The following is a 57,671-nucleotide window of genomic DNA, read 5'->3' as shown; positions in this document are numbered from 1 at the left end:
TTGCGCTTCACGGCCTTCTCCATCGAGATCTCTTCGAAAGGATTGCTCACCTTCTCGACCGCAATGAGCTTGGCGAAGGCACGGATGGTGCCCTTGTCAGGATCAATGTCGATGCGCAGCTCACGGGCAGGGCCGATGCTTTTCTTCGAAGCTGCGAGCAGGGCCTGTGAGAGCACCTCGACCATGCGATCACGGTCGATGCCCTTTTCCCTCTCGTAGTAGTCGAATAGTGCTTTGAGTTCCGATGTCATAAAAATCACTCCACCCCCAGACAAAAAGAGAGCGGGGCGCACCCCACTCTCGCAACAAACAGACAGGCATAACCTGGGAAAGGAAGCTCCCAGAGTAGCCCGGCAGAATGATTCATCAAGCTGAAATTCAGGGAGTTCTCTAGGGTAAAACACGGCGCCAATTGTGAATAACTACCATGATTAGCAGTTCTCGGACTCCCTCCCAAAACTCCCTCCCGGCCAAAGTTATCCGCCTCCCGGATCCCTAGAATCCGCCCTGACCCCTCCGCCGGGATTGCCAAGCAGCGGCCAACCGCTATTCTCGGCCTTCATTTCTTCCACCCCGATCCCTCTCATGTCCCTCGAAGTCGCTCTCAAGTCCGCCGTCGATACTGGTCTGCTCCTCCCTGCCAGCTACGAAAACATCCTGGGTCTTCTGGCCGCCAGCACGAACCCGGTCTACCGGGACAGCATCCAGGAACTGGCCAACTCGGAACAGTGGGCCGAGCTGAACGACCGCTTCTTCCAGGCCCTGAAATTCGGCACCGGCGGCCTGCGCGGACGGACGATTGGCAAGATCGTGACCACCGCAGAGCGTGGCAAGGCTGCGGCGGATCAGCGCCCGGACCACCCCTGCGTGGGCACGAACGCCATGAACTTCTACAATGTGGCCCGCGCCACCCGTGGTCTCGTGGCCTATGCCAAAGCCTACCGCGCCAATGCCGGCCTCGGTGGCAAGCCCAGCATCGTCTTCGCCCACGACACCCGTCATTTCTCCCCCGAATTTGCCCAGCGCTGCGCGCAGATCGCCATCGAGAACGGCGCTGACGTGTATCTTTTCGACGACTGCCGTGCCACTCCGGAGATGTCCTTTTCTGTCCGCCAGCTCCGCGCGGACGCCGGCGTGATGCTGACCGCCAGCCACAACCCAGCCCACGACAACGGCTTCAAGGTCAACTTCAGTGACGGTGCCGGCATCGTGGAACCCCACGCTACGGGCATCATCAAGGAAGTGAATGCCCTCAAGGACGAGTCCTACACCCCGCTGCCGGAAGATCAGCAGGGCAAGATCACCACTCTGGGTGCCGAGATGGACGAGCTCTATCTGGCCCGTGTGGAGACCATGATGCTGCAGCCTGAGCTGCTGAAGGGTGAGAAGGCCAAGAACCTCAAGATCGTCTTCACCGCCCTCCATGGCACCGGTGGCGTGCTGGTCCCCGTGCTGCTTAAAAAGCTGGGCTTCAATTTCTTCACCGTCCCCGAACAAGATGTGCGTGATGGCCGCTTCCCCACCGTGAAGTCCCCGAACCCGGAAAACGGCCCGGCTTTGAAGATGGCGGTGGACCTCGCCAACAAGGAAGGCGCGGACATCGTGATCGGCACCGACCCGGACTGCGACCGCATGGGCGTGGGTGTGCGCAACGACGCGGGTGAGATGGTGCTGCTCACCGGCAACCAGACCGGCTCTCTCATGGGCTGGTATCGCCTGAAGACGATGTTTGATCTCGGCATCCTGAATGAGTCTAACAAAGACCGTGCTGTCTTCCTGAAGACCTTCGTCACCAGCCCGATGCAGGACACCATCGCCGCGAAGTTCGGCGTGCAGTGCATCAACACCCTCACCGGCTTCAAGTGGATCAGCTCCAAGCTGGCCAAGTATGAAGCTGCGCTGCCAGCGGACATCCTCGCCAAGTATCGCGACCTGAACGCCGCCGACTCCCGCGCCGCGCGCCTCCAGCATAGCAAGTTCCTCGTCTTCGGGGGTGAGGAGAGCTATGGCTACATGGGGGATGACTTCAGCCGTGACAAAGATGGCAACGGTGCCGTCGTCATGTTTGCCGAGCTGGCCGCCTATGCCGCCAGCCGCGGCCTAACCATTGTTGGTTTGCTGGATGAGATCTACAGTGACGTCGGTTACTTCCTCGAGGTGAACCAGAGCAAGGTCTTTGAAGGCGCTAGCGGTGCCGCGCAGATCGCCAGGCTCGCCGACAGCTACGGCAGCAATCCTCCGACCGAGGTGGACGGCAGCGCCGTGAAGTCCGTGCGCGACTTCCGCAAGCCCGGCATCGTCGATGAAGAGGGCGAAGCCGTCTCCACCGAGAAGATGCTCTTCGTCGATCTGGAAGACGGTCGCAGTTTCGCGGTCCGTCCATCCGGCACCGAGCCGAAGATCAAGTACTACATGTTCGCCCGCCAGGTCCCCGCCGCCGGCCAGAAACTCAGCAAGGACGAGCTCGCCGCCGCCAAGACCAAAGTCACCGCCTCCCTCGAAACCCTCTGGGCCTGGCTGGAGAAGGACATCGATGCACGACTGGCCTAACTAAGTAGTTGATCAAAACTCATCTGAGAAGGCGGAACTCGCAAGAGTTCCGCCTTCTTTGCGCGATGGTGCGACACCGAACGATGCCGAAGGTCACAGCACCGAAGGAGCGCGGCACTTCAGCCCGCAGCAGTGTGTCCATCCGCCAACACCAGCCTATCTAGCAGAGCCTTTTCAAACCGAAGGCTTCTGTGTTCGCAGTTCACGCAAGCAGCGTCCTCACCCTGCGTCTGCGTTCGGGATCGCTGTCTTCTTCGCTAAAGCTTCGCAGACCAAGACGGACTGAAGCGCCGCGCTCCGCTAGTCACAAGGACTGCAATGCTCATGCGTGCGGGCACGCCTGCAACTTGTCCACTGAGCAGTTCCAAAAAGTCTTTCATTTAGCTCGATGAGTCTCTAGCATCCGGCCGCTCCAGCATGGCCCCTTCCCTCGACTTCATCCGCAAGCAACTCGGCCCGCAACCTCGGCGCATCTGGTTCTTCAACTGGAGTGACAAAGTGTTTCCCATCCCGGCGAATCTCAGAGGCGTCACACCAGATCAGGAGCCTTTGGTAGACACCCTCCTGCGTCAGAAGGAGATCTGGCGCGAGGGCAAGATCGTCTGGGGACATGTCATCGTAGCCAACCGGGCGCTCCGGCAGCCTGGCGAAGACGATCTGCCGGGCGAGGTTGTATACACTCTCGATGCTCCTGATGACGAGGCCTTGGAAAAGCTTCCCAAAATCGCCCAGGCCTTGGCCGAAGCGAAGTTCTCCGAGATAGCGGCGGAGGAGTTTCCACCGGAGGAGCAGGAGATCGTGGAACATCTGCGGAATGAACACGACCGCGCTTTTGGCATGGCCGTCCCAGCTTCCTTCAGCCAGGGACTTCACTGTTTCACAAGCACGTTCTGGGCACATCGGGGGCATCTGCCGGAAAAGGCACTCGGCGGCCGTCTCCTGCCCTTGCTCGTGCTTGTGAAAAAGGTCCATGATGTGCTCATCATTCCCGACAAGTTCTGGCCGGATGATCTGCGCGTGCCATGGACAACTGTCGTCGGGACACGAGACATGCAGAGGCGCATCTCCGAGAAGCGCATTGAAGCCACGAAGGAGTGGGAGGAAGTCCGCAAGACAACGCCTCCACCTCTGCCGTCCAAGGAAGTCTCACCCGAGACGCTGGCAGGAACCTGGGCCTGGGAGTCCGAGGTGGTGATGCACCGCGGAGAGGATGGCACCATCGGGTCTCAATGGATCACGTCCCAGTGGCGGCTGGATGTGGAGCAGCGCTGCTGGCTGAGCATGACAGGCCACCTTTTGATCAACGGTGAGGTGCAGGAGGATGCTCCGAGTTTCGATCAGGACTATGAAGGCACCTACGAACTGCAGGACGGCATCCTCACCTGCACATTGCCGGAGCATGAGGACAGCCCGCTGAAGCTTGTCGCCACGGCTAACAATGAGCTTTTCAATGAGCATCAGGCCCGCTTCCTGCCCACGCAGCCCGTGTCGAGGGTTGATGGCGTGAGTGAAGGTGGAAGCACTCTTTATCGCCATCAAGCACGCGCGCCGGGCTTCGTGCCGCCTGACATGAGCGAATCAAACCTCCAGGCCGTCGACCAGCATCTGGAGGAGCATTTTGGCAAGGTGGATCTCGTCTGGCACGAACTGGTGTCTGATCTGGTGCACATCGACATCCATGTGATCAATCCCACCCAGGAGCGCCCATGGTACACTCTGGTGACGAGCGGCATGAGCGATCTGCCGATGCATCCGCCGGAAGGTGCGGAGGAATATCAGCATGCCGAGATCATGCTCTGCCTCCCGCCTAACTGGAAGCTCAGCCAGGAGGCCTTCAAGGACGAACGGAACTACTGGCCCGTCCGCTGGTTGAAGATGCTCGCGCGCCTGCCGCATGAGTATACCACCTGGCTCAGCTACTGGCACACCGTGCCCAACGGAGATCCTCCTGAACCACTGGCGGATGAAACGAAGCTCGCTGGCTTCATGCTCATCCCGCCGATGACCACCAGCGTGGAGTTTCACGAACTGCTGGTGCCGCCTGCCCGCACCATCCGCTTTCTGGCAGCCATCCCTCTCACGGTCTCTGAACTGGATTTCAAGCTCAAGGCAGGCGCGCAGGCCCTGATGGACCGCCTGGAGAAAGCCAAGATCACAGAGTTGGTTAATCCTTCCCGCAAAAGTGTGGTCTGAATCTGTGATTCAACAAGAGAAATAGACTGACTTCCCGACGAGTGGCTCACTGATCCAAGGTGTTATGTCCGAACGCACAAACACAGCATGCAGCACATTCGCCGCCGAACCTTGCTCAATGGCTAGCTGGAAAAGCGTCAGCAGACGGGGAAGACCTTGGGCATGACCATGCGCAAGGCATTCTCTTGGCGAGGGCTGGGTGTCCGGTGCTGTGGCTGCATAATTCGCCTCAGGTTCACCTCCCTTGATCGCGGGACGCGGACGCGAGGACAGAACAAAACAACCTCGTGAGACTCAAGCACATTCGCAAGGCCCCGTCTGTTTTCCCAAGGAAGTCTGAAAATCACCCAATTGTTACATCGATACCGATGTTTGGTGTTGAGCGGCGGCGGAGAAATCGCCAGCATCGCGCCGTTAATCCATCCGCCATATGTCCGCTGAATCCCGAATCACTGATCTTGGCCTCGATCTTCCACCTGCTCCTCCCCGGGGCGGCATTTATAAACCCGTCGTCGTTGTGGGCAATGTGGCCTACATCTCCGGTCATGGTCCTTACCTCTCCGATGGCGGCATGATCCGCGGTCGCGTGGGCGAGGATCTGGATCTCTCGCAAGGCAATGAAGCCGCGCGCCAAACCGGTCTGGCCATGCTGGCCACCCTGAAAAAAGAGCTCGGCAGCCTGGACCGCGTGAAGCGGGTGATCAAGCTGCTCGGCATGGTGAACAGCACACCGGAGTTTGCCGACCACCCGAAGGTCATCAACGGCTGCAGCGAGCTCTTTGCCCAGATCTGGGGCGAGGAAAATGGCATCGGCGCACGCAGCGCCGTGGGCATGGGCTCCCTGCCCGGGAACATCGCCGTGGAAATTGAGGGGATTTTTGAGGTCGGCCCTTGACCCGGAATCCTTCGCAGGTCTGCGACAAAAAAGTTGCCCCCTGAGCCTCAAAATGGCTAAGGTGACACCTCTATGGCCTCTCTCAATAAAGTCATGCTCATCGGCAACCTCACCCGCGACCCGGAGGTGCGTTACACGCCCAAAGGCAGCGCCGTGTGTGACATGGCCATCGCAGTGAACCGTCGTTACCTGAATGAGAACAGCGGTGAGCGCGTGGAAGAGGTGACTTATCTCGACATCGTGCTCTGGAACAAGCAGGCCGAGCTGGCCGGGCAATACCTCGCCAAGGGCCGCTCTGTCTTCATCGAAGGCCGTCTGCAGATGGACACCTGGGAAGACAAGGCCACCGGCCAGAAGCGCAGCAAGATCCGCATCGTCTGTGAAAACATGCAGTTCCTCAGCGGCCCCGGTGGGGCTGGCGGTGGCGGCGGTGCTGGCGGCGGCTATCAGGGTGATGACGAAGGCGGTGGCGGTGGTGGCGGCGGCTACAGTGCCGCACCTCCCCAGCAGCAGTATCGTCGCCCCGCAGGCGGTGGTGGTGGCGGTAATGGAGGTGGTGGCTACGGCGGCGGAGGCGGTGCTGGCGGAGGCAATTTCCAGCGTCCAGGCCCTCCGCAGGCACGCCAGCAGCCGCCTCAGCGTCCCGCTCCAGCCCAGCAGCAGGACGATTTCGGTGAGGGCCCCATCACGGACGGCCTTGATGGCGACGACATCCCATTTTGATTTTTGATGTGCAGGCGTGCGCGTGACTTGCGCATCCGTGTGTCCTTTTTGGCAGCCCTCTAGGAAACTAGGGGGCTGTTGCGTTTCAGCCTGTGCCAGCCCCGCACACCACCATGAAAGCCCTTATCCCCAGCCTGCTGCTCGCTTTGGTCAGCATCACCGCCGTCTTCGCCAAAGGTGGCCCGCCCATCAACGAAGCCTGCCCCGTCGACGGCAAAAAAGGCCGCCTCATCTACCGCACCTTCGGCGATGAAGGCACCATCATCTTCTGCTCCGTGGAGTGCATGGAGGCCTACAAGAAGAACCCCAGCGCCTACAAGGTCGTCGCCAAATAGCCGCCTGGGCTCATCGCGCTGAATTGCTCGTGGCATCATTTCCCGGACCGTGTCATCACTGCCCGGTGAAACCCGTCATCTCCACGCGTCCCGCCACGGAAGCCGATGTGCCCGTGCTCCTCCAGCTCATCCGCGATCTCGCCGACTACGAAAAGCTCACGGACGAAGTCGTCGCCACCGAGGACAGTCTTCGTCACACCCTCTTTGGCTCCAGCAAATACGCCGAGGCCTTGATCGGCAGTGTCGATGACGTGCCTGCAGGCATGGCCATCTTCTTCCACAACTACTCCACCTTCCTCGCCCGGCCCGGCCTCTATCTCGAGGACCTCTACGTGCAGCCCGCCGCACGCGGCTGCGGCCTTGGCAAAGCCCTCATCACGGCCGTCGCCAAAGTGGCCCATGAGCGCGGCTGCGGGAGATATGAATGGACCGTGCTCGACTGGAACCAGCCCGCCATCGACTTCTACCACCGCCTCGGCGCCGAGATGAAGTCCGACTGGCGCATCATGCGCGTCACCGGTGATGCCCTGCAACGCATGGCCGAGATTTAAAGTGGTCCGCACAGTCCCCTGTGCGGAACGAAGTCCAATCGATACACAACCGCCACCAGAGCCCCGCACTCGCGAAGCGTCCTGGACTGCGCCGGCCCTCCGGCGCTCTCGCCAAAGCGACTGATCCACAAACTTCATAAGACGCTCCAACCTTACTCAGGCTCAGCATCATCCCTCCGGCTCAAATCATCAATCATAAATCGTAAATCATCAATGGTTAGCCCTCCCATGCTCCGCACCCTTCTCCTGCTCACCCTAACCACCTCCGCGTTCGCCACAGACCTCCCCCTCAAGCCCGGCAACCTCCTCGCCGTACTCGAGCAAGCTCGCAAGGCCCCGAAGCCCGTGCGCATCCTCGTCGAGGACGGAGTACATCCAATCACCGAAACCATCACTCTCGGCAAAGACGACTCCAACGTCTCCTGGATCGCCAAAAACGCCATCTTCACCGCTGGCAAGCCCGTCACCGGCTGGCAGAAAGCCGAGGGCGGATTGTGGAAAGCCACGCTGCCCGACAAAGCCTGGAAGTTCGAGCAGCTCTGGATCAATGGCCGCCGTGCCACGCTCGCAAGATCGCCGAACAAAGGTTACTACCACATCACCGAAGCTGTCGGAGCGAATGTGTTTCCGGACCTGAAGCAGAACATGAACTTCCATGCCTTCAGCATCCCTGAGCAGCAGTATGATGTGCTGAAGGCCATCCCGCAGGCCGAGCGTGATGACGTGCTCATCACCGTCACTCATGCCTGGGCCGTGGGCCAGTGCCGCATCAAGGCGCTGAATGATGATGCCCTTGCCGTGCAGATCAAAGGCCGCTCACGCTATCCCTTCGTCGAGTTCGAGCCCGACCAACGCTTCTGGATGGAAAATTTCCGCGCCGCTCTGGATGCCCCCGGCGAGTGGTTTCTCGACAAAGCCAAGGGCGAGCTCTTCTACCATCCGCTGCCCGGTGAAGACATGACCCAGGCCGAGGTCATCGCTCCCGTGGTGGACAAGTTCATCATCATGAAAGGCGCCAGCGAGGTGAGCTTTGAAGGCATCTCCTTCCGTCACAGCAATCATCTCTATCCCGCCGAAGGTTTGCACGATGGCCAGGCCGCCACCACCACTGATGGCTGCATCGAGATCGAGGACAGCCGCGCCATCGACTTCATCAACTGCGAGATCGCCCACACCGGCCTGCACGCCCTCTGGTTCAAGAACGGCTGCGCTGACTCTACCGTGAAGCATTGCCATCTCCATGACCTCGGCGGCGGTGGCGTGTATGTCGGCGAGACCACACGCCCAACCGATGAGCGTGTGAACCATCACATCGTCATTGATGACTGCATCATCCAGCACGGCGGTCGCCTGCATCCCAGCGCCTGCGGCATCGTCTTCACCCACACCCAGAAGTGCACGGTCATGCAGTGTGACATTGGCGATCTCTACTACAGCGGCATCAGCGCCGGATGGAACTGGGGTTATGGCGATACCGCCTCACGCGAGACCCTGGTGGTGAACAATCACATCCATCATCTCGGCTGGGCCTACCTCAGTGACATGGGCGGCTTCTACGGTCTCGGCACCTCGCCCGGCACCATCATTCGCGGGAATCACGTCCATCACATCGCCAGCCATCGCTACGGCGGCTGGGGTCTCTACAATGATGAAGGCGCCAGTGACACCATCATGGAGAACAACCTCGTGCATGACACCTGGAACGCCGGCTTTCACCAGCACTACGGCTACTTCAACACCGTGCGTAACAACATCTTTGCCTTCGGCCACAGCGCCCAGATCCAGGCCAGCCGCAACGAGGCCCGCCTGCGCTTCCGCTACATGAACAACATCGTCGTCTGGGATCCCTCCGCGCCTCTCCTGGACGGTGGTGAATGGAACTGGAAGTTCTTTGACAAGACCGAGCGCGGCGACCCGAAAGACAGCCTCGTCTTCCGCAAGAACCTCTACTGGCCCACCGATGGCAAGACCCCCGCTCACCTAACCAAAACTCATTTCACCTGGATTGAGTGGCTCAAGATGGGCCGTGACCAAGGCAGCCAGTTCGCCGACCCTTTGTTTGTCGACATCGCCAAGCGCGACTTCCGCCTCAAGCCTGGCTCACCTGCTGAAAAGATCGGCTTCAAGCCCTGGGACCTCACCCTCGCCGGTGTGCGCAAGGAAGACACGAAGTGGCATGACCTCGCTGCGAAAGGCCACGACTACCCCGCCTGGGAAGCCGATGCCAAACCCTGGCCCGCCCCACCTTACAAGATCGATCAAAGCTTCGAGCGCGCCTCTCTCGGCACCCTCGCCATCCGTGGTGCCAAGTACTCCAACGAGAACAAAGGCGAAAGTATCGGCGTCACCGATGAACTCGGCTCCCCCATCGGCGGCACCTCCAAGCGCAGCCTCAAGATTCAGGACGCTCCAGGCCTAACACATAGTTATGATCCCGTGCTCGATATCTACCCCAAGTGGGAAGAGTCCGGCACCTTCCACGTCGCTTTCGATATCACCGCCCAGGAAGGCGCCGACTGGTTCTTCGAGATGCGCAACAAAGAGGGCCAGTTCGCCGCTGGCCCCTACATCCGCTGGCAGAAAGGCAAGCTTGTCGCCAACAACGGCAAAAGCATCCCCCTCGCCGACATTCCGCCTAACGAATGGTTCCGCATCGAGATCACCGCCACCACCGGCGCCAGCACCTACGACCTCACCCTCACCCGCCAGGACGGCACGAACAGTGAGCATAGAGCCCTCCCCTGCCAACCCACCTGGACCTCTGCCCACTACCTCCTCTTCAGCGCCCTCGGCACCACCAAGACCGCCTTCTTCGTGGACAATCTGAAGCTGGAGCAAACGAAGGCACCATAGCTCGGCAGGACTCCTTCTGGGCCTCAGCTCGATGGCTGAAGCCTCTTCGCATAGTAGGCTCCACGCCCTTTACCGTGTGCCTCGACCAGCCCGGCCTCGACCAGCTCAACAAACTTTGCTTTGATGGTGGACCGGTTGGAGCCGGTGAGCTTCACAGCTTCGGCGTTGGTTAGGGTCTCGCGGGTTTCAAAGAGCGCGGCTAGCTGGCGCGCAAGCGGCGAGAGCTGCGGACGGTTGGCATCAAGACGTTTCTGGAGACGTGTAATCTGCTGACGAATGCTGCGCAGGAAAAAGAGGAGCCACGCGTGCCAGTCGGCAGCATTCTCGCGCCAAGTGATCTGCGTACGACGAAGCGCGAGATAGTAGCCTTCCTTGTTTTGCTCGATGGTGCTCTCCAGCGAACTGTAGGGCACATGGCTATATCCTGCCCGAAGAAGAAGAAGCGTGGTGAGGATGCGGGAGAGGCGACCATTGCCGTCCTGAAAAGGGTGAATGGCAAGGAAACCCACCACGAAGATACCAATGCGCAGCAATGGATGCAGCCCTGTATCCGCCTCGACACGGCGATGCCAGTCAAGCAACGCATCCATATGCGCGGCGGTGTCGAAAGGGCTCGAAGTCTCAAAGACAATGCCTAGCTCGCGGCCATCGGCATCGAAAGCCGCCACATGGTTAGGCAGGGTCTTCCATTCACCGCGATGGCGTTCGTCTTTGATGCTGTGTTGAAGCAGGTCTCGATGCAGCTGTTTGAGCATGTTTGCCGTGAGCGGGATCTCGCCGAAATGCGCAAAGACCTGCTCCATGACGAAAGCATATCCCGCGACCTCTTGTTCATCCCGGGTTGCGAAAGACCTCGTCTCCAGTCGACCAAGCAACGCCTCGACATCCCGGTCACTGAGCCTCGAGCCCTCGATGCGGGTGGAAGAGCCAATGCTCTCGATGGTGGCAACGCGACGTAACCCTTGCAGACGATCCGGTGTTAGTGACTGCCAAGTCCGCCAGTGCCCCTTGAACTCGTCGATCTCACTGACAAGCCGAAGCATGTCCGGGGAGATGGGGATGGAGTCGGGAAGTGGCGTGAGCACCGTCCATTTTCGTCCAAATTTGGCCATTTTCTAGTCCAATTCAGTTCATTTCGGTCCATTTATAGCCGATTCTGACCGATTCGGATAAGCAGAAGTCCCGAACGATCAATTGGCACCGCAAGAGATAAGAAGACCGCAGAGAAGATTGCTTCTAAATCAGGTCTCTGCGGTTTTCTAACCTCTCGCGGTGTATCTTACTGTTTCAGGTGATGACCCAACCCCACCCGTCAGTTTGCGTCCCAATGTCACTGACGCTAACCATGAGGCATGCATCGTACTGCCATCGCCCTCCTTCTTTTCTCCTCCAGCCTCTTCGCTGAAACTGCAGACCGGGTGGCCATGGTGACGGACACATCTGGGTGCGTGGCGTTCTGGGACTTTGTGAAGCGGGAGGCGGGTGGGGCGCGGCGTTTCACGGCGCATGTGCCTGCGGGGGCGACGAATGAGTTCCCGCTGGATGCGGGGAACTACATCAAGGATTTTTGGGGCCAGGGGCGCGAGGCGACGTATGCGGACTTTCCGCTGCTGGGGCGTGGACCGTTTGGGCAGGCCATCCGCATCGTAAAGGAAACGGACGCGGACTTCCGCCCCTTCCTCTTTGTGCCCCGCGAACGTCTGCATGACTCGGCCATCGACATCAAGGGCGCGGGCAAATCGGTCAGCGTGGTGGTGTGGGCCGTGCGCGAGAGCGGCAATCATGCCCTGGCGGGCATCTGGCATGAAGGCACGGATCTGAAGGAGAAGAGCACCGCCAGCATCGCGAAGGTGGAGCGCGGCCAGCGGCAGTACGCGCTCTTTACCGGGCTCAACAAGGAGGGCAGCGCCTGCGGCCACGTGTCGGAAAACGGCGCCAGTTCCTTCCTGAACAAGTATGCGCTCCACAAGTGCAACTCCGTCGGCATTTCGCCCAAGGTGTCTGCAGAGGCACCTCCAGAGGTGCTGGATGCAGCCTGGCAGTGCTTTGCCATGACCTTCGATCATGAGAAGGATGAACTCACCGGCTGGCTGAATGGCAAGTCAGGCAAGCGCTGGCTGGAAGGCCCGAAGAAGGACGGCCTGATCTCCTATGCCTACAACGCCTACATGCAGGGGCACTACGCGCGCATCCCAGAACGGCAGGATGGCGAGGACACGAACTTTCCAGCGGACCAGTATTACAATCCTCCCGAGGACAAAATCATCTCTACCCAGGTACTCAGTGAGACCGCGAATGAGCGCGAGGTGATCCATGAATTCCGCTACACGAAAGTGCAGGTCACCGAGTCCAAAACCGCCGATGGCCAATGGCTCGAAACCAAGCGTGACCTGGTGGCCTTGAGCCTGAACCCCTGGTGGTATCCGCACGACCTCTACACGCCGAAGAACGATGGTTCGGGCGGCCCCTTCACCATCGGGCGTGTCATTCACAGCAGCCGCAGCGTGGGCTTCACCGGCTGGATCGGCGGCGTGGCGGTGTTTGACCGGGCACTATCAGAAACGGAACTCGAGAAGCTGTCCAAAATCGCGCAGGAGAAGCCTGTTTCAGCACAGCCATGAAGCCTGCCCTCCTTTCCTTTCTCGCGCTCCTGACGTTATCGGCTCAAGCCGCCACGGAAGCAGATCTCTGCGTCTATGGCGGCACCAGCGCCGGCGTTATCGCCGCCGTGCAGGCGGCGAAGGAAGGCAAGACCGTGGTGCTGGTGGAGGCAGGGCAGCATCTGGGCGGCATGAGCGTGGAAGGACTGGGCGGCACGGACATCGACAACCACAAGGAATTTCAAAACAGCCCCGCCGTCGGCGGACTCGCGCTGGAGTTCTACCGCCGCGCCAGTGCCAAGTATGGTCGCGAGACGAAGTTTGACGCGATGGTGGCGGAACGGCGCAAGGAACCCGACCTCTGGCGCTTCGAGCCCCATGTGGCCGAGGCCGTGTGGGATGCATGGGCGGCGGAAGAACCCAAAATCACCGTGCGGCGCGGCCATCGTTTGAAAGAGCAAAAGGGCGTGACCAAGGACGGCGCACGCATCACCGCACTGCATTTCGAAAACGGCGCCGACGTGCATGCCAGGATGTTTATCGATGCCACTTATGAAGGCGACCTGCTCGCGTTGGCAGGCACCCGTTTCTCTGTCGGTCGCGAGGCCAATGCGAAGTATGGAGAGACCAAGAATGGCATCCGCAATGACACAAGGCACGGACAGTTTGACCGGAAAGTGGATCCGTATCGCGTCCCTGGTGATGCCTCCAGCGGACTGCTTTTCGGCGTTCAGGAAGGCCCGCTCGGAACCCATGGCGATGCGGATGAGAGCATCCAGGGCTACAGCTTCCGTCTCTGCCTAACCAAAGATCCCACCAATCGTCTGCCGATGGAGAAACCGGCGGGCTACGATCCCTCGCACTATGAGCTGCACCGCCGCTATCTGGCCGCTGGTGGCGTGATCAATGCACCCTCCGCCGGTCTGCCGAATGGCAAGACTGATCCCGGCTCATGGCACTTCCTGGCAGGCAACTGCACGGGCTGGAACCATAATTATCCCATCGCTAGTTACGCCGATCGTGAGCGCATGGTGCGTGACAGCCGCGACTACATCCAGGGTGTGTATTGGTTCATGGCCAATGACCCCGCTGTGCCTGCCAAACAACGCGAGGCCTGGGCCCCCTGGGGACGCTGCAAAGATGAGTTCACCGACAACGACGGCTGGCCGCGTATCTTCTATGTGCGCAACGGCCGCCGCATGGTCAGTGACTTCGTGCTGACGGAGGCGCACGTGCGCAAAGACAATCCTCAGCCCGTCGAAGACAGCGTGGGCTTGATCTGGTGGCCGCCGGATCTTCATCACGCACGTCGCATCGTCAAAGATGGCCGCGTCTGGAGCGAAGGCGCAGTCTTCAATGAATCCAAGAAGGAGGACTGGATCCCCTGCGGCATCCCTTATCGCAGCCTGGTCCCGCATGTGGCCGAATGCACGAATCTCCTCACGCCGACCTGCCCTTCGTCGAGCTACGTCGCGTATGGAGCGTATCGGATCGAGTTCACTTTCATGGTCGCCGCGCAGTCGGCGGCGAGCGCTGCGGTCATCGCCATGGATCGCGATCAGACCGTGCAGCAGGTGAGCTATGCCGATTTGCGCAAGCAGTTGCTGGCGAGCGGACAGGTCCTGCACGCGCCCACTCCTGATCGTCCCGCCAACTGACAGCACCGCCCGGCCTTTCAGATTCAGGTGGAGTGTCGGGAGCGTGGAGTGTTGACTTTCAAAACACCATCACTCCACTGTTCCACATCTCCATGAACCGCCGCGCCTTCATCCTCTCCACCCTCGCCGCATCCGCTTTCCGCCCGCTTCACGCGGCGGACACCTCGACGGCGGCAGAGCAGGCGCACACCGAGATCTGGCGTCGGTTCATGGATGAGTACGGCATCATGATCGACTTCGTGGACATGGAGGGGAAGGTCTCCCTGCCGACGCCGGAGGAGTGCAAGGAGGGCAAGCCGAACGCGCTGGGCTGGTGGGCACCGATCGAGAATGGGGCGATGTTCAACGGCCTCTACATGGATGCGGCGATGCATCGCTGGAAGCGCACGAAGGCGGACGCGGATGCAGTGAAGGCACGCAAGCTCATGGAAGGTCTGATCCTGCTGAACTCGATCAGCGAGGTGAAGGGCTTCGTGGGCCGTGGTGTGAGCACGGATGGCAAATCACACTACCCCATGGGATCGAATGACCAGACCATGCCCTGGTTTCTCGGCTTGTGGCGCTACTGGGAGTCAGATCTCGCCACGGCTGCGGAGAAGCAGCGCATCGCCAAGCACATCACCGAGACGGCGGAGGAGATCGTGAAGCTGGACTGGAAGATGCCCGCCGAACCACCTTTCAACACACGCGGCACCTTCAATGGCTTTCACTTTGAAGAGGCCGCGCGCATGCTCTTCACCATGAAGATTCTTCACCGCGTCACCGGCGATGCGAAGTGGCAAACCCTGTATACGGCAGAACTGGCCAAGCGCGGAGGTGATCACAACCTCTCCAAGCAGGAACTCTGCGCCGGTGGCATGAAGTTCTTCTACGCGAAGACGCACAACTGGACCTCCTGCGCCGCTGTGGGTGCCTTGCGCGGTTTGTGGGAACTGGAGACGGATGCCACATTGAAAGCCGACTACGCCAAGGGCCTAACATTAAGCTCAAACCTTGCTGCGGAGAGTCTCTCGCTCTCCGAGCAATTCGACAACGCGGACACCAGCCCCTTTGAGATGAACTGGCGCGTGATGAACGCCGAGTGGAAACCACAGCAGACTGAGCACGAATCGGTGGCACTGGCCCAAGCCCAGTTGAGGAACTTTGTCAAAGTGGCCCCGCGTCGCCCGAAGGAAACCGCCTTCGTCCGCGAGCCCACCGCCGCCGCGTGGATCGTCACCCTCGCTTCTGATGCTGCGGTGTTGAAGCAGCATCGCCCGGCTTTGGAAAAGCTCATCGCCCATTACGACTACACCAAGCTCTACTACTCCCAGTTCTTCTGGGTGGAGATGGCCTGGGAGCGTCTGCTGCTGGCTGGCCAGTAATCTCCAGCAACCTTTCCGATGACTGAATGGATCGAAACTGAGCGCACTCGCCTCCGGCCCTTTGAGCTGACGGATGCCGAGCAAGCCTTCACCTGGTTTTCGGATCCCGAAGTCATGCGCTTCATCCCCAAAGGCGCGGATGCCACACTGGAGGACACTCGACGTCGCATCGTTGGTTATGTCGATCACGAAATGCGCCACGGATTCAGCAAGCGACTCATCATTCATCGCGAAACTGGCGTCGCCATCGGTGACTGTGGCTTGCATCACCTTCCCGATGGCCAGCGCATCGAGCTCGGCTTTCGTCTGGCACGCCCTTATTGGGGTCAGGGCTATGCTGTCGAAGTCGGTCGCGCATGGCTGGATTGGTTCGACACACATCTCAGCGGCACACCTCTGTTTGCGGATGTACATGCGGATCACCTCCGCTCCCAAGGCGTCCTCGAGAAGCTTGGCTTTGAGCGCTCACATGAAGAGATCGTCTTCGGCATGCCCATGCTTATTTATCAGCGTCGTTAGTGGAATCTCGATGTCAGACGCTACTGGAAAGCGGGGAAGTGATTTTCAAGGCTCTGGTTTCATTCGATGTGCGAGCTCATTTCTGATCTTGTCTCTATCACCACCCTTAGGCTAGCTTGTCATTGGATTAGAAAATCCATCTCCCTACCTATGAGCAAAAAAGCAGCATCAAAAAAGGCGACGGCGAAGAAGGTCACATCCAAGAAAGCAGCCCGCACACCTGGTGGTGATGCAGGCACCAAAGGCACAGGTTCCGCCGGGCTCGCACCGAGCGGCGGTTCAAGCACCAAAGGCTCCGGCTCTGCTGGCCGCACACCAGGCGGTGACGCGGGCACCAAAGGCACAGGTTCTGCAGGCCGTAAGCCCGGCAACGACGCAGGCACTAAAGGCACGGGTTCCGCCGGCCTCGCACCCAGCGGCGGATCGAGCACCAAAGGTTCCGGCTCCGCAGGTCGCAAGCCAGGCGGCGATGCAGGAACCAAAGGCACCGGCTCTGCTGGCCGTAAACCCGGCGGTGACGCTGGCACCAAAGGAACTGGCTCCGCAGGTCGCAAGCCCAAGCGCTGATGCAGATTCCCAAGGTTCTGGTCTTTTGGGCCAGCGCAGAGGTTGACTCATTCCAGCCTAACCATGAACGGCACCCGATCGGGTGCCGTTTCTTTTGCATCATCAACAGGCATCAAGATAAAGATATCCACATCAGGCGCTGGCATCATACAGCACACCGAAGTCGCGGCAGCGTCGTGGGGGGCGGTGGGAAGCGCTCAAGCGCGACACCGCTGAGTGCGAACACGCTACCATCGTGATAAGAAAACGTCGTGTGCGCACGAGAGCGGTGTCGACGAGGCACGGTTGTTCCGTGCCTCTCTGCCGCCGCACTCCGGGACGCTCCGCGCCTTTGACATACTGTGGCCAAACAAAACCCCAAGGCTCTCGCGAACCTTGGGGTCATGATTGAATCAATTAGCCTAACCAACGATCACGGAAGGCTCGTCTCGCCCATCAGGAAGCGGTCGCACTCGCGTGCGGCGCCGCGACCTTCGTTGAAGGCCCAGACGACGAGGGACTGGCCACGGCGGCAGTCGCCGGCGGCGAAGACGCCGGGGAGGCTGGTGGTGTATTTCTCGTGCTCGGCCTTGATGTTGCTGCGCTGATCGCGCTCGACATTCAGGGCATCCAGCAGCGGCTGTTCAGGCCCGAGGAAGCCCATGGCCAGCAGCACGAGCTGCGCGGGGAGGACCTTCTCTGTGCCAGGAATCTTCTGCGGACCGAAGTTACCCTTCTCGTCCTTCTTCCACTCGACATTGACAACGTGGACGGCCTTCACATTGCCATCGGCATCGCCTTCGAAGTGCGTGGCGGTGGTGAGATAGACGCGGGGATCGTCGCCAAACTTGGCGGCGGCTTCCTGCTGGCCGTAGTCCATGTTGTAGACCTTCGGCCATTCGGGCCATGGGTTGTTCGCGGCGCGCTTGAGCGGCGGCTTGGCCATGATCTCAAGCTGCGTGACGGTGGTGCAACCGTGACGGATGCTGGTGCCCACGCAGTCAGTGCCGGTGTCACCACCCCCGATGATGACGACATCCTTGCCGTCGGCGGTGATGTATTTGCCGGAGGGATCCAGCACGGCCTTGGTGTTGGCGGTGAGGAAGTCCATGGCGAAATGAATGCCCTTCAGCTCGCGGCCGGGGATCGGAAGGTCACGCGGCTTCGTGGCGCCGGTGGCGACGATGATGGCATCGAAGTCCTTGCGAAGCTGCTCGGCGGTGATGTCCGTGCCGACGTTGACGTTGCACTTGAAAGTCACGCCCTCGTCTTCCAGCAGCTTCACGCGGCGGAGCACGACTTCCTTCTTGTCGAGCTTCATGTTAGGAATGCCATACATGAGCAGGCCGCCCGGACGGTCGGCACGTTCAAAGACGGTGACGGTGTGACCTGCCTGGTTGAGCTGCGCGGCGGCGCTGAGGCCGGCAGGGCCGGAGCCGATGATGGCCACGGTTTTGCCGGTGCGGCGCTCAGGCGTCTGGGGGACGACCCAGCCTTCTTCCCAGCCTTTGTCGATGATGCTGACCTCGATGTTCTTGATCGTGACCGGCGGATCATTGATGCCGAGGACGCAGGCGCCTTCACAGGGAGCTGGGCACACGCGGCCGGTGAACTCAGGGAAGTTGTTCGTCTTGTGCAGACGGTCGAGCGCCTCCTTCCACAGGCCGCGGAAGATCAGATCATTCCACTCAGGGATGAGGTTGTTGATCGGGCAGCCGCTGGCCATGCCGCTGATGAGCGTGCCGCTGTGGCAGAAAGGGATGCCGCAGTCCATGCAGCGCGCGCCCTGCTTCTTCAGGCTGTCTTCAGGCAGGTGGAGATGAAATTCCTTCCAGTCCTTGATGCGCTCAAGCGGATCGCGGTCGGCAGGGAGTTCTCGGGTGAATTCGATGAAGCCGGTTGGTTTTCCCATGGTCTAGCGTTTTGAAAGAGAGAGTGTCAGAGTGTGTTGAGGAGGGGATGACACGCGGGGGCGGTGAGGGACACCGGACACCCCGCGCCAGGCGGCTTCTTAGCCCCCGCCGACGCGGGCGACGTCCTTGGAGTTAGACTCAAAGGCGGCGATGAGCGCATCGTCACCCGTGAGACCATCGTCCTGGGCTTTCTTCAGCGCCTTCAGCACGCGGGCATAGTCACGTGGCAGTACCTTGACGAACTGCGGCACGGTCTGCTCCCAAAGTGCAAGCACCTTGAAGGCTTTCTGGCTCTTCGTCAGATCGGCGTGTTTCTTGATGAGTTCATAGAGGCTGTCGATCTCCTCTTTGTCCTCGACCTTCAGGAGGTCCACCATGCTCACGTTGCAGCGTGTGGCGAAGTCACCCTTCTCATCGAGCACGTAGGCGATACCGCCGCTCATGCCCGCTGCGAAGTTACGGCCCGTGGTGCCCAGCACCACGACGCGGCCACCGGTCATGTATTCGCAGCCGTGGTCACCCACGCCTTCGACGACCGTGTCCACACCGCTGTTACGCACCGCGAAGCGCTCACCGGCGACACCGCGCAGGAAGAGTTCGCCAGCGGTCGCGCCGTAGAGAGCGGTGTTGCCGGCAATGATGTTTTCTTCCGCAACGAAGGTGGAGCCTGCGGGCGGATAAACGATGATGCGTCCGCCGCTCATGCCCTTGCCGACATAGTCGTTCGCGTCACCTTCGATCTCGAGCGTCACGCCTTTCGGAATGAAGGCGCCGAAGCTCTGACCGGCGGTGCCGTTGAAGTGCAGATGCACGGTGTCATCCGGCAGACCCTGCCAGTGACGCTTGGTGATCTCGTTGCCGAGGATGGTGCCGACGGTGCGGTTCACGTTGCGGATCGGCAGCGTGGCCTTGACCTTCTCACCCTTCTCAATGGCAGGCTTGCAGAGGTCCAGCAGCTTGGTGATGTCCATGCTCTTGGCGATGCCGTGATCCTGCTTTTCGGTGCAGAAGCGACCGACTTCAGGACCCACAGGCGGGCTGTAAAGCAGCTTGGAGAGATCAATGCCGCGGGCTTTCCAATGATCGACAGCCTGGCGGGCTTCCAGCACGTCCGTGCGGCCCACCATGTCCTCGATCTTGCGGAAGCCGAGCTCAGCCATGAGCTCACGCACTTCCTGCGCGATGAAGCGCATGAAGTTGGCAGCGTGCTCTGGATCACCGCTGAACTTCGCGCGAAGCTCAGGGTTCTGTGTGGCCACACCGACCGGGCAGGTGTTCAGATGGCAGACGCGCATCATGATGCAGCCCAGGGTCACGAGCGGAGCGGTGGCGAAACCGAACTCTTCCGCACCGAGCAGCGCGGCGACGATGACATCGCGGCCAGTCTTCATCTGACCATCTGCCTCGACGACGATCTTCGAGCGCAGGTTGTTCAGAAGCAGGGTCTGGTGAGTTTCAGCAAGGCCGAGTTCCCAGGGCAGGCCGGCGTGCTTCACGCTGGTCTGCGGGGAGGCGCCCGTGCCACCATCATAACCGGAGATGAGCACCACGTCCGAGTGGGCCTTGGCCACACCGGCGGCGATGGTGCCGACGCCGACTTCCGAGACGAGCTTCACGCTGATGCGAGCCTCGCGGTTCGCATTCTTCAAGTCGTGGATGAGCTGGGCAAGGTCCTCGATGGAGTAGATGTCATGGTGCGGAGGCGGGGAGATCAAGCCCACGCCTGGAGTGGAACCACGCACCTTCGCGATCCAGGGATACACCTTGGAGCCAGGGAGCTGGCCGCCTTCACCGGGCTTCGCGCCCTGGGCCATCTTGATCTGGATTTCCTTGGCCTGGGAAAGGTAGAGGCTGGTCACACCGAAGCGGCCCGAGGCCACCTGCTTGATGGCGGAGTTCTTCGAGTCACCTTTTTCGTTAGTCCAGGTGTAGCGCGCAGGGTCTTCACCACCTTCACCGGTGTTCGACTTGCCACCGATGCGGTTCATGGCGATGGCCAGCGCCTCATGCGCCTCACTGGAGATGGAGCCGTAGCTCATGGCGCCTGTCTTGAAGCGCTTCATGATCTGCTCGACGGTTTCGACCTCTTCGATCGGCACGGGAGTCTGGGCCTTGAAGTCCAGCAGACCGCGCAGGGTGTAGAACTGCCTCACCTGCGTGTTCACCAGCGCGGTGTAGTTCTTAAAGGTGTCATAGCTGCCGGTGCGCACGGCCTTCTGCAGCGTGTGAATGGTCAGCGGGTTGAAGAGGTGAGCCTCACCTTCTTTACGCCACTGGTAGTCACCGCCCACATCGAGCGCATGCACCTGCGAGTCACGGTCCGGGAACCCGCGCTGATGGCGCTGAATGCACTCCTCGGCGATGATCTTGATGTCACTGCCTTCCACGCGTGTGGCGGTCCAGGTGAAGTACTTGTCCACCACGCTCTTGCTGAGACCCACGGCTTCAAAGATCTGCGCGCCGCGGTAGCTCTGCATCGTGCTGATGCCGATCTTCGAGGCGACCTTGATCACGCCCTTGGTGGCGGCCTTGATGAAGTTATAAACCGCCTTCTTGTGGTCCACGTTTACGAGCAGACCCTGGCGGATCATGTCGTCCAGTGTTTCAAAGGCGAGGTAAGGATTGATGGCGCCGCAGCCGAAGCCGATCAGCGTGCAGAAGTGGTGCACTTCGCGCGGTTCACCGGACTCCAGCACGATGTCACACATGGTGCGCGTGCCCTTCTTGATCAGGTGATGGTGCAGGCCACCCACAGCGAGCAGCGCCGGGATCGGAGCCTTTGTTGCACTGATGGCGCGGTCGGTGAGGATCAGGATGTTGCGGCCCTGCTTGATCAGGTCGTCCGCCTGGGCGCAAAGCGCGTCCATGGCAGATTCCAGACCTTCAGCGCCCTTCGCAGGATCAAACGTGATGTCAAGCGTGGCGGAGGCAAACTGGCCGCTCGCGATGGCCTTGAGCTTCGCCAGTTCCTCGTTGCTAAGGATGGGGGTCTTCAGCTCGATCAGGTGGCAGCTTTCTGGCTTCGGATCCAGCAGGTTGCCCTCGCGGCCGATGGTGGTCACCGGGGAGGTCACGATCTCCTCGCGGATACAGTCGATCGGCGGGTTCGTCACCTGCGCGAAGAGCTGCTTGAAGTAGTCGTAAAGGAGCTTGGCCTTGCTGGAGAGCACGGCGATCGGGATGTCCGTGCCCATGGAGCCAATGGCTTCCACACCGTCACGAGCCATCGGCACCATGAGGAGGCGGAGGTCTTCCCAGGTATAACCAAAAGCCTGCTGACGCTTCAGCATGGTCTCATGGTCAGGCAGAGGCGCGGGAGCACCATCGGCGATGTCAGCCAGCTTCACGAGGTGCTTGTCCAGCCACTCACGGTAGGGCTTCTCAGCGGCGATCTTCTCCTTGATCTCATCGTCAGGGACGATGCGGCCTTCTTCCATGTTCACGATGAACATTTTGCCAGGCTGCAGACGGCCCTTCAGCTTCACATTTGCAGGATCCACCGGCAGCACGCCAGCCTCGGAGCCCATGATCACGAGGTCATCATGCGTCACGTAGTAGCGGCTCGGACGCAGACCATTGCGGTCCAGCGTGGCGCCCATCATCGTTCCATCCGTGAAGGCCACGGACGCAGGACCGTCCCAGGGCTCCATGAGGCAGGAGTGGTATTCGTAGAAGGACTTCTTCGCCTCGCTCATGGACTCATGGCCGCTCCACGGCTCAGGAATCATCATCATCATGGCGTGCGGCAGGCTGCGGCCGCTGAGCACGAGGAGTTCGAGGCAGTTGTCAAAGATGGTGGAGTCAGAGCCGTCGATGTTGATCACCGGCTTGATCTTGTGGATGTCGTCACCAAACAGCTCGGAGGCAAACAGGGACTGACGGGCGAGCATCCAGTTGATGTTGCCACGCAGGGTGTTGATCTCGCCGTTATGGGCGATGTAGCGATACGGGTGGGAACGCTCCCAGTTCGGGAAGGTGTTCGTGGAGAAGCGGCTGTGCACCAGGGCCAGCGCGGACTCCATGGACTCGTCCTGAAGATCGAGGAAATACTCGCCCACCTGGATCGGTGTGAGCATGCCCTTGTACACCAGGGTGCGGCAGCTCATGCTCGGCGCATACCAGGAGGTGTCGATCTTGCCAACGCGGATGGCGGTGTGCGCCACCTTGCGCAGCACATACAGCTTCCGCTCAAATTCGATGTCGGTCTTGCAGGAAGCATGGCGCCTCACAAAGACCTGGCGCACCAGCGGCTCGCTGGCCTTCGCCGACTTGCCAAGGGTGGAGTTATTGACGGGGAGTTCGCGCCAGCCGATGACCGGCATGCCTTCTTCCGCCGCCACTTTGGCGAAGGTTTCCTGGGTCTTGGCCCAGGAGTCACCGCCACGGGTGGTGAACACGTTCGCCACGCCGTACTGACCGGCCTCTGGAAGCTCAAAACCAGCTGCCTTGGCAGCCTTCATGAGGAAGGTGTGCGGCTTCTGCATCAAAATGCCGGCACCGTCACCGGTGTTTTCTTCTACACAGGCACCACGATGGTCCAAATTTTCCAGAATCTGCAGCGCATTCGCGACGATGGAGTGCGATTTCTTGCCCTTCATATGGCAGACAAAGCCGACACCGCACGCATCATGCTCATGGCGTGGATCATAGAGGCCCTGGGCGGGCGGAAGACCGTTGGGGGGTAGTCCTGGGGAGGTCATTTTAGTGCAAAAGGGGGCCGCATTTAGCCACTTTGACGGGACTATGCAAGTCCGGGAGTGAGGCGGGTTCGTGCGGGGCAGTTATTCACAATGAGAGGGTTGGGTAGTAAAAGAGGGCTTTAGCAGGAACAATGCCCAACCTGACACTTCCCAGGAAAACGCCTCTCCCCCTCGAAAAAAGTCCCCCCGTCCGGTGACGATTTCGTCCCCGACAAGGGTCAGTTTTGGGGCCGGAAGAACCGGATGAGAGGTGGGTGAAAATTTTTCAGGACGGGGGAAGGAGCCCCTGAGCCCACCTAGACGTGCCGGATTCCGCCCGAGCGGACGGATTCGCTTCACTCAACACTCGCGTCCCCACGGCCCGCGCCCCCCCACACTTGGCTCACTCCCGCTCGTCCTCTTCCCCCATCTCCTCTTCGTCTTCCTCCTCTTGATCATCCAGCTCGATGCGGATCTCGCGCTCTTCGAGGGCATCACGGACGTCGAGGATGTCCTGCGGCTCGATTTGAAGGCTGAAGGCACCGTGATCGCGGCGGCGGTTGGGGCGATTGAGGTCCACACGCTCCAGGTGGAAGCCGAAACGGTCGTAAAATCCGGCGGCCGCCGGGCTGGCACGCAGCCAGACCTCGAGCGGGCGCTCATCCGTCTCCAGCAGGGCGATGCGCGCGGCCAGCAGGGTGGTGCCGAAACCACGGCGGTGGTATTCGCGGTGAATCATGCCGTGCATGAGCGCGGCGGTATCGGAATCACCCACGAGTTCCAGGCCGCCGCAGCCGATCACATCGCCGCCGTGCTCGATGACAAGCAGGTAGGAGGTGCCGGCCTGGAGAAACTCCACGAAGCTGTCCAGGTTGTCCGGCGAGACGAAGTCCGGCTCATTGGAGCGGTGGATCTCAATGCAGGCCTCGAGGTCTTCGGGTCCATACTCGCGGATGCGGCAGGCAGCCAGCTTCGGCATGATGGCCTCCATCAGCGGAGAAAGAGGAGCGAGCTCCTGGTCTTCGTTGTCGTCGTGAAACATGGTTGGTTAGGAGAAAAGAATGGAGTGGGAGGATCAGAGATCCATCATAGATGAAGAGCCTGCATGGCCCAGGCAATGACGATGGGCGAGGTGACCATGCTGACCAGAGTGGTGGAAAGCACGCACTGCACCGCCGTGGGTGCATGGCCGCCATAGTGCCGGGCGATCATGATGCTGAACACGGCGCTCGGCATGGCCCCCTGGATGACGAGAATGCGCTTCAGCTCCAGGGACACCGGCAGGAAGAACGCGCAGCCGAAAAAGGCGATCGGGATGACGAGCAGCCGCAGCACGGGCGAAAGCACTGCCACGGACCAGCGCATGCGCTCCTGGCCCCAGATGTCCGCAATCGAAGCGCCGATGATGATCACCGCCAGCGGCACGGCGCAGGCACCGACCATGGTGAAAGTCCGGCGCGCCACCTCAGGCACATACACATGCAGACCGGTGAAATTCAGCAGCAGAGAGAAGAGGATCGTGAGCACCGGCGGATTCAGCGCCAGCTTCCACGGTGCCTTGCCCAGCCCCGTGAGCAGCCCCACGCCGGACGTCCAGCAGGCGATCTCCACGCCCAGCGTGAAGGTGAAAAGCACGCCCATGGTGCCCTTGTCTGGAAACAGTGCCGTGACGATGGGGATGGCCACGAAGCCGTAGTTTTGCAGCCCAGTGGAGACCGCGAAGCTGCGCCGCCCCTCATTCTTCCGCAGGCCGATCATCGGCGCCGCGAAGTAGGCCACCGCGATGCCGAGCGTGACAAGTGAGAAGCCCAGCCCGGCCGCCACCAGCACCGGCAGCGGCTTCATCACGGATTCATTCCCCACCACACGGTCCAGGATCAGGCAGGGAGTCAGCAGCATCACGCATAGGCGCATGACCCCGGCATCCACCTCCGCCGTCAGCAACTCCATTTTCCGCATCGTGAAACCCGCCGCCATCGTGAGGTACACGGGGAGGACGACGGTGAGGATGCTGGCGAAATCGAGTCCGGGCATGAAGGGTGGGGCGTGCATCGTGGCATGCCCTCGGTTCGGCGCAAGCAGGTCTAAACGACTTGTTCACGCTCTGGTGTGCCGGAATGCTCTCCGGCACACTTAAAGAGCCTGCATTCCAGCCTTAGACCGCGCGCTCGAGCTTCTCGTCGATGCGGGCCACCAGGGTGTCCAGCACCTCGCTGTTGCCGAAGCGCTCGATGACGTCCGAGAGGAAGCCTTCGATGATCAGCTTGCGGCTTTCACCATCGGAAATGCCGCGCGCCTTGAGGTAGAAAAGCTCCTCGTCAGGGATCGGGCCGCTGGTGGCACCATGGCTGCACTTCACCTGGTCGGCATTGATCTCCAGACCGGGGAGGCTGGTGGCCTCGGCCTCGTTGCTGTTCAGCAGGTTGCGGCAGGTCTGGTAAGCGTCCGTGTAGTGCGCGCCTTCATCCACAATGATGAGACCGCTGAAAATGCTGCGCGAGGTGCCGTAGAGGGCGTTTTTGTAAAGCAGGTCGCTCGTCGCATGCGGAGCCTTGTGACGCTGCAGGGTACGCTGATCCACAATTTGTTCGCCGATCGGCATGGAGACGCTGAGCATGTCACTGCGGGCACCCTGGCCCACCAGATCGCTCACGCTCTCACTGCGGCTGAAGGCAGCACCCAGTTGCACCTGGAAGCTCTTCACGCTGGCATCGCGGCCGGCCGTGATGCTGGAGAGATGCAGGGCCTGCGCATCATCCGCCAGTTCCTGACAAGCCGCATAAGTGATCTTGCTGCCGCTGCCACCCACGAGATCCGCGATGGCGATGCTGAGACCGCCTTCACCTTCGAGACTGCGGTAATGATCCACCACGCTGACCTGCGCGTTGTCACCTGTGACCACAAGCGTGTGCGGGAAGATGGCGGCATGATCGCCCACCACCCAATGGAAGACTTCAATAGGCTTCTCGATCACCACATTCTTCGGCACGATGATGACGGTGCCCGCTTTCACATGTGCCAGATGCAGCGCGGCAAACTTGCCGGAGCCGAGTGACTGCTCACCCTTCATGAAGTGCTGCTGAAGCACGTCCGCATGCGTCGTCAGGGCTTCTGCGAAGCCCACACACACCAAACCTGCAGGCAGGCCGGTGGTGTCAGACTCAACGAGCGTGTCATTCACAAACACAAAGCGCGCCGTGCGCTCCTTCAGGCCTTCCGTGGCAGCCAGCGCCGCCTGGATGCTCGCCGACGATGGGGCGGCCGCAGGGGAATGATCGGCAAGCTCGATCTTCTTCGCGCTGGAGTAGCGCCAGTTCTCATCCTTCAAGCCCGGCAGCGGCAGGTTCTGGAACTCAGCCCACGCCGCCTCACTGCGGGCATGGAACCAGCCGGGGGCGGCGGATTCTTCACGGGCAGGAGCGATGGTGAGGAGACCAGTGGAGGCGGAAGAGTCGGAGTCTTGAGACACAGGAAGGGAGGTATTTTTAGAGGCGGGAACAAGGGCGGCAGACATTGCTATTCGTTTCTTCAGGGTGCTCTGAGTCGTGGACTATTTGACTTGGCCTTCTCCTTTGAGATGACAGTCGGATTGCCAATCAATATCTGCTTATCAGGGTGTCGCGTTTTCAAATGTTCCTCAAAGTCATCTAGTGCTGCCTGGAGCGAGCTATGCATTCCGGAGGTGTATGCCATCCATCCATATAACAAATCAAAAAGCCCGCTCTCCCCTTCATAGAAGGTCGCCACGTCTCCCTGTTCTCCAATTGAGACATCGACCTCGAAATAGTTTTTTGGTTCCACAGTGGTAAGGTTGTTTGCGTTTTGGGTCAGCCGACGCTGCCTTCCATTTCGAGATCGATGAGGCGCTTCAACTCGACGCTGTATTCCATGGGGAATTCCTTGGCGAGGTCGTTGATGAAGCCGTTCACGGAGAGGCTCATCGCTTCGGCTTCGCTGAGGCCGCGCTGCATGAGGTAGAAGATCTGGTCGGAACTCACCTGGCTGACGCTGGCCTCGTGCTGCGTGCTGTGCTGATTGCCACGCACACTGATGGCCGGGTAGGTGTCGGTATGGCTGTTGCTGTTGATGAGCAGCGCGTCACACTCGGTGTTGTTTTTGCAGCCTTTGAGGTGCTTCGGAATGTGGACGAGGCCACGATAGGTGCTGCGGCCTTCGCCGATGGAGATGGACTTGCTGATGACGTTGCTCGTCGTGTCGTCAGCGGCATGCACCATCTTCGCGCCAGTGTCCTGATGCTGGCCGCTGTTCGCGAGAGCGATGCTGATGACTTCACCACGGGCGCGCTTGCCCTTCATGATGACGCCTGGGTATTTCATCGTCAGACGGCTGCCGATGTTGCAGTCGATCCACTTCACCACGGCGTCCTCATGCGCGATGCCGCGCTTGGTCACGAGGTTGAAGACATTGCTGCTCCAGTTCTGCACGGTCACATACTGGATCTTCGCGCCCTTCATGGCGACGAGCTCCACCACGGCGCTGTGCAGCGTGGAGGTTTCAAACTTCGGCGCGGTACAGCCTTCCATGTACATCACTTCCGAGCCTTCATCGGCGATGATGAGCGTGCGCTCGAACTGGCCGAACTGCTCGCTGTTGATGCGGAAATAAGCCTGCAGGGGATGGCTCACCTTCACGCCCGGAGGCACGTAGATGAAGGAACCGCCGGAGAACACCGCGCTGTTCAGCGCGGAGAATTTGTTGTCACCCGTGGGGATGACTTTGCCGAACCACTTACGGAAAATTTCCGGATGCTTGTGCAGGCCTTCCGTGCTGTTCACGAAGATCACACCCTGCTCGGAAACCGCGGCCTTGATGTTGGAGTAAGCAGCCTCGGAGTCATACTGCGCCTCCACCCCGGCGAGGAACTTGCGCTCCTGCTCAGGAATGCCGAGACGGTCGAAGGTTTTCTTCACGTCCTCGGGCACATCATCCCAGGAGCGCTTCGGCTTCTGGCCGTCGCTCAGGTAGTAGCGGAACTCGTCGAACTTGATGTTCTCCAGATCCTTCGTGGCCCAGTGCGTGGGCATGGGCTTGTCCTGGAAGATCTTGAGCGCCTTGTGACGGAACTCGCGGATCCAATCCGGATCACCTTTGACGTCGGCGATGTAATCAACCGTCTTGGAGGTGATGCCGAAACCGGAATCGAACTTGTTGCGCTCCGGGAAAGTAAAGTCACCGACGCTATCCACGCGGATGTCGGAGATGTCAGACGCTTCCGAAGGATGTGGAAGGTCGTGGGTTTCAGGGGCAGAGACCATAAAAGTGGAAAGTTAAAGGTTTAAAGTTTCAGGTTTGAAAGGGTGTCAGCCGAGCTTGCTATGCTTGGTCTTGGCGGTGACGAGTTCGACGAAGCGGGTGTAGTCGGCTTCGGAGGTGAAGGCAGTCTTGGGCAGCCAATGGAAGGCGAGCTGTTGTGGATAGAGCAGCACTCCCTCGGGAGTGATCACACTCCGCACGAAGTGGCTCCATCCATTCTCGGCATTGCTGTCAGGCAGGTTCACCTTCACTCCATCTGGATGAATGACGTAGCTAACCGTTTTGCCATTTGCTGAAGAGCTTTTGACGGAGCGTTCAAACCCAGAACGTATCGCCCAACTCATCAACAGCACTAGCGCCAAGGGCACCAGCGCGACCCACACGGGCGACGGGCCCAACGGCAAATTCACATTGTCCTTAGGCACAAGCAAGAACAGCACAAACATCACCAAGCCAATCGCAGCACTGACTTTCAATCCTCGGTTAAACCGATGATTGTGCCAGCGCAAGCCGGGCATCAGGCCCTCGGCGCTAAAGGTCATTGAAGCTGTGATCTCCTCGCTCATGTTGTTGGTTAGGCGGCCACCGCCTCCTCGGTGACCCAGTCGTAGCCGCGTTCCTCGAGCTCCAGGGAGAGCTCCTTGCCGCCGGTCTTGACGATGCGGCCGTCTTTGAGGACGTGGACGATGTCGGGCTGGATGTAGTTCAGCAGGCGCTGGTAGTGGGTGATGACCAGGAAGCCGCGGTTCTCGCTGCGCATGGCGTTCACACCACGGGAGACGATTTTCAGCGCATCGATGTCGAGGCCGGAGTCGGTCTCGTCGAGGATGGCATACTTCGGCTCCAGCATCATGAGCTGGAGGATCTCGTTGCGCTTCTTCTCACCACCGGAGAAGCCTTCATTCACGCTACGAGAGGTGAAACTGCGGTCCATCTCCAGCGCATCCATGCGGGCATACATGGTCTTGTAAAACTTCACCGCGTCGATGTCCTCACCCTTTGGCAGGCGGGCCTTCAAAGCGGCGCGGAGGAAGTTCGCATTGCTCACGCCCGGGATCTCATGCGGATACTGGAAGGCCAGGAAGAGACCGGCGCGGCTGCGCGCATCCACCGCCATCTCCAGGATGTTCTCACCATCCAGCAGCACCTCGCCGCTTGTGACTTCATAGTCTTCGTGGCCGCAGAGCACCTTGCTCAGCGTGCTTTTGCCGGAGCCGTTCGGGCCCATGATCGCGTGGACTTCACCGGGGTTGATCGTGAGGTTCAGGCCTTTGAGGATTTCGCGGCCGGGGATCTGGGCGTGGAGGTTTTTAATTTCGAGGGACATGTAGGGGGAAAGTTTTTCGGTTCGCTGTTCGCGGTTCTCAGTGGGGGATTGGCTCAGCCTTTGGTGGCGCAGCTGGCGCAGGTGCCGTGGATGGCGAGCTCGGTGCGGGTGATTTTGGTTCCCGCAGGCAGGTTCCAGAACTTGGCCGGGTCAAAGCCAGCGGCGGGGTGCGCATCGGTCACCTTGCCGCAGGTCTCGCAGTGGAAGTGCACGTGCTCGTGCAGATTCGCGCAGTAGCGGGACTGGCCGCGCTCGAGATGCACCTGCTTGATCAAGCCGGCGCTGCTCAGGTGCTCCAGGCAGTTGTAGACGGTCGCCAGCGAGATGCTGGGAGAGCGGTCCTTCACGCGGGTAAAAATGTCTGTGGCCGTGGGGTGATCCGTGGAGCCCTGCAGCACTTCAAAAACCTCCCGCCGATGAGGGGTCAGCCGGACATCAGCACCGAGCAAGGCCATCCGGCACTCCAGACCGGAGGCAGAAGCGGAAGCACGTGAGGGTAGAGATGGCATAGGGGTTTAGAATTAGAATTGGAATGATTCTAAAGTGTTCATGGATCAAAACGCCCCTGAATCAAGCGACGGATGCGCTAGAAGGGACATTTTTTGTCCCTAATCCCTCAGTAATAAGTCTTCTTAACGTTGAAAATCAACGCTTTGAGTCTCCGGAACTGCCCAGAGCCTGAATCTCGGTCGGGGTGAGGTGTCGCCAGCTCCCTTTAGCCAGATTTCCCAGTTCCAAACTGCCGATGGACACCCGGAAGAGCCTCAGGACCTCCAGACCATGCACCTCCATGACCCGGCGGATGTGGCGGTTCTTGCCCTCATCCAGGGTGATCTCCAGCCAGGTGTTCTTCTCTCCCTGGCGCAAAATTTGGATGGCGCGCAGCTCCAGCCGTTCCCCCTGGTCCACAACTCCAGCTTTGAGTCGGGCGAGCAAAGCCTCATCCACCAAGCCACTAACCTGGACGTGATAAGTCTTCGGCAGATGAGTGGCCGGATCGGTGATCTGGTTGGCCCAGACCGTGTCGTTGGTGAAGAGCAGCAGGCCCTCGCTGGCTTTGTCCAGCCGGCCCACCGGGCCGAGGTGTGGCAGGGAAGCCCCCTCAAAGCAGGAAAAGACGGTGTCCCTGCCCTGCTCATCACTGGCCGTGGTCACCAGACCTCGCGGCTTGTTCAGCATCAGGTAGCGATGCTCTGGCGCCTTCACGGACTGTCCTTCGACGACGATCTTGTCCTGCTCCAGCAGCACTGGTTTTTCGGGATCCCGGCACACCCGGCCATTCAGACTCACCTTCCCAGACTGGATCATCACCGCGGCCTGGCTGCGTGAGCAGAAGCCGAGCTTGGAAAGAGCACGTGCGAGTCCGGTTCGGGCCATGGCGGGCGCTTTCTCTCCAGGTTAAACCTCGAGCTGGATCCCCAGCTCGCACACCTGCCGCGGTGGCAGGTCAAAGTAGCCGGTGGCAGGGCGGGAAAGTCGGCTCAGGGTCACGTAGAGGCGCTTCCGCCAGCGGGCCATCTTGCCGGGGCCATTCGTCAGCAGGATCTCACGGCTTTGGTAGAAGGTGATGCCCGCTTTCTTGATCTTCGTGCGATCTTGGAGCGCCTGGATCAGGTCATCAAACACCTCCGGAGATTCGGCAAAGCCATAGCGCAGGATCACGCGGAAAAACTCCTCGCAGTGCGTCTCCACCTCATGCCGTGAGACATCACAGACATAGGGCGTGTCCTCGAACCGCACCGTCAGCAGCACCACCTGTTTGTGCAGGGCTTTGTTATGCTTCAGATGATGCAGCAGCGCGAGGGGGAGACCATCGGCACTGGCCGACATGAACACCGCCGTGCCCGGCACGCGGATGATGCGGTCCTTCTGGATCTCCTCCACCAGATGCTGCACCGGCAGACGACCGCGCTGCATGGCCTGGAAGAGCACCGCGCGTCCATCCGTCCAGGTCTTCATCACGATCCAGATGCAGGCCGCCACCACCAGCGGGAACCAGGCACCGTCCTTGAACTTCACCAGACTGCCCGAGACATACCCGGCCTCAATGATGACAAAGACAGACACCGGCAGGAAGGCCTTCCAGAAAGCCCAGCCCCAGATGCGGCGGGACACAAAGTAGAAGAGAATGCTCGTCAGGAACATCTCCATCGACACCGAGAGGCCGTAAGCGGAGGCCAGATTGCTGGAGGTCTTGAAGCCGATCACCAGGGCGATGCAGCACACCATCAGGAGGAAATTCACCTGCGGCATGTAGATCTGGCCGCGCACTTCCGGGTTCGTGTGGATGATCTTCAGACGCGGCAGATAACCGAGCTGCACCGCCTGTTGGGTCAGCGAGAACACACCTGTGATCATGGCCTGGGAGGCGATGATGGTGGCCGCCGTGGCCAGGATGATCATCGGCACCAGCAGAGGCTCCGGCACCAGTTTGAAGAAGGGATGCTTCACCCCGTCGATATTGCTGATCACCAGCGCGCCCTGGCCGAGGTAGTTCAGGATCAGCGCCGGCCAGACCACGATGAACCACGCCCGCTGGAGCGGCTTTTTGCCGAAGTGACCGATGTCCGCATACAGCGCCTCACAGCCGGTCACGGACAGGAGAACCATGCCCATGATGACGATGCCATTGTAGCCATGATGCGCCAGATAACTGATACCCCAGTGCGGCGAGAGCGCCTGAATAACCTCCGGATGCTCCAGGAAACGATACAGCCCCAGCCCGCCCAGAGCCAGGAACCACACAATCATGATGGGGCCAAAAGCCACGCCGATCTTGGCCGTGCCGTGCTTCTGCACCATGAAGAGCCCCAGCAGGATCACGATGGCGATCGGGCCTACCCATTGATGCAGAGTCGGGCTGATCTGCTCCATGCCCTCCACGGCGGACAAAACCGAGATCGCCGGAGTGATCATGCCGTCTCCATACAGCAGCGAGGCGCCAAAGAGCACCACCAGCACCACAAAGGCCTGCGCCCGGGGATTCAGCGCCTGCTTCTTGGACCGCAAAAGGGACAGCAGGGCAAACATCCCGCCCTCACCCTGCGCCGTCGCATTGCTCAGGAAGGTCAGATACTTCACCGCCACCATGATCGTCAGCGACCAGAACATGAGCGAGATCGGCCCGTAGACCATCTCCACGCCGTCCCCCATCTTGTAGCCCGCATGGGCCAGGCATTCGCGCAGCGCATAGAGAGGGCTGGTGCCGATGTCTCCAAAGACCACGCCTAGCGCCACGAGCGCCAGGGACCAACTGTTTGAGGATTTGTGTTCGGACATGGGGAGTCCGGGCGAGACCCGGAACCCTGGTGAGTTCAGGGGAGGTGTGGCTTAGCCGGGGGCACCCGGTTTGCAAGGGGCAGTCTGGTCACGGCTCTGGGAAATAGATGGCATTTGAACAGGCAAAAAGATTCGTCAGGTTCATTCACAGGCCGCAACAGGTTTCATGCCAGGATACGCCCGTCGGCTTGCACCTGGCCGCCCGGCTGCTCTACTCCGCTCTTATGAACCTCCCTGACTGCGTCACCCTCGAAAATGCCTCGGACTATCCCGTCTATGTCATCCGTCATCCAAAGGTGACGGGCAAAGTGGCCGTGAACGGCGCCCACGTCATGGAGTGGCAGCCCACATCCCAGGCCCATCCCGTGCTGTACCTCAGCCCGGATGCCGTGCTGGAGCGGGGCAAGGCCATCCGCGGCGGCATCCCCATCTGCTGGCCCTGGTTCGGCGGTCATCCGGCCGATTCCACGAAGCCTATGCACGGCATTGCCCGCATCCTGGATTGGGAACTCCTGCGCGTGGATGTGAAAGACACCCATGTGGCCATGCTCTTCCAGCTCAAGAGCACGGAGGCAAGCCGCGCCCACTGGCCCTATGACTTCACCTGCCATCTCGGCATCAGCCTGGGGGAGAAACTTGAAGTCTCCCTCATGACCCAGAACACCGGTCGCGAGTCCTTCGTCATCACGGAAGCCCTGCACACCTACCTCAGCGTGGGAGACATCTCCAAGACCGTCGTCCGCGGCCTCACCGGTGCCAAGTTCGTCGATACCGTCGGCGGCCAGCACACGCCGCACGATGGCGAGGAAGCCCCCGTCACCTTTGATCGCGAGGTCGACCGCCAGTATGTCAGCACCGGCGGTGTGGTCATCGAAGACCCCGCCTGGGGCCGCAAGCTCATCGTCGACAAGCTCGGCAGCGGCACTACCGTCGTCTGGAACCCCTGGATCGAGAAATCCAAGCGCCTCGGCGACCTCCCCGACGAAGCCTTCCACGGCTTCCTCTGCGTCGAAGCCGCCAACGCCAACGAGTCCGCTGTCCGCATCTCCCCCGGTGCCGAGCACGTCATCGTCACCACCGTCAGCGTTGGGTGAGTTGGCAGACGGTTTATACCACTAATACTCACTGATGCTGACCAAGCCCTCTGATGCTTGGTCATTAGTGCTCATCAGTGTCTATCAGTGGTATAAAAACCTTTTGCTCACCCCGTCCGCCGATGGTTGGACTCCGCGTGACCTCTTTTCGCCTCCTTCTGTGGGTTCCTCTGCTGGCCTTGCTCCTGGGCTGCCGCCCAGCGTCCCAGACACCTGCCTCCACAGCCACGTCGGCGGCGCGCGGCTGCACCTGGATCGCGGATCGTGAGGGAAAGCCCGGCAAGCTTTTCCTCTGCGGCACCATCCACATCCTGCGGGAGAGCGACTATCCCCTCCCGGCGGGTTATGGCATTGCCTACCGGAACTCATCCAAGCTTGTTCTCGAGCTCCCACCCGGTGCCAGTGAGGCTCCTGAGTTCCAGAGCCGCCTCATGGAACTGGGCCAGTATCCCGCGGGTGAATCCCTCGAGACCAGTGTGAAGCCGGAGCTTTGGAAGCAGTTCGAAGCCTGGGCTCAGCGCCGGAACATGACCCTGTCTCGGCTGCGGAACTTCCGTCCGTGGCTGGCCGCCCTGGTCATCACCAGCACGGAATACGCCGCCCTCGGCGCGAAGGCAGACAAGGGCGCGGACCAGCACTTTGAGGCGATGGCCAAGCGCGATGGCAAACCCGGCGAGGGTCTCGAAACGGTGGAGCTTCAGCTCCAGCTCTTCACCCAGCTCACCCCGGCCATGCAGGAGGAGATGCTGGCCCAGACGCTGGAAGAGGTCAGCACGGTCTCCCAGGAGTTTGAGAAGATGATCTCCGCCTGGAAAAACGGCGAGCTCGCGGCCCTGCATGCCATGCTCACCCGCGAGGCTGAGAAATACCCCGACCTCATGAAGCTCTTCCTCACGGACCGGAACCATGCCTGGATTGATCGCCTAGATGCCATGCTGCAGCGGGGTGAAAACGTCATGCTCCTCGTCGGCGCCGGCCACCTCGGCGGTGACACTGATGGCGTGCTCGCCCTCCTCCGCCAGCGCGGCTGCCGCGTAAGACATGTGACCGAAGCACCCGAGTTGGTGCCTGGAAAGCCCTGATCATCCCTGGAAGAGGGGAGGCGATCCCCAGTTGCAAATTTCCATAGCGTGCGGGAGCGTACTCGAATCACACGCATTTCCCTCGTTTTCTCATGAACATCCTCGTCACCGGCGGCGCCGGCTTCATCGGCTCCCACACAGTTGAACGCCTCCTCGCCACCGAGACCGGGAACGTGACGATCCTGGACAGCTTCAACGACTACTACAACCCGGCCATCAAGCGCGCCAACGTGGCCTCCATGACCGGTCCGCTGACCGTGGCCGAGGGTGACCTCACAGACCCCGCCTTTGTCCGCAGCGTGTTTGAGAAAGGCAAGTTCGACGCCGTGATCCATCTCGCCGCCCGCGCCGGTGTGCGCCCCTCCATCGCCCAGCCCGAGCTCTACATCGACACGAACATCAAGGGCACTTTTAACCTGCTCGAGTCTGCCCGTCTCACGGGTTGCAAGCACTTCGTCTTCGCCAGCAGTTCCTCCGTCTATGGTGTGAACAAAAAAGTCCCCTTCAGCGAGGAAGACCCCATCCTGCAGACCATCAGCCCCTACGCCATGACCAAGATGGCAGGCGAGCAGATGTGCTCGAATTACAGCCATCTCTACGGCATCAAGACGGTCTGCCTGCGCTTCTTCACCGTCTACGGCCCGCGCCAGCGCCCTGACCTCGCCATCTCGAAATTCACCCGCCTCATCGAGGACGGTAAGCCTATCGAAAAGTATGGTGATGGCACCACCGCGCGTGACTACACCTTCGTCAGTGATATCGTGGACGGCATCATCGGCGCGCTGAACTACAGCAGCGGCCCGATTTGCGATATCTTCAACCTCGGTGGCTCGCAGACCGTGACGCTGAATGACCTCATCAACACCATTGAGCTCAGCGTGGGCCGCAAGGCGCAGATCAACCAGCTCCCCGACCAGCCCGGCGATGTGCCCCTGACCTCCGCCGATGTGGCCAAAGCCACCCGCCTGCTGAACTTCAAGCCCACCACGACGATCGCCCAAGGCGTGCCGAAGTATGTCGAATGGTTCCGCACCATGCGGAGGCAGGGCGTGGTCGTGCAGTAATCGTCTCGCCCATCCAAGGAACGAGACAACGTCCAAAGATGGTTACTGAGCCGCGATGATCGTGAAGTCGCGCGGCGTGTTGCGCACCGCGGTCTCATCCGTGACAACAATGGTCGTGCCAGGCGTGATGAGGTCGTAGATCTTCGTGGCAAACTCAGGGTTCGTACGCACTCGCTTGGCAAGATCATCAAAGTCAGCCGAATCCTCCGGATTCTGGGTGGCGACGGTCATCCAGTTGCGAGCCGCACGGAAGGGAGCGAACAAGCTCTTCTTCTTGGCCTCGCCTTCCAGCATGGTGAAGACATGGCCGCCGAGAGGTTCATCACCGTTGATCTCGATCGGACCACGGCCAATAGGAGTGCCGTTGCGATAGACGTAGAGGGTACGGTCCGCACCACTGACGAGGATGGTCACCGGACCTTCCGTGGCGCGCTCAGGACGCCAGTCGTAATCATTGTTAGCCAGAGGACGCAGCATGTCGGCGGTGAAGTCTTTGGGCGCGAGCAGGATGCCAGGCTTCGCGGCGAACTGCGGCTGCGCCTTCACGTCCTTCCCAATGATCACCGTGCCGCCTTTGTCCGTGACCTCGAAGAGCAGTTTGGAGAAATCAAAAGGCAGGCGCACGCAGCCATGGCTGGCGGGATAACCAGGAATCTGACCCGAATGCAGCGCGATGCCCTGCCACGTCAGGCGCTGCATGTTCGGCATGGGCGCGTTGTTATACGTGGAAGAGTAGTGGCGCTGGCGCTTCTCCAAAATGCTGAAGACACCCGCAGGTGTGCCATGACCCTTGGACCCCGTGCTGACCGTGGAGCGGCCGATCAGGACGCCATTCCGATACACATGCACCATCTGCTCCGGGATGGAGACCAGCACTGTCACGGGACCGGAGGGAGACACCATCGGCGCCCACCAGTATTCACCGGGAGACAGCGGGCCGCTGGGCTTGCCCGTGCGGGTGCCCTGGGTATGGGCGGAAGGTTTGCCCATCGTGTCCGCCAGAGCGGCACCGTTCAAAAGCGAAAGGGTGAGCAGGGTGATAAGTGAGCGTTTCATGGGGAGAAGAACGTTTGGAGTGATTGAGCGGCGGAGTCTTGGAGCGACGAAAACTGCGGTCTCTTTGGAAAAACGCAATGCCCACCAAGCTCTTGCGCCTCCGTCTTTGGGCGGATGGAGGTGAGAGGCCGGTTCGCCTTCATTCTACACACAGGACTCAGCAGACCACTTCGCTTGCGCAGGCCGCGTGCATGAGTATCGCCAGAGACATCATGTCCCTCGTCGCCCCCGCCTCCGCTGTTGGTTTTAAAGAATGGTCCTTTGTCTGTGACTCGCTCGTGCAGGGCGTGCAGACGATGATCCTGCGCAAGGGTGGCATTCATGAGGGACGCGGCGGTTTCGAATGGAAGCACAAAGCCTTCTTCCTCTTCCCCACCTGGTTTCACACGCAGGGTGAGAAGCTGCGCTGGGTGCCGGAGAATGCGCAGCGCTCCTTCCCACCAGAAGAAGAGCGCACCAGCGTGGACATCGATGGCTTCGCGACACTGGAGCAGGTGTGGAAGGTCACCGACTGGGCAAAGATGGAAGCTCTCGCACCGCTCCACATCTGGAACGAGGACATCGTGAAGGAGCGCTTTGTCTATGATGACGACAGCTGCCTGAACATCGCGCTGGTCCGCGCATGGAAGCTGCCGCAGCGCTGGAGTTTCCCTTATTCAAAGAGCTACGGTGGCTGCCGCTCCTGGGTGAATCTGCCGGCGGAAGGTCTCGATCTTCTGGCGAACGCGACACCGGCATTGACGGATGAAGCCTGGGCTGAAACGGCCGGCAAACTGCACTCGATCCTTGATGCGGCGTAATTCGCTGATCAGGATGCGCCGGTGAAATTGGTCCAGCTCATCGCCCTCGTTCAGATCTTCCACCTCACGCAGAAAGGGCTGATGTGTGCCGCGATCTATGGCGGTGTCAGCTTGCTGTTTGCCTGGGTCCGCACGGAAAATGTGCTGGCGGCTTTGATCTGGGGAGCGGTCAGCTTCACAGCGGCCTCGATCTACTTCTGGGCTTTGGACAAACTCGATAGCGGCGTGCTCTGGTGGTTACTTTTAGTGATCGGTGGTTTTGTTGTGGCTCTCCTCTAAAGTCCGGATCTGTTCGCGTAGTTCTTACCCATGACCTCCCCTGATCCCGCTCCCGCCTGGTTTCATATCGACAATGAAGCTGAGATCGCCTCGCCGGCGCTGCTGCTGTATCGCGAGCGCATCGAGCATAACCTGAAGTTGATGATTCAAATCGTGGGTGGTGATCCCGCGCGGCTGCGTCCGCATGTGAAGACGCACAAGCTGCTGCAGGTGGTGCAGCGGCAGATCGAGCTGGGCATCACGAAGTTTAAATGCTCCACCATCTCCGAAGTGGAAATGTGCGCCATGGCAGGCGCGGCGGATGTGGTGCTGGCCATGCCCTGCGTGGGTCCGGGCGGGAATCGCCTCGCGGAGCTGGCAAAGAAGTATCCGCAAACGCAGTTCGCAGGCATCGCGGATGACGAGGAGACCATCCGCACGCTGGCTTCGGCCGCGCAGCAGCATAACGTGAATCTCGGTGTGTTTCTGGAGCTCGACTGCGGCATGGCGCGCACGGGCATCGTGCCAGGCGAGGCCGCCGCTTTTTTAGTGCATGTGATCAAGGACACGCCGCGCCTGCTTTTCCGCGGCCTGCATGCCTATGACGGGCACATCCACGATGCCGAGCTTTCAGTTAGGCAGGAGAAGTGTGAGGCTTCCTATGTGCCGATCCTGGCCTTCAAGAAGCGCCTCGAAGGCGAGGGCGTGATCATCCAGGAGTTCCTCGCCGGTGGTTCACCGACCTTCGGCATCCATGCGCAGCACACGGACCGCATCTGCAGCCCGGGCACCACCGTGCTGTGGGATTTTGGTTATGGTGACAAGCTGCCCGATCTGCCTTTCCTTCCCGCCGCCGTGCTGCTGGCGCGGGTGATCAGCAAGCCGGGCACGAACCGCATCACGCTGGACCTCGGGCACAAGTCCGTGGCACCTGAGCAGCCGCATCCGCGAGTGCGTTTTGAAGAGCTTCCTGAGGCCGTGGCCGTGATGCAGAGCGAGGAGCATCTGGTGCTGGAGACGGATCGCGCGCATGAGTTTGTCGTCGGTCAGGCACTGCACGGCATCCCCCGTCATGTCTGCCCCACGGTGTCCATGCACGGCGAGGCGGTGATCGTGGAAGGCGGCAGAGCCACCCAGGTCTGGCCGATCACCGCAAGGAACCGTAAGATCACCGTGTGACCCACGTTTCAGGGGTTCACCCATGAACGACTTCACGCGCCGTCGCGCCCTCAAGACCCTTTTCTGCTCCAGCGCCGCCCTGGCGTTGAATCTTCAATCCCGTCGCGTCCAGGCGGAGATCGCCAAGGACGGCGTTCACTTCCTGGCCATCGGTGACTTCGGCACCGGCGGCACGGACCAGGTCACCGTGGCCAAGGCCATGCAGGCCTTTGCCGCGAAGAACGAGCTGAAGCCCGAGGCGCTCTTCATGATCGGCGACAACTTCTACGGCCCCGCCGAGAAGAAGCCCAAGGCGAAGGGCGAGGAGAAGAAAAAGGACAAAGACAAGAAGGAGAAAGAGCCGGAGCCCGTGCCCTTCACAGTCGAGACCAAGCGCTGGAAGACCGAAATTGAGGACCTCTATCCTGAAAGCAACTTTCCTGGCCCGATGTATGCCGTGCTGGGAAATCACGACTACCACGACAACAAGGGCGGCGAAAAGACTCAGCTCGCGTATTCACAGCTTCCCGGCAAACGCTGGAAGATGCCCGCGAAGTGGTATCGCCAGGACTTCGGCGGCCTGCTGACGCTCATCTGCCTGGACACCAACCTCTATGAGGTCAGCGGCAAGCCAGCCGTGCCAGTGCCGAAGAAGGACAAGGATGGCAAGATCATCCCGCCGAAGGGACCGGTCACACCCCCGAAGCCACGTGCCTCTTTGAATGCGGAAGAGGAGAAAGCGCAGCTCGAGTGGCTGAAAGCCGAGCTCGCGAAACCACGCGCTCCCTTCACCCTCGTGATGGGACATCACCCGCTTTACTCCAACGGTGATCATGGTGACACCAAGGTGCTGATCGAGCAGTGGGAGCCGCTGTTCCAGGAGCACAAGGTTCACGCCTACATCTGCGGCCATGACCACGACCTCCAGCATCTGGAAATGGAGGGCAAGTTCACCTCCCACATCCTTTCCGGTGGTGGTGGGGCGAAGACCCGCGTGCTCGAGCATCCAGAGCGCAAGATGCCCTATGGCCGGGACATCCACGGCTTCACCCACATCACGGTGAAACCAGACGCGCTCATCTTTGCGCATCACGCCGTGGACGGCAGCCTTGTGCATCAGTTCACCAAGCGTCTCGATGGCAAGATCGAGGTGCTTTCCGTGCCGCAGCCTGCTTCATCACCGGCCCCCGGCGCTGATCCAAAGGACGCGAAGATTTAACCGCTTCGCGATCTCCGGCCCGCGCTCAGGTCCCAGCACCATGAGCGCGGTGGCATAGCCATCCGCCAGCGCGCAAGAGTCGTGCAGCACCGTCACGGAGACGAGATCATGCTCCACCGGCTTCAGCGTGCGCGGATCGATGAGATGGCTCTTCTTGCCATGGTCTTTGTTATGCCGGTAAGTGCCACTGGTGGCCATGCATTGGTTCATGAGAGGCAGCGTTTGCATGGCATCACCCTGCGCAGCCTTCGGAGTCTGCACACCCACCTGCCAGGGCTTTCCATCCGCCGCATGACCGATGGCCACCACCTCACCACCGACCTCGAGAAGGAAATCGGAAAGGCCCCGTTGCTTCAGTAGCCTAACCAATTCATCCATCACAAAACCCTCCGTCACACTGGCCACATTGATGCGCAGTTGCGGCACATCTTTCTTCAGCGCTGGGGGATCAAGACGTGACTTCAGATGCTCCCAGCCAGTCACCGGGGTTTCCAATGACTCCCCCTGCAGCTTCGGCGCAAACCCAAACGCCTCGATCACCGGCGCGAGCGTGATATCAAGTACCCCCTCCGTGTCCTTCGCGATGCGCCGCGCAAGCTCGACAGTTTGCACCAGCTCCACCGGCACCGCCTGCCAGTCTGTGGAGGCCGAAGCATTGAAGGCACTCAGCGCCGAGTCCCTCCGCCAATGCGAGAGCACCGCCTCACGCTGATCGAGATGAGATTGAATCAACTGCCGGATGGAGTCATCAGCCCCCTCAGCCCGCAAACTCCACGTGGTGCCCATGGTGGGGCCGGAGAGGAGCTTGGGAGCTTCATCCAGATGGCATCCGCTCAAGCATGCCAGCACCAGCGCTGCCATCGCCATGCGGGTCCACGACAAGCACCGGATCGTCTCCATCGAAGTCTAACTAGGATTTAGATTGGCAATGAGCAGAAGAACCATCGCGATGAGAACTCCAATCAAAGCCCACTCCCAGGCGACGGCCACGATGCCAAGAGCAGCAGCCGCTCCCGAGAGACGAATGTGTCTCTTTTGCGACCATGAGAAGGCACCCGCTCCAAGCGCCACCACACCCAGCGCCGTGTAGACCATCTCATAAGGGTGCAAAGGAAGGAAGCGCTTGTCAGAAGGCGGTGCAGCAGGCGGGCGCACTTTCTTCTCGACCCACCTCTTGGCGGCCTCCGAGGCCAGTTGGGTCCATGAAGGGTTCTGATCAGCGGCCGCAACGGGCTTGTCGTAGATCACGTTGTTGCGAAACGCTGCCAGACCCACGGCGATCATTCCGATGAAAAAAGCAATGAGAGCGAGATGTCGAAACATGTGTGCCTCGAACGATAGTCTGTGTCAGCGAGACATTGCAACCAGTTCGTGGTGCGGGGCCTGGCTTCATCAGTCGAAACAAGCACCCGGATTCATCTGAGCCGGAGTGTACCAGACAATGCCATGCTTTTGCAAAAGCTCACTCTGCGCTGTTCTCCAGATGCTGTGACACAATCCCATCTGGTAACGTCCACGCGCAGTTTCGAGTTCACAACCTACTCGTTCCAGCGTTTCGCGAATGGTCGCACCCACCACGGGGTCGCTCTCGATCGGGTCACAGAGGAAGTGCTCATCGCGCTGCGAATCAGAGGCTTCCAAGATCTTCTCCCTTAGCTCCACAGGAAGTTTCGCCAGCCTCGTGATAAAGCGAACCTTGTGACCATCAAGGACGCGCTGGGCCAGTTCCGGAGATGTCTGGATCAGTTCCTTCGCCTCCATCACAGCCAGACCGGTGGCTTGACGAACAGCCATCACTGTTTCCGCATCAGGTTGGAGGGCACTCATGGGATCAACAAAAAACGAGCGTCAGCCTGCATGGCCGACGCTCGTCAAAGTTACCTGACTACGGGCCTCAAACCGTCACGCAATGCACGCGCACAATGCCGGGGACTTTCTCCAGCTCGGCCAGCACTTCTGGGGAAGGGCAGGAGTCGAGCGTGAGCAAGGTCAGGGCGGTGCCGCCTTCCTTGTTACGGCTCAGGGACATGTCAGCGATGTTCACCTGGTTCTTGCCGAGGATGCTGCTGTAGGCGGCGATCATGCCCGGGCGGTCCTGGTTCTCGATGAGCAGCAGGGTGCCTTCCGGACGGGTCTCGATGTGGCGCTCATTCACCTTCACGATGCGCGGCTCACCGGCGAAGAAGGTGCCGGCGATGCTGGCGGTCTCGCTGCCATTGCTGGCCTGGACTTCGATCAGGTCGGTGAAGAGATTCGCTTCAGGCAGGCGGCTTTCCGTGAAGCGCAGGCCCAGGTTTTCAGCCACGCCGTTGGCGTTGATATAGTTTACCTGCTCCGCACCCACGGCGCGCTCGAGGAAGCCCTTGAGCACGGCACGGGAGATGAGCGTGGTGTCACCACTGCCCACCTTGCCGCTGTAGTTGATGCTGACGACGTTCGAGCGGGCAGGAGCGATCTGGGAGACCAGACGGCCCAGCAGCTCACCGAACTTCAGGAAAGGTCCGATCTCGTTCAGCACCTTCGGATCCACATTCGGCATGTTCACCGCGTTCACGACCGTGCCAAGGAGGAGGTGAGCCTTGATCACTTCCGCGATCTCGATGCCGACGTTCTCCTGAGCTTCTTCCGTGCTGGCACCGAGGTGCGGGGTGAAGACCGTGTTCGGGGCCTTCAGCAGCGGGTAGTCAGCCGGTGGCGGCTCGGTTTCAAAGACGTCCAGTGCAGCACCGGAGATGGTGCCGTCCGTCAAAGCCTGCGCAAGTGCGGCGTCATCGATGAGACCGCCACGGGCGCAGTTGATGATGCGGCAGCTCTTCTTCAGGCTGGCCAGACGCTTCGCATTGATCATGTGCTTCGTCTCAGGCGTCAGCGGCATGTGCATGGTGATGTAGTCCGCCTGCACGATCGCTGCGTCGAGGTCCTCACAAAGCGTCACGCCGAGGCTGTCAGCGCGGTTCTTGGAAAGGTAAGGGTCATAGGCCACCACGCTCATGCCAAAGGCCTTCGCGCGCTTGGCGAACTCGGCGCCGATGCGGCCCATGCCGAGCACCACCAGCGTCTTGCCATACACTTCCGTGCCCTGGAAGCTCTTGCGGTCCCACTTGCCGCTCACGATCGTCGCGTGCGCCTGGGGGGTCTTGCGACTCAGCGCCATCATGAGGGTGAAGGCCTGCTCCGCCGTGGAGATGGTATTGCCGCCGGGGGTGTTCATCACCACCACGCCGCGCTTGGAGGCCACCGGCACGTCGATGTTGTCCACGCCCACACCGGCACGGCCGATGACTTTCAGGTTCGTGGCGGCGTCAAAGACCTTCGCGGTCACCTTGGCGCCGGAGCGCACGATGATGGCGTGCACGTCGCGGGAGGCCTCGATCATCGCAGCCTCTTCCTTGAGGTTCATGTTCACCACGACGTCAAAGGAGGACTCCGCCTGGAGGAGTTCGATGCCTTTGCTCGAGATAGGGTCGTTGTTACCGGCGATGAGGATTTTAAACTTCTGGGCCATAAAAGGGGCGCGCAGGCTAGGTCATGTTTTAAAAGTGGCAAGGGCGGCCTTGCCCGGTAAAAGGTGCATTCAGACCGTCTTTTTTCGAAAAAATGCCCCGCATCCTCGCCATCGACCACGGAACCGTGCGCATCGGACTCGCCCTGAGTGACGAGATGGAGCTCGTCGCCAGCCCGCTGAAGACCGTGGATGCCCAGCACGAGGCGGTGCGGGAAATCACCCGCATCGTCCGGGAAAAGCACATCACCAAGATCGTCATCGGCATGCCCTTTCACATGAGCGGCCAGCGCGGCGAGGCCGCCGAGCGCGTGGAAAAGTTCGGCACCACCCTCAGCAAGGCCCTCGATCACGGCGTCCCCATCGAGTACGTGGACGAGCGCCTCTCCTCCGTGGAGGCAGAGGCCTCCCTCTCCCGCTCCGGCATCACCGGCAAAAAGGAGCGTGACCAGGTTATCGACCAGCTCGCCGCCGTGGTGATCCTGCAGGACTATCTGAACAACCAGCGCGGTCCCGAGGGCTATCTGCTCCCGGACGCCGCCTACGACTTCCAGTGGACCGATGAGCCGAAGCGACGCCGAAAGTAGGCTCGGCCTCCACCATGCCGTGGCCCCGGGTTTCAAGCGCCTGCGCCTCACCGTGGCCTACTGCGGCACCCCCTGGCGCGGCTGGCAGAGCCAGACCGGCGGCGGTGGCGTGCAAAACGAGCTCAATACCGCGATCCGCCGCGCCGTGGGGGTCCAAGCGCTCGTCCAGGGCAGCGGTCGCACAGATGCCGGCGTGCACGCCCTCGGCCAAGTGGCCCATTGCGATGTCCCGGAGACCGTCCGCATGAGCGCTGAGGCCTGGTGCAATGCCCTCAATGCCTGCCTGCCCCTCAGCATCCGCATCACTGAGGCCACCGTGGCCGAGCCCACCTTCCACTGCCGCTTTGATGCCATCGGCAAGGTCTACCGCTACCGCATCTGGCGCCCGCGCCTCCTTTCCCCGTTTGAGGCCGACCGCGCCTGGCACATCCACGGCCCCCTGGATATCGAGGCCCTGCGCGCTGGCCTCCAGCACCTCGTCGGCACCCATAATTTCGTCCGCCTCTCCGCCAACCGTGGTGACCTCCCCGAAACCCAGCGCCGGGCACTTCCAGAGAAAACCACCCGCACCATCCACCGCGCCGAGCTCCGGGACCTTGGCGATGTTCTGGAGCTTGAGTTCGAGGGCGATGGCTTCCTCTACAAAATGGTCCGCATGATCGTCGGCACCCTCATGCACATCTCCCGTGGCCGCGCCAACCCCGACTGGCTCACCGACCTCCTGGAGAACCCCCATGGCCTCCAGAGCAACCAAACCGCCCCCTCCTGCGGCCTCTACCTCGTCAGCGTCAAGTATCCCGAAAACGCCTCCACGTAGGCGAGCGTGTCGAAGGCCGCTCGTCCTTCACGAGCTTCCCACCCTAGACCATGCACCCCTCGCTGTCCTTCGCCTGCGAGAGGTCGACCAGCCTCGCCTCATCAGGCGAGGCGAGACACGGTCATCCTACGTCCGATCATCACGGCTCCATGTAAAAGAGTCCCGTCTGGAAATTGCCCTTCAGGAATCCAGCGACCTTCCGCTGCTTCTGCAAGATCACCCCGCCAAAGTTCCCCGTGGTCAGGGTGGCCGCGTGCTTGTAGCTGCCGGAGATCAGCACTTTGCTTGGAGTGTAGGAGTAGGTCCAAGTTTCCCCGGTAAACTGGGAACTCAGCTTGTCCTGATTGGTCCAGCTCACCAGTCGCAGGTTTCCAGGGATGTAAGGCAGGTCGCTGCCAAAGAACTTGGCGATGGCTGAGGTGACGTTGGGCTTGAGCTGAAGGTCCTGCCCTATCTGGGGGGTGGCTCCTGCTGCGACCGGGACAAACTTGCTGCCCAGGATCCGGCGGTTCAGATGGAAGCCCGAAGGATAGTAAGTGTTCTTCGAATCCGCCGGTTTGCGCCAGCTCACCCGGCCATCAAGATCACTCGTGTCCGCGATGTCACGGAACTGCATCTCCCCGGCGAAGAACCCGGTGCCGATCGGCATGTAAAAGCTGATCTCCGGCTGACCACCCGCCGCCACGTTGGTCACCGGGATGGCCAGCGAGCAGGTGGTGTTGTCCGGCAGGGTCATGGCCAGGATGGCATCCCCCGTTTTGCTGACCGTCAGCGTGCCGTAGCCCGCGCCTTGTGGCTCCAGCGTGCTGCCATTGTTCACCCCTGGCACGGCGATGGAGTAGGTCCCCACCAGCGCCTGGGCATTCCAGTTGTAGTCCTCCAGCAGGATGGCCGTCTCCGTCGTCACCCCATCCGTCACGGTGCCGATCAGGCGCCACTCAGATTCAGCCCCATTCCGGCTGTGGTATCTCAGCATGTAGCTCAGGGAGGACGCATTTTTTCGCGTCACCGTGCCAGTCGCGATGCCCGTGTCACCCGCATCAAAGGCGCCCGTCACGGGATGCGCCACACCCTCCCAGGTGACCTTGCCGGAGAAGGACCTGTTGCCCGTCACCTTCACGTTCATGGCACCGTTCACCACCAGCGTCTCGCCATGGCCATGCTGCAGCAGGCCGCTCGCGCTCATCGCATAGCTCACACCAGGCCCGGTCGGGATGAAGGGGTTCATGGTCTGAATCGCCCAGTCATCTGGAGGCAGTGTCAGAGAGGGCACCGCTGCGTTCACACGCGAGTTGGTGACCAGCGTGTACAGACCCTTGGCACCATTATTGCCGCGCACGCTCACGTAGTAGGTGCCCGGGTCCAGGGTGCGGCTGATGAGGAAGTTCTTCCCGACCCCGTCATTGTTGGAGAGCATCAGGTTTCCACCGCCATCATAGAGCTCGCCGTAGGTGTCCGTGCCGCCTGTGGTCACGATGGTGAAAGCCGACTGCTGGGCCAGCGTGAAGCAGAACATGTCCTGGTCTCCCGCCACCTCGATCTTGCCGTTCGTGCTGCTGCCCGGTGAGATCACCGTGGCCCGGTCAAAGCGGTTCCCATGGTCGTCATCCTGGGTCACCGCAGCCACAAACAAAGCGTCAAATTCTGCACCATCGGAGCCCCAGGGGCAGTCGTCATACTGCTGGAACTTGATCTTGAAGCTGCTGTTGTAGGTCAGACCGGCCAGGGTTGCCGCGGCATCCAGATCCACGATGCGGATCGTGGCATTGCCGTCGGTGTTCAGCAGATGGTCCACCGTGTACCAGGTGATGCCGTCCGCGCTGATGCTCACGCCGTCACCATTGTAGTGGCCGGTGTAGCTTTCCGGCATCGGGTGCGGCTCTTCATTGCTCTGCCGGTAGCTGAAGCTCATCATCACACCGGTTTTACCAGCCAGATTCACGTTCAGGATGGCCTCATTCAGAGAGTGCAGGCTGCCCGTCACCTTGTCATCCATGCGCAGAGCGCCTGCCACAATGGAGATCCGGCCTTCGTCACTGGAGTAGAAGCCCCAGCCCTCCGCCGCAGTCGGCAGCGTCGTCTTGCTGAAGGCCTGGAGATAAGCCTTGCCGGACTCAAAGCTCACCGCAGGAGCCGTGCTGGCCCCCAGGGTCAAAGACACCCCGATCGTGTGGCTGCCTGCCGAGGCACCCGTCACGGTGATGGCGCCATAGTGCACCCCAGGGGAGAGGGAGCGTGCGTCAAAGCTGACCCCGATCGTGTCAGTCTCCGCCATGGCGGTGCCCTTCGTGACTGCTGGCTTGATCCAGGTCTGGTCGGCGCTGATCACATAGTTCAGCGTGCCTGCGCCGGTGTTGCTGATCTGGAAGGAAGGCCCGCCAGGAGAACCACCGGCGATCCCTGTGCCCAGCAGCAAGGACGTGGAGACCTGCAGTTTCGGTGCTTTGAAGTCGAGCACGATCTTGTCCACAAAGCCACAGTCCAGACCACGGGACTGGCTGCCGTCCTTGATGTACTGCCAGCAGATGTTGTGAGTGCCAGATCCGGCATTGTAGGTGAACTGCTTCCAGCTCGGATCCTGCCCGCTGATGCTGGTCACCTCCGTCGCTCCGTCAAAGAAGGCCAGCCGGTCATAGCCAGCCTCACAGTCCGTGCGCCAGTAAAAGGAGACTGCGCATGGGCCCGTCACCGTGGCCAGGGACAGGATGCTGACGCCATTGTCAGCCACGCCCGTGCCGCTGCGCGCGCAGTCTGTTTTGTCGAAGGCATCCGCCGCCTGGCCAAACCATGCCGCACTGGGATTTGTGGGCATGGTAAAGCTGTTCCAGCTCGTGTTCGTGCCATAGTCCACGGCCGTATGCAGAGGCACGCTCGCTCCCGGCAGCACGGTCAGATTGATGTCAAAGTACTCCGACACACCATTGGCCTTCACCGTCACTCGTGCCGAGTTCAGACCCGCCTTCAGCTTCGCCACATCGATCGTCACCGTGATCGGGTCCGGCTCTCCAGAAGTGCTGCCGGAGTCGGCTGAAACCGTCGCCCAGGACTTGGAGCTGCTCACCGTGTAGTCCAGGGTGCCATCGCCTTCGTTCAGCACGTTGAAAGAGAAGGGCACCGGGTTCTGCCCCAGGGGGGTGACCAGGTCCACGCGGTTCTGGGAGAGTGTCAGCCTGGCGGTGTTTTGCACATACCTGATCTCGTCCACCCAGCCTGCGTCAGCACCTGAGGAGGTCGAGCCGTCCTTCTTGTACCGCCAGGTCAGCTTCTGCGAACCTGCGGGGATGGCCACCGTCATCTGCGCCCAGTCCTGGTTGCCGCTGATCTCGTGCTTCGGTGTGGTTCCGATCTCGAACTTCAGTTTGTCGGTCGCTTCAGAGTCCACCTTCCACCAGTAGGTCAGCTCGCCCGGCCCCTGCACGGTCAGGCTGAAAGCTGTGTCCAGATTATCCTTCACAGGTGCGCTGCGGGCCGCATCCACACTGTCATGCGCCATCGCTGTCTGGCCAAACCAGGGCGCGCTGCCGGACGAGCTCACCGCGTCCACCACATCGATCGCCTGCGCCAGCGGCACTGTGTTGCCAGTCACCGTCAGTCGCACTTCTAGTTCGGCGGGAGCTGCCCCCGGAGCCGTCACAAAGACGCGGCCCGTGTACACCCCGGAGACCAGGGTCGTCGTGGTGAAGCCCAGGAAAATGGTGTCCGTCTCGCCATTGTTCGCGCTTCCAGAGGTCGGGTTCACGTGCAGCCAGGAGGCATTGTCAGAGATGCTGTAGTTCAGCGGCTTCACACCCACGTTTTGCAGCGTGAAGGAGTAGAAGTCCGGGCTGGAGGAGGGGCTGGTGGTGAAGGTGAGCAGCTGGGAGGACAGCCGGATCACAGGCGCATCAGAGCGCAGGCCTTCATGCACCAGGGAGAAGTTCTGCCGTCCGTTCACGTCATTGAGCGTGCCCTTGTGGTTCACCGTCACAGTGTAGGTGCCTGAGGTGGGAGCCTCGATGTACACCTGCTCCACGTTGTCGCGCACGTTGTCGCCCCTCGTCGCTGCCGTGCCAGGATTGGCCGGATCCAAGATGTAGGGCATCGTGGTGCCGCCGGGTCCGGTCACGCGCAGATCCAGGTCGTTCACCAGCTTGGCCGTGGTGGTGTTCAGGCCCAGCTCGGCCGTCCCGGCAGGATCTGTCCAGCAGATCGTCACGCGGATCGGGCCGATGCCGTTCCAGGCGAAGCTGTAGCTCTTGGAGGGCTCGGTGGTGGTCAGCGCATCCTCCATCATGTGGTTGTTGATGGGAGATCCCTTGTGGGCACGGATGACGTCCGCAGCTCTCTTCGTGTTCATCATCCCCCAACCAAAAGTGTAATCAGGGCCCGCTGCGCCCATGTCATCCGCGCTGTGCAGGATCAGCGCCTTCAGCGTGCTCGCGCGCATCGCCACGCCGCTGAAATTGTCCGCATACAGCTCCTGCAGCAGGATGGCGGAGCCGCAGGCGCCTGGTGTCGCCATGCTCGTTCCATTCATGGAGGTCTGCATGTTGTCGCCTGCGGAGGAGGCGGACAGCACATTCACACCCACCGCCACGATGTCCGGCTTGATGCGCCCGTCATCCGTGGGACCCCACCCGGAGAACTGGGCGATCGATGATGCCGCCAGCGACCGGTTGCCGGCGGAGTCCAGCGCATCCGTCACCGCACCTACCGTGATCACGTTCTTGCTGCCGCTGAAGGAGGGGATGGTGTCATACCCACCCTTTTGAAAGTCTGAACCCGGGTGAGTGGCAGGATTGTAAACCTGGGCGTTGTTCTGAAAAATGACCCCCCCCGTGGTCGCATGAAAACGCTGAAAGGTGCCTCCCGTGTTGGGTGCGGTGTTGTTGCGGTCATTGCCCGCCGAGAAGAACGGCTGGTAGTAGGGAGAGTTGAGACACAGGCTGTCGATCAGCACCGACTTGGCTTCATATCGGCCGAACTTGCGGTCTTCCAGCTCCAGCCAGTTGCCCCAGTACTGGTTCCCCACCCAGCCGCAGTTCGCCCCGTAGGAGTGGTTGGAAACCAGCACCTTCGCTCCCAGTGCCGCCGTGGTCTGCGCCTCCGCCGTCATCTCCGCCAAGTCATTGTTGAAGTCATAGGAAAGCACGCCCGCAGATGGTGCCATGCCCTGCAGACCCGGGTAAAAATCACTGGCGATCATCGTGCCCGCCACGTGCGTGGAGTGGTCGCTCAGGGTGATCGTGCCCTCCTTCTGCGTCACCCGGCCTTTCAGGCTCGCATGAGTGGCGCGTGCCGAGCCGCCATCCCATTCACCGATGTTGAACCGACCCGTGCCATTGCTGCCATTGACTGAGTAGGGAGACGTGTTTCGCACCAGGTCTGTCTGCAGGCTCTTCGCCAGCTGCACATTGTTCGTCGTGTAGTAGACCGGCGTGCCGTCGGCATCCAGGCTCATGATCTCGCTCACACCACCGCCGGGGAGTTCAGTCCGGACCGGCATCCCCGCTTCCTTGGCCCAGTTCACTGCTCGGCGCTTCTCAGCCATCGCCTTGTTGCTCAGATACTCCACCATCCGCGCACGCACCTGATCCTCCGGCAGATCCGGGTGATACCAGTTCCCTGAAGCCAGCGCCTTCTCAGGATTGAAGTCCTCCATCCGGATCATGCGCTGCCCCTGCGCCGAGCCCGCACCTGCGGCCAAGGCAGCCGAGCTTCCCGCTGCAGGCGGCATGGAAATCGTGGGAGTCGCCACCACCTGAGAGGTCGCCGCACCACCACCTGCCCCCACGGGACCATTCACACCCGCAGACGGCACCTGGGCCTGGCCTGCCGGAGTCGCTGGCATCTGGCTCCCCTGAGCACCTGCGGCCCCAGGAGCGACACCCGCCACCTTCCCAGCCTTATGCGCTGTTGCACCCGCCTTAACCCCTTCATCGCCAGCATCCGGCGCAGCGGCAAACCATGAGTAAGTGAGCAGAGAGGCGCCGGAGAGCACCAGCAGAGGCAGATAAAGTTTCTTCATGAAAGGCAGAATGGTCACAGCATCTACCGAACCGCCCCCATTTGTTTACAAAACAATTCATTTAAATTCTCAAAGCACCTGGCTCCACCCACCCGCCCCAACCTGAACCAGCCTTGATTGACCTTGATCGATCGAGTCCCCTGGAGCGCGAGTGTGTCTCCTCGCAGCCCACCCTGGACCAACCTTGATTTGCCTAGAGCCCACGACCCCGCCACCACCCTCCGCCCGCCCAACCCCGAGCAGGTCGGATCCACTCGGATTGCCTCCGAAAGGTTTCCCGCCCCTCAAACCACGGTAAACAACCGTCAACGGCTCCTACCTCCTCCTCTCCAAATCTCCTGTGAAAAAAACGCACTCATAGCCCCGCACTCTCCCCCATCCCGCTCCTTCCTCCAAGTGACCCAAGCGTCCCCTTTGGACACCGCAAAACTTCCCCCCTCCAGCCGCCTCCTGAATCAGGAATCATAAATCCAAATTCAGGAATCCCTTGTCCCCTCCCCGCGTTTTCCTCATCTTCCTCCCATGATCCCCATCGACCTCAGCGGCAAAGTCGCCCTCATCACCGGAGCCTCCCAGGGCATTGGCGCCCAGATCGCCCGCACCTTTCACCAAGCCGGAGCCACCGTGATCATCAATCACCCCGGCTTCCCGAACACCCTGGTGGATGCCGACACCCTCGCCGCCGAGCTCAATGTCCTGCGCACCGACAGCGCCCGCGTCATCGCCGCCGATGTCTCAAACGCTGAGCAAGTCCACGCCATGATGACGGAAGTGCAGGCCGCCTGCGGCGGGCTCGACTACCTCGTGAACAACGCCGCCATCATCAAGGACCGCACCATCGCCAAGATGAGCCTCGAGGAGTGGGATGCCGTCATCGACGTCAACCTCTCCGGCGTCTTCTACGGCTGCAAATACGCACTCGAGATCATGCGTGACCACGGCGCCATCGTCAGCTTCGGCAGCATCGCCGCCATCCAGGGCTTCTTTGGCCAAGCCAATTATGCTTCAGCGAAAGCTGGCGTGCAGGCCATGATGCGCGTCCTCAGCCGCGAAGCCGCCCGCAAAGGCATCCGTGCCAATGCCATCGCCCCCGGCGTCATCGATACCAGCATGGCCGCCACCATCCCCGAAGCCGTGCGCGCCGAGATGATCAAAAACGTCCCGTTGGCCCGCTTCGGCACCACCGAGGAAGTCGCCCACGTCGTCCTCTTCCTCTGCTCCCCTCTCGCCAGCTACGTCACCGGCCAGACCCTCGAAATCAACGGCGGCTGGAGAGGGTAAACATATGAGCGAGCCTGCCCGTCACATCATCAATCCTTGGCTCAAATCCCTCATTGTTGGTATTGCGATTGAGGCGGCATGCTTTGGCCTCATGCAGTTCGACAAAGGGGGGCCTTGCGGCCCGGGGACAACGCTCGGGGTCGTCTTGCTTCTTCTCCAAATGCCAGCCTATTTCGTGATGTCTCCACTAGCGAGTCTAGAACTGCCCGACTGGCTCGTTCTTCCCATGTTTTTTGTCATCGCATCAGCCATTTGGATGCTCTTCGTTCGCGGGATCATGTCTCTCTGGCCTCGTTGAATCTTGAACCGCTGATAAGAGCTAATATCCCAAACCATCAGCGTCCTATTAGCGGTTAATAAAAGCCCTCTTGAAGAGACCACAACCCACGTCCTTCCCGTCTTCGGATCGGAACCATAAGTGCCAATCAGTGTCCATCAGTGGTTAGCCGATCTTCCCGCCTCTCCCCCGGACACCTCTCCAGCTTCTCCCTGAGCCTAACCAACTCCTCTTCCATCTCCCCGATCCGCTTCTCCAGCCCGGCACGATACTTCTCCGGGTTCCGCTGCTGCAGCCGCTCAAAGAGATTGAAGACCAGCAGCAGCCTCCACACCCGGCTCTGCAAAGTCCGCAGCCGGTACGCCCGCAGCAGCTGACCCGCGCGCAGAAAGCGCAGCATCGTCAGCACCCGCAGGAAGGCCACCAGCGGCAGCAAAATGATCACCAGGTTCACCCAGTTCCTCACGCAGTAGTCCAGCTTCTGCGGCGTCGCGGAGATCATCCATAAAAACTCCGCCGTGAAGCCGATCCAGATCAGGCTCGTGGTCAGATGCACCGCCAGCGCCAAACGGGGCCGCGTCTCCAGCGCCCCACCCGCGCCAAACTCCACGCCCAACACCGGCAGCACGAGAAGGGTCAGCACCAGCATCGGCAGCGCCAGCTTGTGCTCCAGCTTCAGCGTCGTCACCGGCCCCGCCGGCCGCCAGCCATGCCCCGGCAGCCACAGCCAGCCATCCCGCGTGCTCGTTGCCGTCGTCATGCGCAGCGGCGGCAGCAGGAGGATCAGAAAAAACCTCCGCCACCGTGCCCGCCATCCGTCCGTGGCCATTCGCAGCCCCACCAAAGCCTCCATCCCAATCACCCCCCACAGCCCGACCAGCGTGACCCCATACCAGGGGTGCATCCGCAGCGCCTCCCGGAAGCTCTCCCCAGTATCTCCATGCGGCAAAATCACCCCCAGCACCGCCAGAAACCCCAGCGCCACCGTCGCCATCACCCCATGCCGCAGCCCCCCGCAAGCAGGCGGCGAAGCAGAAAGCACATCAGAAGAAGCCATCGGAAAAGCGCCCCCAATTCTCGAAACACTTCCCCAAAAAAGAAAGCCCGAACTTCCTCCGCCTCAGCGCCCCGCAACTCCTCCCCCTCTGAGCTCTGTGCTCCTCCGTGCCCTCTGTGATGAACCCAAAGGCATCCCCCGCTCACCCCATTCCGCGCAAGATGCACAGGATTGCCCCAACCCCTCCGGAATCCTGAAATCCTGAGATCTTGTTAATCCTGTCTAAAAACCCCCTCGCACCACCCCGGATCCCGCCACCCCCAGGATTCACAGGATTGGAGAACCCCCAACCCTCGTTAATCCTGTCCAAAAACTCCCCGCTCTACCCAAGATCCCTCCGAGTTTGCAAAAACCCCAATTTCCCCCATCTTGCCTGCCCTTTTATGCCCGAACTCGAAAAGACCTACACACCAGCCGAGGTCGAAGCCCGCTGGTATCAGCGCTGGCTCGACGACAAATGTTTTGAAGCCGACCCCTCCCGCGTCAGCGAGAAGCGTCCGGCCTACTCCATCGTCATCCCGCCGCCGAACGTCACGGGCGTCCTGCACATGGGTCATGTGCTGAACAACACCATCCAGGACATCCTCTCCCGCCGCGCCCGCATGCAGGGAAAGGAAGTGCTCTGGCTCCCCGGCACCGACCACGCCGGCATCGCCACGCAGAACGTCGTCGAGAAGACCCTCAAGAAGCAGGGTGTCATCAAGCATCGCGATGACCTCGGCCGTGAGAAGCTCGTGGAGAAGATCTGGGAGTGGAAGGACAAGCACGGCGACATCATCATCGACCAGCTCAAAAAGCTCGGCGCCTCCTGTGACTGGAGCCGCCAGCGCTTCACCTTCGACGACGACTACAACGCCTGCGTCATGCGCGTGTTCGTGGACCTGTATAAGAAGGGCCTCATCTACCGCGGCAGGCGCATGGTGAACTGGTGCCCCTCCTCTCTCACCGCCTTGAGCGATGAAGAAGTGATCCCCACGCCGCAGAAAGGCTTCATGTACCACTTCAAGGTGCAGGTCGTCGAAGAGCCAGACACCTGGCTCGAGATCGCCACCACCCGTCCCGAGACCATCCCGGGCGATACCGCCGTGGCCGTGAACCCGAAGGACGAGCGCTACGCCCACCTCATCGGCAAACACATTAAGCGTCCGCTGCCTCTGGAAAACCAGGCCCCCATCCCGATCGTCGGCGATGACCATGTCGATTTCGAATTCGGCACCGGCGTGCTAAAAGTCACCCCGGCGCATGACAAAGCCGACTTTGAAATCGGCCAGCGTCACAACCTCGAGATCATCGACGTCCTCCACCCGAACGCCATCCTCAATGAGCTCGCGGGCAAGGACCTCGCCGGCCTCGAGCGCTTCGAAGGCCGCAAGAAAGCCGTCGAGCTGCTCACCGAGCTCGGCGTCATGGTGAAGGAAGAGCCGCATCAAAACAATGTTGGTTATTCCGAGCGTGCCGGCGTGCCCATCGAGCCTCGCCTGAGCGAGCAGTGGTTCCTCAAGTATCCCAGCATCAAAGAATCCCAGGACGTTGTCGCCAAGGGCGAGATGAAATTCTACCCCGACCGCTGGGCCAAGGTCTACGACCACTGGCTCACCGGCATCCAGGACTGGTGCATCAGCCGCCAAGTCTGGTGGGGTCATCGCATCCCCGTGTGGTATCGCGGTGAGGAAACCTACTGCGGCACCAGCGCGCCGGAAGGCGAAGGCTGGACACAAGACCCAGACGTGCTCGACACCTGGTTCTCCTCCTGGCTCTGGCCCTTCGCCACCATGGGCTGGACCGGAGACAAGGAGAAAGACTCCGCCAATCCAACACTCAAAGCCTTTTACCCGACCACCGATCTGGTGACCGGTCCTGACATCATCTTCTTCTGGGTCGCGCGCATGATCATGGCCGGCTTCGAGTGGATGAGCGAGCTGCCCTTCAAAAACGTCTACTACACCGGCATCATCCGCGACAAGCAGGGCCGCAAGATGTCCAAGTCTCTTGGCAACTCACCGGATCCGCTGGACCTCATCACCAAGTACAGTGCGGATGCCCTCCGCTTCGGCATCATGCGCAGCGCCCCGCTGGGCCAGGACATCCGTTACGACGAGCAAAACGTCGAGCTCGGTCGTAACTTCTGCACCAAGCTCTGGAACGCCGCGCGGTTCAGGCAGATGCAAAGTAGCACGGGTTTTCAACCCGTGTCTCCGGATGGACGAGTTGAAAACTCGTCCTACATCACCGAAGCCGAGATCAGCCCCACCCTCCTCAGCAGTGACGACAAGTGGATCCTCCTCCGCCTCAACACCGCCATCGCCGAGGTCAGCGCCGCTCTTGAAGAGTATCGTTTCAGCGATGCCACCGCCACGCTCTACCGCTTCTTCTGGAGCGAGTACTGCGACTGGTACATCGAGGCCTCCAAAGCCGTCCTCCAGGGCAGTGATGAGAAGCGCAAGGCCAACACGCTCGCCGTCATCGACTTCGTACTCAGCCACACCCTGCGTCTCTTCCATCCCTTCCTGCCCTTCATCACCGAAGAGCTCTGGCATGGCATGGGCTTCAATGCCGACCTCCCGGAAAACCAGGGCGGCAAGAGCATCATGTTCGCCCCCTGGCCGAAGCCGCTGGATGCGGACGAGCTCGCCCACTTCGGCATCCTGCCGGAAGACGAGGCCACCGCGAACCAAAAGTATGAAACGGTCAATCTCGGCCGCGGCCTGAAGAGCACCTTCAACATCAACAAGAAGGTCCGCTTCGTCCTCAAGCCGAACCAGGAACTGCCTGGCCACGAGATCGAGGTCATCCGCATCCTCCTGAATGCCGAGCCTCTCGATGTCGATGCCTCCTTCGCACCGACCAAAGGCACCCCCAGTGCCCTCACCCCGCTCGGCACCGTCTTCCTTCCGCTCGATGGCCTCATCGACGTCGAAGCTGAGCGCGCCCGCGTCGGCAAAGACCTCGCCAAAGCCGAGTCCGAGCTCGAGAAAGTCACCGCCAAGCTCGCCGACGAAAACTTCACCTCCAAGGTCCCGCAAAAAGTGCTCGACGAGCATCAGCAGCGCCTGACCGACTGGCAGGAGAAGTCTGCCAAGCTCAAGGAGATGCTCGCCGCCCTCAGCGCCTAACCAACGTTCGCGACTTCACGCCCAGCGCCGAAGTCGCGAA

The 57,671-nt window shown here is 60.7% G+C and carries 44 protein-coding genes (1 of these 44 running past the window's edge); 24 read left to right on the top strand and 20 right to left on the bottom strand.

Annotated features, from left to right (window positions below; all coding sequences use genetic code 11):
- Positions 1–251, bottom strand: the start of a protein-coding gene (gene nusA / locus BGE01nite_RS22490; RefSeq protein ID WP_146853925.1) for a transcription termination factor NusA. It extends 1,009 nt beyond the left edge of the window; the window shows 251 of its 1,260 coding nt (coding positions 1–251); it begins with the start codon at positions 249–251; the stop codon falls past the left edge of the window.
- A gap of 334 nt (positions 252–585) precedes the next feature.
- On the opposite strand from nusA, the gene BGE01nite_RS22485 reads away from it, so the two are divergent.
- The 7 genes from BGE01nite_RS22485 (at position 586) to BGE01nite_RS22455 (ending at position 10,100) form a co-directional block, all read left to right on the top strand.
- Complete coding sequence (locus BGE01nite_RS22485; RefSeq protein WP_146853923.1) at positions 586–2,550, top strand: phospho-sugar mutase; 1,965 nt, start codon at positions 586–588, stop codon at positions 2,548–2,550.
- A gap of 417 nt (positions 2,551–2,967) precedes the next feature.
- Positions 2,968–4,743: a suppressor of fused domain protein gene (locus BGE01nite_RS29460; RefSeq protein ID WP_218033069.1), complete on the top strand. Its 1,776-nt coding sequence runs from the start codon at positions 2,968–2,970 to the stop codon at positions 4,741–4,743.
- A 430-nt stretch (positions 4,744–5,173) separates the two neighbouring features.
- Positions 5,174–5,638: a RidA family protein gene (locus BGE01nite_RS22475; protein ID WP_146853921.1), complete on the top strand. Its 465-nt coding sequence runs from the start codon at positions 5,174–5,176 to the stop codon at positions 5,636–5,638.
- Positions 5,639–5,710: 72 nt separating this feature from the next.
- On the top strand, positions 5,711–6,361 hold the full coding sequence (locus tag BGE01nite_RS22470) for a single-stranded DNA-binding protein (RefSeq protein WP_146853919.1): 651 nt from the start codon (positions 5,711–5,713) through the stop codon (positions 6,359–6,361).
- Positions 6,362–6,474: 113 nt separating this feature from the next.
- A complete protein-coding gene (locus BGE01nite_RS22465; protein WP_146853917.1) occupies positions 6,475–6,696 on the top strand; it encodes a hypothetical protein in 222 nt (73 codons plus the stop codon).
- 65 nt (positions 6,697–6,761) lie between these two features.
- Positions 6,762–7,247 (top strand): GNAT family N-acetyltransferase, encoded by a 486-nt coding sequence (locus BGE01nite_RS22460; RefSeq protein WP_146853915.1) that lies wholly within the window; start codon positions 6,762–6,764, stop codon positions 7,245–7,247.
- Between the two features lie 228 nt (positions 7,248–7,475).
- Positions 7,476–10,100: a right-handed parallel beta-helix repeat-containing protein gene (locus tag BGE01nite_RS22455; protein ID WP_170266983.1), complete on the top strand. Its 2,625-nt coding sequence runs from the start codon at positions 7,476–7,478 to the stop codon at positions 10,098–10,100.
- 23 nt (positions 10,101–10,123) lie between these two features.
- On the opposite strand, the gene BGE01nite_RS22450 is transcribed toward BGE01nite_RS22455, so the two are convergent.
- On the bottom strand, positions 10,124–11,212 hold the full coding sequence (locus BGE01nite_RS22450; RefSeq protein ID WP_146853911.1) for a Fic family protein: 1,089 nt from the start codon (positions 11,210–11,212) through the stop codon (positions 10,124–10,126).
- 240 nt (positions 11,213–11,452) lie between these two features.
- Between BGE01nite_RS22450 and BGE01nite_RS22445 the strand changes: the two genes are divergently transcribed.
- The 5 genes from BGE01nite_RS22445 to BGE01nite_RS22425 all read left to right on the top strand — a co-directional run bounded on the left by BGE01nite_RS22445 (position 11,453) and on the right by BGE01nite_RS22425 (position 16,808).
- Positions 11,453–12,721 (top strand): LamG domain-containing protein, encoded by a 1,269-nt coding sequence (locus BGE01nite_RS22445; protein ID WP_146853909.1) that lies wholly within the window; start codon positions 11,453–11,455, stop codon positions 12,719–12,721.
- Positions 12,718–14,358 carry an FAD-dependent oxidoreductase gene (locus tag BGE01nite_RS22440; protein WP_146853907.1) on the top strand — a complete coding sequence of 547 codons (1,641 nt, stop codon included), beginning with the start codon at positions 12,718–12,720 and terminating at the stop codon, positions 14,356–14,358. The genes BGE01nite_RS22445 and BGE01nite_RS22440 overlap by 4 nt, the downstream gene beginning before the upstream one ends.
- 92 nt (positions 14,359–14,450) lie before the next feature.
- On the top strand, positions 14,451–15,722 hold the full coding sequence (locus BGE01nite_RS22435; RefSeq protein WP_146853905.1) for a hypothetical protein: 1,272 nt from the start codon (positions 14,451–14,453) through the stop codon (positions 15,720–15,722).
- A gap of 18 nt (positions 15,723–15,740) precedes the next feature.
- Positions 15,741–16,241: a GNAT family N-acetyltransferase gene (locus tag BGE01nite_RS22430; protein ID WP_146853903.1), complete on the top strand. Its 501-nt coding sequence runs from the start codon at positions 15,741–15,743 to the stop codon at positions 16,239–16,241.
- Between the two features lie 150 nt (positions 16,242–16,391).
- A complete protein-coding gene (locus BGE01nite_RS22425) occupies positions 16,392–16,808 on the top strand; it encodes a hypothetical protein (protein WP_146853901.1) in 417 nt (138 codons plus the stop codon).
- Between the two features lie 412 nt (positions 16,809–17,220).
- Here the strand turns inward: BGE01nite_RS22425 and BGE01nite_RS22420 are convergent, their stop codons facing one another.
- The 11 genes from BGE01nite_RS22420 to BGE01nite_RS22370 form a co-directional block, all read right to left on the bottom strand.
- Entirely contained in the window at positions 17,221–18,699 is a 1,479-nt protein-coding gene (locus BGE01nite_RS22420; protein ID WP_146853899.1) for a glutamate synthase subunit beta, read from the bottom strand.
- Positions 18,700–18,798: 99 nt separating this feature from the next.
- On the bottom strand, positions 18,799–23,400 hold the full coding sequence (gene gltB, locus BGE01nite_RS22415; protein ID WP_146853897.1) for a glutamate synthase large subunit: 4,602 nt from the start codon (positions 23,398–23,400) through the stop codon (positions 18,799–18,801).
- A 382-nt stretch (positions 23,401–23,782) separates the two neighbouring features.
- On the bottom strand, positions 23,783–24,421 hold the full coding sequence (locus BGE01nite_RS22410; protein ID WP_146853895.1) for a GNAT family N-acetyltransferase: 639 nt from the start codon (positions 24,419–24,421) through the stop codon (positions 23,783–23,785).
- 44 nt (positions 24,422–24,465) lie between these two features.
- Positions 24,466–25,413: an AEC family transporter gene (locus BGE01nite_RS22405; RefSeq protein ID WP_170266982.1), complete on the bottom strand. Its 948-nt coding sequence runs from the start codon at positions 25,411–25,413 to the stop codon at positions 24,466–24,468.
- A gap of 121 nt (positions 25,414–25,534) precedes the next feature.
- Entirely contained in the window at positions 25,535–26,893 is a 1,359-nt protein-coding gene (gene sufD / locus BGE01nite_RS22400) for a Fe-S cluster assembly protein SufD (RefSeq protein ID WP_146853891.1), read from the bottom strand.
- Positions 26,894–27,206: 313 nt separating this feature from the next.
- Complete coding sequence (gene sufB / locus BGE01nite_RS22395; RefSeq protein WP_146853889.1) at positions 27,207–28,655, bottom strand: Fe-S cluster assembly protein SufB; 1,449 nt, start codon at positions 28,653–28,655, stop codon at positions 27,207–27,209.
- 45 nt (positions 28,656–28,700) lie between these two features.
- On the bottom strand, positions 28,701–29,219 hold the full coding sequence (locus BGE01nite_RS22390; protein WP_146853887.1) for a YcxB family protein: 519 nt from the start codon (positions 29,217–29,219) through the stop codon (positions 28,701–28,703).
- 8 nt (positions 29,220–29,227) lie between these two features.
- Positions 29,228–29,980 (bottom strand): Fe-S cluster assembly ATPase SufC, encoded by a 753-nt coding sequence (gene sufC, locus BGE01nite_RS22385; RefSeq protein ID WP_146853885.1) that lies wholly within the window; start codon positions 29,978–29,980, stop codon positions 29,228–29,230.
- Between the two features lie 53 nt (positions 29,981–30,033).
- A complete protein-coding gene (locus BGE01nite_RS22380; protein ID WP_218033068.1) occupies positions 30,034–30,489 on the bottom strand; it encodes a Fur family transcriptional regulator in 456 nt (151 codons plus the stop codon).
- Between the two features lie 136 nt (positions 30,490–30,625).
- Positions 30,626–31,357 carry a pseudouridine synthase gene (locus BGE01nite_RS22375; RefSeq protein ID WP_146853883.1) on the bottom strand — a complete coding sequence of 244 codons (732 nt, stop codon included), beginning with the start codon at positions 31,355–31,357 and terminating at the stop codon, positions 30,626–30,628.
- 21 nt (positions 31,358–31,378) lie between these two features.
- On the bottom strand, positions 31,379–33,259 hold the full coding sequence (locus BGE01nite_RS22370; protein WP_146853881.1) for a potassium transporter Kup: 1,881 nt from the start codon (positions 33,257–33,259) through the stop codon (positions 31,379–31,381).
- 224 nt (positions 33,260–33,483) lie between these two features.
- On the opposite strand from BGE01nite_RS22370, the gene BGE01nite_RS22365 reads away from it, so the two are divergent.
- From BGE01nite_RS22365 to BGE01nite_RS22355, 3 genes are all read left to right on the top strand, one after another.
- Complete coding sequence (locus BGE01nite_RS22365; RefSeq protein ID WP_170266981.1) at positions 33,484–34,353, top strand: D-hexose-6-phosphate mutarotase; 870 nt, start codon at positions 33,484–33,486, stop codon at positions 34,351–34,353.
- Between the two features lie 137 nt (positions 34,354–34,490).
- Positions 34,491–35,435: a TraB/GumN family protein gene (locus BGE01nite_RS22360; protein WP_170266980.1), complete on the top strand. Its 945-nt coding sequence runs from the start codon at positions 34,491–34,493 to the stop codon at positions 35,433–35,435.
- Between the two features lie 92 nt (positions 35,436–35,527).
- Positions 35,528–36,499 carry a GDP-mannose 4,6-dehydratase gene (locus BGE01nite_RS22355; protein ID WP_146853875.1) on the top strand — a complete coding sequence of 324 codons (972 nt, stop codon included), beginning with the start codon at positions 35,528–35,530 and terminating at the stop codon, positions 36,497–36,499.
- 42 nt (positions 36,500–36,541) lie between these two features.
- On the opposite strand, the gene BGE01nite_RS22350 is transcribed toward BGE01nite_RS22355, so the two are convergent.
- Entirely contained in the window at positions 36,542–37,555 is a 1,014-nt protein-coding gene (locus tag BGE01nite_RS22350; protein ID WP_146853873.1) for a L,D-transpeptidase, read from the bottom strand.
- Positions 37,556–37,767: 212 nt separating this feature from the next.
- On the opposite strand from BGE01nite_RS22350, the gene BGE01nite_RS22345 reads away from it, so the two are divergent.
- The 4 genes from BGE01nite_RS22345 to BGE01nite_RS22330 are packed head-to-tail and all read left to right on the top strand — an operon-like array spanning position 37,768 to position 40,990.
- Entirely contained in the window at positions 37,768–38,355 is a 588-nt protein-coding gene (locus BGE01nite_RS22345; protein ID WP_170266979.1) for a DUF1802 family protein, read from the top strand.
- Between the two features lie 21 nt (positions 38,356–38,376).
- Positions 38,377–38,634 (top strand): hypothetical protein, encoded by a 258-nt coding sequence (locus BGE01nite_RS22340; RefSeq protein WP_146853869.1) that lies wholly within the window; start codon positions 38,377–38,379, stop codon positions 38,632–38,634.
- Positions 38,635–38,664: 30 nt separating this feature from the next.
- A complete protein-coding gene (locus BGE01nite_RS22335) occupies positions 38,665–39,792 on the top strand; it encodes a D-TA family PLP-dependent enzyme (RefSeq protein WP_146853867.1) in 1,128 nt (375 codons plus the stop codon).
- A gap of 22 nt (positions 39,793–39,814) precedes the next feature.
- Positions 39,815–40,990 carry a metallophosphoesterase gene (locus tag BGE01nite_RS22330; protein WP_146853865.1) on the top strand — a complete coding sequence of 392 codons (1,176 nt, stop codon included), beginning with the start codon at positions 39,815–39,817 and terminating at the stop codon, positions 40,988–40,990.
- Here the strand turns inward: BGE01nite_RS22330 and BGE01nite_RS22325 are convergent.
- The 4 genes from BGE01nite_RS22325 to serA all read right to left on the bottom strand — a co-directional run bounded on the left by BGE01nite_RS22325 (position 40,949) and on the right by serA (position 44,495).
- Complete coding sequence (locus tag BGE01nite_RS22325; protein ID WP_170266978.1) at positions 40,949–41,872, bottom strand: FAD:protein FMN transferase; 924 nt, start codon at positions 41,870–41,872, stop codon at positions 40,949–40,951. The two genes, BGE01nite_RS22330 and BGE01nite_RS22325, sit on opposite strands and share 42 nt — an antisense overlap.
- 24 nt (positions 41,873–41,896) lie before the next feature.
- Positions 41,897–42,313, bottom strand: coding sequence for a hypothetical protein (locus tag BGE01nite_RS22320; protein ID WP_146853862.1), 417 nt, complete (start codon positions 42,311–42,313; stop codon positions 41,897–41,899).
- A gap of 69 nt (positions 42,314–42,382) precedes the next feature.
- Complete coding sequence (locus BGE01nite_RS22315; RefSeq protein WP_146853860.1) at positions 42,383–42,817, bottom strand: hypothetical protein; 435 nt, start codon at positions 42,815–42,817, stop codon at positions 42,383–42,385.
- Positions 42,818–42,884: 67 nt separating this feature from the next.
- Positions 42,885–44,495, bottom strand: a complete 1,611-nt coding sequence (gene serA, locus BGE01nite_RS22310; protein ID WP_146853858.1) for a phosphoglycerate dehydrogenase — start codon at positions 44,493–44,495, stop codon at positions 42,885–42,887.
- A gap of 92 nt (positions 44,496–44,587) precedes the next feature.
- Here serA and ruvX point away from each other — a divergent pair, with 92 nt between their 5' ends.
- Together ruvX and truA are read left to right on the top strand one after the other, a co-directional pair.
- Entirely contained in the window at positions 44,588–45,079 is a 492-nt protein-coding gene (ruvX, locus tag BGE01nite_RS22305; RefSeq protein WP_146853856.1) for a Holliday junction resolvase RuvX, read from the top strand.
- Entirely contained in the window at positions 45,054–45,896 is an 843-nt protein-coding gene (truA, locus tag BGE01nite_RS22300; protein ID WP_146853854.1) for a tRNA pseudouridine(38-40) synthase TruA, read from the top strand. The genes ruvX and truA overlap by 26 nt, the downstream gene beginning before the upstream one ends.
- A 139-nt stretch (positions 45,897–46,035) precedes the next feature.
- Here the strand turns inward: truA and BGE01nite_RS22295 are convergent, their stop codons facing one another.
- Complete coding sequence (locus BGE01nite_RS22295) at positions 46,036–51,903, bottom strand: S8 family serine peptidase (RefSeq protein ID WP_146853852.1); 5,868 nt, start codon at positions 51,901–51,903, stop codon at positions 46,036–46,038.
- A 522-nt stretch (positions 51,904–52,425) separates the two neighbouring features.
- Between BGE01nite_RS22295 and BGE01nite_RS22290 the strand changes: the two genes are divergently transcribed.
- Both BGE01nite_RS22290 and BGE01nite_RS22285 read left to right on the top strand, forming a co-directional pair.
- Positions 52,426–53,184 carry an SDR family oxidoreductase gene (locus tag BGE01nite_RS22290; RefSeq protein WP_146853850.1) on the top strand — a complete coding sequence of 253 codons (759 nt, stop codon included), beginning with the start codon at positions 52,426–52,428 and terminating at the stop codon, positions 53,182–53,184.
- A 4-nt stretch (positions 53,185–53,188) separates the two neighbouring features.
- Positions 53,189–53,482 (top strand): hypothetical protein, encoded by a 294-nt coding sequence (locus BGE01nite_RS22285; RefSeq protein ID WP_146853848.1) that lies wholly within the window; start codon positions 53,189–53,191, stop codon positions 53,480–53,482.
- Between the two features lie 127 nt (positions 53,483–53,609).
- Here BGE01nite_RS22285 and BGE01nite_RS22280 read toward each other — a convergent pair whose 3' ends face one another.
- Positions 53,610–54,518 (bottom strand): potassium channel protein - like protein, encoded by a 909-nt coding sequence (locus BGE01nite_RS22280; RefSeq protein ID WP_146853846.1) that lies wholly within the window; start codon positions 54,516–54,518, stop codon positions 53,610–53,612.
- 383 nt (positions 54,519–54,901) lie between these two features.
- Here BGE01nite_RS22280 and BGE01nite_RS22275 point away from each other — a divergent pair, with 383 nt between their 5' ends.
- Positions 54,902–57,631, top strand: a complete 2,730-nt coding sequence (locus BGE01nite_RS22275; RefSeq protein ID WP_146853844.1) for a valine--tRNA ligase — start codon at positions 54,902–54,904, stop codon at positions 57,629–57,631.
- Positions 57,632–57,671: the final 40 nt, after the last annotated feature.

Origin of the sequence: Prosthecobacter gellanilyticus (assembly GCF_007992435.1) — a bacterium.
GTDB lineage: Bacteria > Verrucomicrobiota > Verrucomicrobiia > Verrucomicrobiales > Verrucomicrobiaceae > Prosthecobacter > Prosthecobacter gellanilyticus.
This window is presented reverse-complemented; position numbering and strand designations above follow the sequence as displayed.

Bases quoted from the DNA above. Each gene is read 5' to 3' on its own strand.
- BGE01nite_RS22485 (WP_146853923.1), top strand. From the start codon at position 586: ATGTCCCTCGAAGTCGCTCTCAAGTCCGCCGTCGATACTGGTCTGCTC.
- BGE01nite_RS29460 (WP_218033069.1), top strand. From the start codon at position 2,968: ATGGCCCCTTCCCTCGACTTCATCCGCAAGCAACTCGGCCCGCAACCT.
- BGE01nite_RS22475 (WP_146853921.1), top strand. From the start codon at position 5,174: ATGTCCGCTGAATCCCGAATCACTGATCTTGGCCTCGATCTTCCACCT.
- BGE01nite_RS22470 (WP_146853919.1), top strand. From the start codon at position 5,711: ATGGCCTCTCTCAATAAAGTCATGCTCATCGGCAACCTCACCCGCGAC.
- BGE01nite_RS22465 (WP_146853917.1), top strand. From the start codon at position 6,475: ATGAAAGCCCTTATCCCCAGCCTGCTGCTCGCTTTGGTCAGCATCACC.
- BGE01nite_RS22455 (WP_170266983.1), top strand. From the start codon at position 7,476: ATGCTCCGCACCCTTCTCCTGCTCACCCTAACCACCTCCGCGTTCGCC.
- BGE01nite_RS22450 (WP_146853911.1), bottom strand. From the start codon at position 11,212: ATGGCCAAATTTGGACGAAAATGGACGGTGCTCACGCCACTTCCCGAC.
- BGE01nite_RS22445 (WP_146853909.1), top strand. From the start codon at position 11,453: ATGCATCGTACTGCCATCGCCCTCCTTCTTTTCTCCTCCAGCCTCTTC.
- BGE01nite_RS22440 (WP_146853907.1), top strand. From the start codon at position 12,718: ATGAAGCCTGCCCTCCTTTCCTTTCTCGCGCTCCTGACGTTATCGGCT.
- BGE01nite_RS22435 (WP_146853905.1), top strand. From the start codon at position 14,451: ATGAACCGCCGCGCCTTCATCCTCTCCACCCTCGCCGCATCCGCTTTC.
- BGE01nite_RS22430 (WP_146853903.1), top strand. From the start codon at position 15,741: ATGACTGAATGGATCGAAACTGAGCGCACTCGCCTCCGGCCCTTTGAG.
- BGE01nite_RS22425 (WP_146853901.1), top strand. From the start codon at position 16,392: ATGAGCAAAAAAGCAGCATCAAAAAAGGCGACGGCGAAGAAGGTCACA.
- BGE01nite_RS22420 (WP_146853899.1), bottom strand. From the start codon at position 18,699: ATGGGAAAACCAACCGGCTTCATCGAATTCACCCGAGAACTCCCTGCC.
- gltB (WP_146853897.1), bottom strand. From the start codon at position 23,400: ATGACCTCCCCAGGACTACCCCCCAACGGTCTTCCGCCCGCCCAGGGC.
- BGE01nite_RS22410 (WP_146853895.1), bottom strand. From the start codon at position 24,421: ATGTTTCACGACGACAACGAAGACCAGGAGCTCGCTCCTCTTTCTCCG.
- BGE01nite_RS22405 (WP_170266982.1), bottom strand. From the start codon at position 25,413: ATGCCCGGACTCGATTTCGCCAGCATCCTCACCGTCGTCCTCCCCGTG.
- sufD (WP_146853891.1), bottom strand. From the start codon at position 26,893: ATGTCTGCCGCCCTTGTTCCCGCCTCTAAAAATACCTCCCTTCCTGTG.
- sufB (WP_146853889.1), bottom strand. From the start codon at position 28,655: ATGGTCTCTGCCCCTGAAACCCACGACCTTCCACATCCTTCGGAAGCG.
- BGE01nite_RS22390 (WP_146853887.1), bottom strand. From the start codon at position 29,219: ATGAGCGAGGAGATCACAGCTTCAATGACCTTTAGCGCCGAGGGCCTG.
- sufC (WP_146853885.1), bottom strand. From the start codon at position 29,980: ATGTCCCTCGAAATTAAAAACCTCCACGCCCAGATCCCCGGCCGCGAA.
- BGE01nite_RS22380 (WP_218033068.1), bottom strand. From the start codon at position 30,489: ATGCCATCTCTACCCTCACGTGCTTCCGCTTCTGCCTCCGGTCTGGAG.
- BGE01nite_RS22375 (WP_146853883.1), bottom strand. From the start codon at position 31,357: ATGGCCCGAACCGGACTCGCACGTGCTCTTTCCAAGCTCGGCTTCTGC.
- BGE01nite_RS22370 (WP_146853881.1), bottom strand. From the start codon at position 33,259: ATGTCCGAACACAAATCCTCAAACAGTTGGTCCCTGGCGCTCGTGGCG.
- BGE01nite_RS22365 (WP_170266981.1), top strand. From the start codon at position 33,484: ATGAACCTCCCTGACTGCGTCACCCTCGAAAATGCCTCGGACTATCCC.
- BGE01nite_RS22355 (WP_146853875.1), top strand. From the start codon at position 35,528: ATGAACATCCTCGTCACCGGCGGCGCCGGCTTCATCGGCTCCCACACA.
- BGE01nite_RS22350 (WP_146853873.1), bottom strand. From the start codon at position 37,555: ATGAAACGCTCACTTATCACCCTGCTCACCCTTTCGCTTTTGAACGGT.
- BGE01nite_RS22345 (WP_170266979.1), top strand. From the start codon at position 37,768: ATGTCCCTCGTCGCCCCCGCCTCCGCTGTTGGTTTTAAAGAATGGTCC.
- BGE01nite_RS22335 (WP_146853867.1), top strand. From the start codon at position 38,665: ATGACCTCCCCTGATCCCGCTCCCGCCTGGTTTCATATCGACAATGAA.
- BGE01nite_RS22330 (WP_146853865.1), top strand. From the start codon at position 39,815: ATGAACGACTTCACGCGCCGTCGCGCCCTCAAGACCCTTTTCTGCTCC.
- BGE01nite_RS22320 (WP_146853862.1), bottom strand. From the start codon at position 42,313: ATGTTTCGACATCTCGCTCTCATTGCTTTTTTCATCGGAATGATCGCC.
- BGE01nite_RS22315 (WP_146853860.1), bottom strand. From the start codon at position 42,817: ATGAGTGCCCTCCAACCTGATGCGGAAACAGTGATGGCTGTTCGTCAA.
- serA (WP_146853858.1), bottom strand. From the start codon at position 44,495: ATGGCCCAGAAGTTTAAAATCCTCATCGCCGGTAACAACGACCCTATC.
- ruvX (WP_146853856.1), top strand. From the start codon at position 44,588: ATGCCCCGCATCCTCGCCATCGACCACGGAACCGTGCGCATCGGACTC.
- truA (WP_146853854.1), top strand. From the start codon at position 45,054: ATGAGCCGAAGCGACGCCGAAAGTAGGCTCGGCCTCCACCATGCCGTG.
- BGE01nite_RS22295 (WP_146853852.1), bottom strand. From the start codon at position 51,903: ATGAAGAAACTTTATCTGCCTCTGCTGGTGCTCTCCGGCGCCTCTCTG.
- BGE01nite_RS22290 (WP_146853850.1), top strand. From the start codon at position 52,426: ATGATCCCCATCGACCTCAGCGGCAAAGTCGCCCTCATCACCGGAGCC.
- BGE01nite_RS22285 (WP_146853848.1), top strand. From the start codon at position 53,189: ATGAGCGAGCCTGCCCGTCACATCATCAATCCTTGGCTCAAATCCCTC.
- BGE01nite_RS22280 (WP_146853846.1), bottom strand. From the start codon at position 54,518: ATGGCTTCTTCTGATGTGCTTTCTGCTTCGCCGCCTGCTTGCGGGGGG.
- BGE01nite_RS22275 (WP_146853844.1), top strand. From the start codon at position 54,902: ATGCCCGAACTCGAAAAGACCTACACACCAGCCGAGGTCGAAGCCCGC.